General features: G+C 45.3%; 47 protein-coding genes, 1 tRNA gene and 2 pseudogenes (1 of these 50 running past the window's edge). 26 read left to right on the top strand and 24 right to left on the bottom strand.

Going from position 1 to position 57,671, the window contains the following annotated elements:
• From A3GA_RS0106645 to A3GA_RS0106630, 4 genes are all read left to right on the top strand, one after another.
• Positions 1-2,013, top strand: partial view of a [protein-PII] uridylyltransferase gene (locus A3GA_RS0106645; RefSeq protein ID WP_018026613.1) — the 3' portion only. Its footprint begins 609 nt before the window's first position; the window shows 2,013 of its 2,622 coding nt (coding positions 610-2,622); its start codon lies off the left edge, out of view; its stop codon occupies positions 2,011-2,013.
• Positions 2,013-2,705, top strand: a complete 693-nt coding sequence (locus A3GA_RS0106640) for a MarC family protein (RefSeq protein WP_018026612.1) — start codon at positions 2,013-2,015, stop codon at positions 2,703-2,705. The genes A3GA_RS0106645 and A3GA_RS0106640 overlap by 1 nt, the downstream gene beginning before the upstream one ends.
• A 3-nt stretch (positions 2,706-2,708) precedes the next feature.
• The gene (locus tag A3GA_RS0106635) at positions 2,709-3,188 is read left to right on the top strand and encodes a disulfide bond formation protein B (protein ID WP_018026611.1); all 480 of its coding nucleotides are present in this window, start codon (positions 2,709-2,711) and stop codon (positions 3,186-3,188) included.
• 419 nt (positions 3,189-3,607) lie between these two features.
• Positions 3,608-5,956, top strand: coding sequence for a nitric-oxide reductase large subunit (locus A3GA_RS0106630; RefSeq protein ID WP_051052501.1), 2,349 nt, complete (start codon positions 3,608-3,610; stop codon positions 5,954-5,956).
• A 334-nt stretch (positions 5,957-6,290) separates the two neighbouring features.
• Here A3GA_RS0106630 and purF read toward each other — a convergent pair whose 3' ends face one another.
• From purF to aceE, 7 genes are all read right to left on the bottom strand, one after another.
• The gene (gene purF, locus A3GA_RS0106625; protein WP_018026609.1) at positions 6,291-7,718 is read right to left on the bottom strand and encodes an amidophosphoribosyltransferase; all 1,428 of its coding nucleotides are present in this window, start codon (positions 7,716-7,718) and stop codon (positions 6,291-6,293) included.
• Positions 7,719-7,763: 45 nt separating this feature from the next.
• Positions 7,764-8,252 (bottom strand): CvpA family protein, encoded by a 489-nt coding sequence (locus tag A3GA_RS0106620; RefSeq protein ID WP_018026608.1) that lies wholly within the window; start codon positions 8,250-8,252, stop codon positions 7,764-7,766.
• Positions 8,253-8,275: 23 nt separating this feature from the next.
• Positions 8,276-9,271, bottom strand: coding sequence for an SPOR domain-containing protein (locus A3GA_RS0106615; protein ID WP_018026607.1), 996 nt, complete (start codon positions 9,269-9,271; stop codon positions 8,276-8,278).
• A gap of 18 nt (positions 9,272-9,289) precedes the next feature.
• Positions 9,290-10,588, bottom strand: a complete 1,299-nt coding sequence (gene folC / locus A3GA_RS0106610; RefSeq protein WP_018026606.1) for a bifunctional tetrahydrofolate synthase/dihydrofolate synthase — start codon at positions 10,586-10,588, stop codon at positions 9,290-9,292.
• A gap of 90 nt (positions 10,589-10,678) precedes the next feature.
• Entirely contained in the window at positions 10,679-12,439 is a 1,761-nt protein-coding gene (lpdA, locus tag A3GA_RS0106605; protein ID WP_018026605.1) for a dihydrolipoyl dehydrogenase, read from the bottom strand.
• Positions 12,440-12,453: 14 nt separating this feature from the next.
• The gene (gene aceF, locus A3GA_RS0106600; protein ID WP_018026604.1) at positions 12,454-14,166 is read right to left on the bottom strand and encodes a dihydrolipoyllysine-residue acetyltransferase; all 1,713 of its coding nucleotides are present in this window, start codon (positions 14,164-14,166) and stop codon (positions 12,454-12,456) included.
• Positions 14,167-14,181: 15 nt separating this feature from the next.
• Positions 14,182-16,878, bottom strand: coding sequence for a pyruvate dehydrogenase (acetyl-transferring), homodimeric type (gene aceE, locus A3GA_RS0106595; RefSeq protein WP_018026603.1), 2,697 nt, complete (start codon positions 16,876-16,878; stop codon positions 14,182-14,184).
• A 409-nt stretch (positions 16,879-17,287) separates the two neighbouring features.
• Between aceE and A3GA_RS0106590 the strand changes: the two genes are divergently transcribed.
• The 13 genes from A3GA_RS0106590 (at position 17,288) to A3GA_RS0106530 (ending at position 32,655) form a co-directional block, all read left to right on the top strand.
• Complete coding sequence (locus A3GA_RS0106590) at positions 17,288-19,042, top strand: PAS domain-containing sensor histidine kinase (RefSeq protein ID WP_026156852.1); 1,755 nt, start codon at positions 17,288-17,290, stop codon at positions 19,040-19,042.
• Complete coding sequence (locus A3GA_RS0106585; RefSeq protein ID WP_172471596.1) at positions 19,042-19,653, top strand: response regulator transcription factor; 612 nt, start codon at positions 19,042-19,044, stop codon at positions 19,651-19,653. Before A3GA_RS0106590 ends, A3GA_RS0106585 begins: the two co-directional genes overlap by 1 nt.
• 25 nt (positions 19,654-19,678) lie before the next feature.
• Entirely contained in the window at positions 19,679-20,545 is an 867-nt protein-coding gene (gene folD / locus A3GA_RS0106580; protein WP_018026600.1) for a bifunctional methylenetetrahydrofolate dehydrogenase/methenyltetrahydrofolate cyclohydrolase FolD, read from the top strand.
• 2 nt (positions 20,546-20,547) lie between these two features.
• The gene (locus A3GA_RS0106575) at positions 20,548-22,599 is read left to right on the top strand and encodes a M3 family metallopeptidase (protein ID WP_018026599.1); all 2,052 of its coding nucleotides are present in this window, start codon (positions 20,548-20,550) and stop codon (positions 22,597-22,599) included.
• An 18-nt stretch (positions 22,600-22,617) separates the two neighbouring features.
• The gene (locus tag A3GA_RS0106570) at positions 22,618-23,229 is read left to right on the top strand and encodes an SCO family protein (RefSeq protein WP_018026598.1); all 612 of its coding nucleotides are present in this window, start codon (positions 22,618-22,620) and stop codon (positions 23,227-23,229) included.
• Positions 23,230-23,314: 85 nt separating this feature from the next.
• Entirely contained in the window at positions 23,315-24,157 is an 843-nt protein-coding gene (locus A3GA_RS0106565) for a glutathione S-transferase family protein (protein ID WP_018026597.1), read from the top strand.
• Between the two features lie 290 nt (positions 24,158-24,447).
• A complete protein-coding gene (locus A3GA_RS0106560; RefSeq protein ID WP_018026596.1) occupies positions 24,448-25,434 on the top strand; it encodes an isoaspartyl peptidase/L-asparaginase family protein in 987 nt (328 codons plus the stop codon).
• Positions 25,424-27,331 carry a dipeptide ABC transporter ATP-binding protein gene (locus A3GA_RS0106555; protein WP_018026595.1) on the top strand — a complete coding sequence of 636 codons (1,908 nt, stop codon included), beginning with the start codon at positions 25,424-25,426 and terminating at the stop codon, positions 27,329-27,331. Before A3GA_RS0106560 ends, A3GA_RS0106555 begins: the two co-directional genes overlap by 11 nt.
• A gap of 23 nt (positions 27,332-27,354) precedes the next feature.
• The gene (gene gsiB / locus A3GA_RS0106550; RefSeq protein WP_018026594.1) at positions 27,355-28,899 is read left to right on the top strand and encodes a glutathione ABC transporter substrate-binding protein GsiB; all 1,545 of its coding nucleotides are present in this window, start codon (positions 27,355-27,357) and stop codon (positions 28,897-28,899) included.
• A 53-nt stretch (positions 28,900-28,952) separates the two neighbouring features.
• Positions 28,953-29,873: a glutathione ABC transporter permease GsiC gene (gene gsiC, locus A3GA_RS0106545; protein ID WP_018026593.1), complete on the top strand. Its 921-nt coding sequence runs from the start codon at positions 28,953-28,955 to the stop codon at positions 29,871-29,873.
• 10 nt (positions 29,874-29,883) lie between these two features.
• Positions 29,884-30,771: a glutathione ABC transporter permease GsiD gene (gsiD, locus tag A3GA_RS0106540; RefSeq protein ID WP_018026592.1), complete on the top strand. Its 888-nt coding sequence runs from the start codon at positions 29,884-29,886 to the stop codon at positions 30,769-30,771.
• Positions 30,771-31,832, top strand: a complete 1,062-nt coding sequence (locus tag A3GA_RS0106535) for a DmpA family aminopeptidase (protein WP_018026591.1) — start codon at positions 30,771-30,773, stop codon at positions 31,830-31,832. Before gsiD ends, A3GA_RS0106535 begins: the two co-directional genes overlap by 1 nt.
• 4 nt (positions 31,833-31,836) lie before the next feature.
• Positions 31,837-32,655, top strand: coding sequence for a M55 family metallopeptidase (locus A3GA_RS0106530; protein WP_018026590.1), 819 nt, complete (start codon positions 31,837-31,839; stop codon positions 32,653-32,655).
• 341 nt (positions 32,656-32,996) lie between these two features.
• Here A3GA_RS0106530 and A3GA_RS0106525 read toward each other — a convergent pair whose 3' ends face one another.
• From A3GA_RS0106525 to livH, 4 genes are read right to left on the bottom strand one after another with little or no spacing between them, the layout of a single operon-like run.
• Positions 32,997-33,698: an ABC transporter ATP-binding protein gene (locus A3GA_RS0106525; protein ID WP_026156850.1), complete on the bottom strand. Its 702-nt coding sequence runs from the start codon at positions 33,696-33,698 to the stop codon at positions 32,997-32,999.
• Positions 33,699-33,706: 8 nt separating this feature from the next.
• Positions 33,707-34,468, bottom strand: a complete 762-nt coding sequence (livG, locus tag A3GA_RS0106520) for a high-affinity branched-chain amino acid ABC transporter ATP-binding protein LivG (RefSeq protein ID WP_018026588.1) — start codon at positions 34,466-34,468, stop codon at positions 33,707-33,709.
• Entirely contained in the window at positions 34,468-35,697 is a 1,230-nt protein-coding gene (locus A3GA_RS0106515; protein WP_018026587.1) for a high-affinity branched-chain amino acid ABC transporter permease LivM, read from the bottom strand. Before A3GA_RS0106515 ends, livG begins: the two co-directional genes overlap by 1 nt.
• A complete protein-coding gene (gene livH, locus A3GA_RS0106510) occupies positions 35,697-36,620 on the bottom strand; it encodes a high-affinity branched-chain amino acid ABC transporter permease LivH (protein ID WP_018026586.1) in 924 nt (307 codons plus the stop codon). The genes A3GA_RS0106515 and livH overlap by 1 nt, the downstream gene beginning before the upstream one ends.
• A gap of 247 nt (positions 36,621-36,867) precedes the next feature.
• Between livH and A3GA_RS0106505 the strand changes: the two genes are divergently transcribed.
• On the top strand, positions 36,868-37,470 hold the full coding sequence (locus A3GA_RS0106505; protein ID WP_018026585.1) for a hypothetical protein: 603 nt from the start codon (positions 36,868-36,870) through the stop codon (positions 37,468-37,470).
• A gap of 79 nt (positions 37,471-37,549) precedes the next feature.
• Here the strand turns inward: A3GA_RS0106505 and A3GA_RS0106500 are convergent, their stop codons facing one another.
• The 10 genes from A3GA_RS0106500 to A3GA_RS0106450 form a co-directional block, all read right to left on the bottom strand.
• A complete protein-coding gene (locus tag A3GA_RS0106500; RefSeq protein ID WP_018026584.1) occupies positions 37,550-38,152 on the bottom strand; it encodes a queuosine precursor transporter in 603 nt (200 codons plus the stop codon).
• Between the two features lie 28 nt (positions 38,153-38,180).
• Positions 38,181-39,020 (bottom strand): pyrroline-5-carboxylate reductase, encoded by an 840-nt coding sequence (gene proC, locus A3GA_RS0106495; protein WP_018026583.1) that lies wholly within the window; start codon positions 39,018-39,020, stop codon positions 38,181-38,183.
• A 57-nt stretch (positions 39,021-39,077) separates the two neighbouring features.
• Positions 39,078-40,151 (bottom strand): selenide, water dikinase SelD, encoded by a 1,074-nt coding sequence (selD, locus tag A3GA_RS0106490; RefSeq protein WP_026156849.1) that lies wholly within the window; start codon positions 40,149-40,151, stop codon positions 39,078-39,080.
• A 24-nt stretch (positions 40,152-40,175) separates the two neighbouring features.
• Positions 40,176-40,271: transfer RNA gene (locus A3GA_RS0106485), tRNA-Sec, on the bottom strand.
• Positions 40,272-40,289: 18 nt separating this feature from the next.
• Positions 40,290-42,227, bottom strand: coding sequence for a selenocysteine-specific translation elongation factor (gene selB / locus A3GA_RS0106480; RefSeq protein WP_018026582.1), 1,938 nt, complete (start codon positions 42,225-42,227; stop codon positions 40,290-40,292).
• Between the two features lie 3 nt (positions 42,228-42,230).
• Positions 42,231-43,661: an L-seryl-tRNA(Sec) selenium transferase gene (gene selA, locus A3GA_RS0106475; RefSeq protein ID WP_018026581.1), complete on the bottom strand. Its 1,431-nt coding sequence runs from the start codon at positions 43,659-43,661 to the stop codon at positions 42,231-42,233.
• Positions 43,662-43,677: 16 nt separating this feature from the next.
• Entirely contained in the window at positions 43,678-44,622 is a 945-nt protein-coding gene (gene fdhE, locus A3GA_RS0106470; protein WP_018026580.1) for a formate dehydrogenase accessory protein FdhE, read from the bottom strand.
• Between the two features lie 86 nt (positions 44,623-44,708).
• Positions 44,709-47,780 carry a formate dehydrogenase-N subunit alpha gene (fdnG, locus tag A3GA_RS0106465; RefSeq protein ID WP_147278380.1) on the bottom strand — a complete coding sequence of 1,024 codons (3,072 nt, stop codon included), beginning with the start codon at positions 47,778-47,780 and terminating at the stop codon, positions 44,709-44,711.
• A 188-nt stretch (positions 47,781-47,968) separates the two neighbouring features.
• Positions 47,969-48,682, bottom strand: a complete 714-nt coding sequence (locus A3GA_RS0106455; protein WP_018026577.1) for an ABC transporter permease — start codon at positions 48,680-48,682, stop codon at positions 47,969-47,971.
• Positions 48,675-49,382: an ABC transporter permease gene (locus A3GA_RS0106450; protein ID WP_018026576.1), complete on the bottom strand. Its 708-nt coding sequence runs from the start codon at positions 49,380-49,382 to the stop codon at positions 48,675-48,677. Before A3GA_RS0106450 ends, A3GA_RS0106455 begins: the two co-directional genes overlap by 8 nt.
• 209 nt (positions 49,383-49,591) lie before the next feature.
• On the opposite strand from A3GA_RS0106450, the gene A3GA_RS0106445 reads away from it, so the two are divergent.
• The 3 genes from A3GA_RS0106445 to A3GA_RS0106435 all read left to right on the top strand — a co-directional run bounded on the left by A3GA_RS0106445 (position 49,592) and on the right by A3GA_RS0106435 (position 53,035).
• Entirely contained in the window at positions 49,592-50,377 is a 786-nt protein-coding gene (locus tag A3GA_RS0106445; RefSeq protein ID WP_018026575.1) for a transporter substrate-binding domain-containing protein, read from the top strand.
• A gap of 127 nt (positions 50,378-50,504) precedes the next feature.
• The gene (locus A3GA_RS0106440) at positions 50,505-51,743 is read left to right on the top strand and encodes an MFS transporter (protein ID WP_026156847.1); all 1,239 of its coding nucleotides are present in this window, start codon (positions 50,505-50,507) and stop codon (positions 51,741-51,743) included.
• 53 nt (positions 51,744-51,796) lie between these two features.
• On the top strand, positions 51,797-53,035 hold the full coding sequence (locus A3GA_RS0106435) for an MFS transporter (protein ID WP_018026573.1): 1,239 nt from the start codon (positions 51,797-51,799) through the stop codon (positions 53,033-53,035).
• Between the two features lie 79 nt (positions 53,036-53,114).
• On the opposite strand, the gene A3GA_RS0106430 is transcribed toward A3GA_RS0106435, so the two are convergent.
• Positions 53,115-53,471, bottom strand: a complete 357-nt coding sequence (locus A3GA_RS0106430) for a DUF6693 family protein (RefSeq protein WP_018026572.1) — start codon at positions 53,469-53,471, stop codon at positions 53,115-53,117.
• A 119-nt stretch (positions 53,472-53,590) separates the two neighbouring features.
• Here A3GA_RS0106430 and A3GA_RS0106425 point away from each other — a divergent pair, with 119 nt between their 5' ends.
• Both A3GA_RS0106425 and dcm read left to right on the top strand, forming a co-directional pair.
• Positions 53,591-54,331 carry a PmeII family type II restriction endonuclease gene (locus A3GA_RS0106425; RefSeq protein ID WP_018026571.1) on the top strand — a complete coding sequence of 247 codons (741 nt, stop codon included), beginning with the start codon at positions 53,591-53,593 and terminating at the stop codon, positions 54,329-54,331.
• A gap of 13 nt (positions 54,332-54,344) precedes the next feature.
• Positions 54,345-55,691 (top strand): DNA (cytosine-5-)-methyltransferase, encoded by a 1,347-nt coding sequence (gene dcm / locus A3GA_RS0106420; RefSeq protein ID WP_208854084.1) that lies wholly within the window; start codon positions 54,345-54,347, stop codon positions 55,689-55,691.
• A gap of 124 nt (positions 55,692-55,815) precedes the next feature.
• On the opposite strand, the gene A3GA_RS11440 is transcribed toward dcm, so the two are convergent.
• Together A3GA_RS11440 and A3GA_RS11995 are read right to left on the bottom strand one after the other, a co-directional pair.
• A complete protein-coding gene (locus A3GA_RS11440) occupies positions 55,816-56,196 on the bottom strand; it encodes a Fic/DOC family protein (protein WP_244264050.1) in 381 nt (126 codons plus the stop codon).
• Positions 56,197-56,206: 10 nt separating this feature from the next.
• Positions 56,207-56,371, bottom strand: a pseudogene (locus A3GA_RS11995) (integrase core domain-containing protein); the annotation flags it as partial.
• Positions 56,372-56,426: 55 nt separating this feature from the next.
• Between A3GA_RS11995 and A3GA_RS11435 the strand changes: the two are divergent.
• The 3 genes and pseudogenes from A3GA_RS11435 to A3GA_RS0106400 all read left to right on the top strand — a co-directional run.
• Positions 56,427-56,735: pseudogene (locus A3GA_RS11435) on the top strand (transposase); the annotation flags it as partial.
• Positions 56,736-56,800: 65 nt separating this feature from the next.
• Positions 56,801-57,079 carry a transposase gene (locus A3GA_RS0106405; RefSeq protein WP_018026568.1) on the top strand — a complete coding sequence of 93 codons (279 nt, stop codon included), beginning with the start codon at positions 56,801-56,803 and terminating at the stop codon, positions 57,077-57,079.
• Between the two features lie 11 nt (positions 57,080-57,090).
• Positions 57,091-57,671 (top strand): IS3 family transposase (locus tag A3GA_RS0106400; RefSeq protein WP_338045951.1); only part of this gene is annotated, 581 nt, incomplete at its 3' end.

Raw genomic sequence — 57,671 nt, 5'->3', positions numbered from 1 at the left:
CATTGGATTGCCCGTGCGGCTGGCATCAAGCCTTCGTGGCACCGCCTCGTCAGCGCGGGTTTGATGAGGGATAATGAAGCCTTGCAAATGAAAGCTGCGGAAAGCAATTATCAGCGCTTAAGAATTGAATTGCATCTACTTAATCGTAAAAATGACGACCGTTTGCTGTTCGATGTGCAAATTGCATTAGCGCGCGAGTTTGCCATTCAACCCGAAGCGAGTAAGCGTGCCAGTGAAGTACTGATGCAAAGATATTATCAAGATGCACGTACGGTCTATGTGATCACCGGCTTTATGATGCAGATTTTTGAAAGTTATTTTTTTGAAAATCGGGTTGAAACAGAGCAACTACTCGAGGGCGATTTTAAAATCATCGATGAGGAGCTAGATGTGATTCGGGAGGATGCTTTTTTACGTAAACCCCCGCTCCTCTTAAAAACCTTTTTAGTATTTCAACAGCACCCGCAAATCCAAACCATCTCCGTCAGAACCCAGCGTTTAATTTGGGACGCCGTCGATCGTATTGATGAGCAGTTTAGAAATAATCCGGTGAATCATTGGTTATTTTTGCAAATCTTAAAGCAACCAAAACGCATCGTGCAAAGCTTTCGCATGATGAATTATCTGAATGTCTTACCCGCTTATATTCCTGCTTTTGAAAAGGTGGTGGGTCAGATGCAACATGATTTATATCATGTCTATACCGTAGATCAACATTCACTGATGGTGATTCGTAATATTCGCCGCTTTACGATGCCGGAGTTTAGCGATGAAAATCCGCTAGCGCATCAATTGATGGAAAACTTTGAGGATCGCTGGCTGCTGTATATTGCTGCCTTATTCCATGATATTGCTAAGGGACGCGGCGGCGATCATTCAGAATTAGGGGCCAAGGAAGTTACCGCTTTTGCCAAGTTACACAATCTTGAGCAGGAAGAAATTGAGTTGCTCCAGTTTCTAGTTGCCGAGCATCTTCTGATGTCGAATGTGGCCCAAAAACGAGATTTATCTGATGAAAAAGTGATTCGTACGTTTGCTGCCCGTGTTGGTACACAAAGCCGGCTGGCTGCTCTTTATTTATTGACGGTGGCCGATATTCGTGGCACCAGCCCCAAGGTCTGGAATAGCTGGAAAGCGAAGTTGATTGAAAACCTCTATTACCTCTGCGCCAGTGCCCTGGGTGATAATAATTTTAATCGCAACAAATTTCTTGAACAGCGTAAAAAGGCAGCAGATGCCTTAATTAGAGCCGCTGGTATGAACGAAGATGAGCGCGAGCAATTTTGGTCCAAAATGGATAATGCCTACTTTCTTCGACATGAACCAGAGGATATTGCCTGGCATACCCTGCACCTGTATCAGCACACAAATACCGAGCATGCGATTGTTAGAGCGAGACCCACGGAGCGAGCGGACTCCATGCAAATACTGGTCTTTATTAAGGACCAGGATGCACTCTTTGAGCGCATTGCCTCCTACTTTCATGAGCAACAAATTAATATTTACGAAGCGCAGATTCATACTAGCATCAATGGCTATGCGCTGGACAGCTTCCTGGTTGAAAGCTCGCGCTTTGCGGGCGATGCTACTGGCTTTGCCAAAATCATTGAAGCTGAACTCGCTAAAAAACTGGATTTAGCACAACCCTTGGCAGAACCGGCGATTGATAATGAGCGCTTACCTACCACCTCGGCTGGGCAACGCCGCTCACGCAGCTTTCCGGTACGGCCTAGGGTGCAGCTTGATCGCGAAGAAAATGGACGCTACTGGCGCTTACAGCTAAATACCACCGATACCCCAGGCATTCTCTACAGCTTAGCCCATATTTTTAGTCAGTTTAAGATTAATTTACGCATGGCGCGCCTGCTCACCTTAGGCGAACGCGTAGAAGATATATTTATTATTCAGGGCGCTGCGTTGGAGAATTTGCAATCACAATTAGACTTTGAACGTGCTATTATGGAGACCTTAAATGAGCTCCTCCCATCCACCACACATCACACCGCAAATTAATGCTTTATTTTACTATTACCATTGGTAGTTTTTTACTGGTACTCGGTACCTTATTGCCGATCTTGAACCCGCTCTATGTGACACCAGTGTTTTGGACCATGACAGCGGGTGCAACCAAGGAATTGCGCCGCCTTATCGCTCGCAAGGTCGGTATTTACAGCTTTGTCATTTTATTAGTTTCTGCTCTCTTCGGTAATGTCTTTTTAAAAATGTTTGGCATCACTATCCCCATCGTGCAACTTGCTGGGGGCTTGATTGTGGTGCATGCGGGCTGGAAGTTACTCAATGCGGAGGACCCCGATAGCGGTCACCATGAAAAACTAGCCGATGATTTTACTATTGACAAGGTAAAGATGAAAGCGAGTACCTTTTACCCGCTCACCTTTCCCCTAACCGCAGGTCCCGGTTCCATTGCCGCAGCCATCACCGTAGGTGCCTCACTCAAGGGTAGTAGCGGCAGCACGGAGCAGGTGTTTGCGGTCTTTGGCATCATCTTGGGGTGCTTTACCATCGGCTTTTTACTGTATATGGCTAATCGCTTTGCGGTGCGCATTATGACTAAAATGGGTCAAACTGGCATGGCTGTGGTGATGCGTTTGGTCGCCTTTTTATTAATTTGTATTGGGATTCAGATTATGTGGAATGGACTATTCCAATTAATTGTCAGTATTCCCTTTGTGAGTAGAGCGTGATCTATGCCACTATCGCAACCTCGTTTACTTAATCTTATCGCCGTTGTTTGCATTGCCGCCGTGGTTTTTGCTGTCTTTAGCCAGCACGTACTAGGAATGCTACCTTGTGCTTGGTGTGTATTGCAACGCTTGATGTTTATTCTGATTGCCTTGATTTGTTTATTAGCAAATTTATCCAATTCACTGAGCTATCAAAAAATCATCAGCGCAATCGCGGCTGTTTTTTCTATTAGCGGTATGTGGGCAGCTTGGCATCAAGCCACTGTTGCCAGCCAAAGCTTTTCATGCGATATGAGCTTTGCTGATGTCTTCATCTCACGTTACACAGGCTTAGATAGTGCTATACCCTGGTTATTTGGTATTTATGCTACTTGCATGGACGCCGCCGTCACCCTCTTTGGGGTGGAGTATGCGCTTTGGGCTTTAATACTATTTGCGCTATTAACTATTGTTTTGATTTTTAGTTTGTTTAGAAAGGCTTAATTAGCTAATCAATAGCCAATGTTTTAGTACTACGCCTCGAACTCGTCTCTGCATTCATTAGGCTAAGAAGCTAAGTTAGGCCTTGCCATCTGCTATTTCTAAGGCGTAGCTAGGCTCTTAGCTTAGTCAGCAGTAAGGTCATAACCATACTCCTTCAATTCAACACATTAGCACCATCCCCGCTTCCTTCGCTACTTAAACTTCAAATGCCAAACATGCATTTACCTCATGCTCAAAAGACATTCTAAGTGATGAATTTAATCAATCTACGTCATTGCCATAGCCAAAAGAAGTAAAAGTTTGTATACTTTACCTTAAAGATGTATATTAAATACATCTTAGTTGTAAGTAAAAAAGCAAATACTGATTTACTTATTTTTTTAGTCCCGAGTTTACTCGGAATTTCCAAGGAGCGCCCTATGGGACAGTATAAAAAACTCTGGTGGACTCTGATAGCAACCCTCATGGTAACTTTATCTATTCTGGGTTACTACGGTGTCGAAATCTATCGCAATGTGCCACCCATGCCGGCACAGTTTAAGGTAGAAACTAGCGATCAAGTCCTCATGAGTAAAGAGGATATTTTGCGAGGTCAATCCGCATGGCAAAGTACCGGCGGCATGCAGATCGGTTCAATTTGGGGTCATGGCGCCTACCAGGCACCTGACTGGACTGCTGACTGGCTCCATCGTGAGTTATTAGCTTGGTTAGAACTAGCTGCTCAAGACGAGTATGGTCAGAGTTATGATCAGTTGGAACCTACCCAACAAGCTATTCTACAGACTCATTTAAAAGCCGAGTATCGTACAAATACATACGATGAAGCCACTGATTCTGTGACACTTTCTGAACGTCGTGTCCAAGCGATTCAAAATATAGCTGGTTACTATCAAGACCTCTATGGTGATGAGCCGAGCTTGCGATCATCTCGCGAGAGCTTTGCCATGAAGGAAAACACTTTGCCGGATCCTGAGCGCCGTGAAAGACTAACTGATTTCTTTTTCTGGACAGCATGGGCTGCAGCCACAGATCGTCCTGGTCATGACGTCACCTACACCAACAACTGGCCACCTGAACCACTCATTGACAACGTCCCTTCTGCTGAGAACATCGTCTGGTCGATTATTTCAATTATTTTTCTAGTCGCTGGTATCGGCTTTTTAGTCTGGGGCTGGGCTTTCTTGCGCAATGAAGAAGAAGACGATACGGTACCGCCTAAACGCGATCCGATTACTGCTATGGCACTGACTGACTCACAAAAAGCGCTATGGAAGTATGCTTTATTGACAGTCGTTTTATTTATCTTCCAGATATTTTTAGGTGGCGCCCTAGCGCACTATACAGTAGAGGGTCAACACTTCTACGGCATTGAACTATCTAAGTGGTTCCCGTATTCATTACTTAGAACCTGGCACCTACAAAGTGCTGTATTATGGATTGCCAGTGGCTTTCTGACAGCTGGCCTCTTTTTAACACCCATTATTAATGGTGCTAAAGATCCTAAGTATCAGCGCTTGGGTGTTAATATCCTATTCGCAGCCCTACTCATTGTAACGGTTGGTTCATTTATAGGTAACTACATCGCTATTGCCGGTCATATGCCTGAACACCTAAACTTTATGTGGGGACACCAGGGTTATGAATACCTAGATTTAGGTCGTGTATGGCAGTTCTTACTATTTGTCGGCATTGCCTTCTGGTTAGTTCTAATGATGCGTGGACTGATCAATGGCTTAAGACAGAAAGGTGACAAGCATTTACTAGCAATCTTTACTGCCTCTGTTGTTGCGATTGGTTTATTCTATGGCACTGGTTTATTCTATGGTGAACATACACCACTTCCGATCATGGAATACTGGCGTTGGTGGGTTGTACACTTATGGGTAGAAGGTTTCTTTGAAGTATTTGCTACCGCATCCTTAGCACTTGTCTTTGTATCACTCGGTTTAGTATCTAAACGCTTGGCCACTGTTGCCACACTTATTGCGGCCACACTATTCCTAGTAGGTGGTGTTCCTGGTACCTTCCACCACTTGTACTTTGCGGGCACTACAACCCCAGTCATGGCCGTTGGCGCAGCGTTTAGTGCATTAGAAGTGGTACCTTTGATCCTTTTGGGCTATGAAGCCTGGGAAAACTGGCGTCTTAAGGATAAGTCACCTTGGATGGAAAGACTACGTTGGCCGCTCATGTGTTTCGTGGCAGTTGCTTTCTGGAACATGCTTGGCGCAGGTGTTTTCGGCTTCCTCATTAACCCACCCATTTCTTTGTTCTACTTACAAGGCCTTAACACTACGCCGGTTCACGCACATGCGGCACTTTTTGGTGTCTATGGCTTCCTATCGCTCGGTTTTGTCTTGATGGTGCTACGTTATATACGTCCGAATATGGTATTTAGCGACAAACTGATGAGAATCGGCTTCTGGGGTTTAAACATTGGTTTAGTACTCATGATCGCCATCAGCTTGTTACCAATTGGTTTATACCAATTCTACGCAAGCGTGACTAAAGGGATGTGGTATGCACGTAGTGAAGGATTCTTACAACAAGATTTCTTAGAAACACTACGCTGGTTACGTACCATTGGTGATGTAGTCTTTATCGTAGGCGGTCTAGCTATTTTATTACAAGTAGTGAAAGGACTACTAGGCAAATCGGATTCTACAAGGCCAGAGCAAGTAGATGATGAAGCATTTAGCTGCTGCGGTGGTTGTGGTGGTCAAGCTCACGACACAGCAGTCCGCACTACCAAGGTGGAAACGCTGTAAGCCTAGTCCATAAACACTGAGCTGATATAATCAAAAAGCTAGAATCTAAAAAGCCGCTATTCACTGAATTTCAGGAGCAGCGGCTTTTATTTGCTCCCTTACTAAGTAAGACAAACGAGTTATTCGATACTTTAAGCAGCTTAAAGCCTCGGGATACGCATAGCTTATAGCTATGTTAGGCTGTGCCTGATTGTGCCACACTTATCATTCGGATATCTATGCCCTTAAGGCTAGCGATTCATTATTAAGCGCTGTCGGGTTCACCCGTCTCGACACACATTCACTAAAATGGCGCTTGCTAAAAACTATCGCAGCGCCATTTCCTATAAACCTACTAACCAGCTAAAACCACATCACCGGTGACATAATCGCCATCAAAGCACGACGCATCAAAGCGCTCAATCTTAGGGTTTAATTCGGATATCGCTAACTTTAGATCGTCCAAGTCTTGAAAGACCAACGCATCCGCACCAATTTCTTGCGCAATCTGCTCAGTCGATTTACCATAGGCAATCAAATCGCTCTGATCTGGCATATCAATGCCATAGAAGTTAGGATAACGAACTGCCGGCGCAGCGGACGCAAAAAACACCTTATTGGCACCTGCATGACGCGCCATGCTCACAATCTCACGACTAGTGGTACCACGTACAATTGAGTCATCCACCAACAGCACATTTTTACCCTTAAACTCAATGCTCATCGGATTTAGCTTCTGGCGGACCGACTTCTTACGCACTGTCTGACCCGGCATAATAAAGGTGCGACCAACATAACGATTCTTGATAAAGCCCTCACGATAGGACAAATCGAGCGTCGAGGCCAATTCCATACCAGCTGGTCTGGAGGAATCCGGAATCGGCATCACCACATCGACTTCCGATAAACGTAGCTCACGTGCCACTTTTTGGGCCAACAACTCACCCATGCGTAAACGACAGTTATAGACATTAACCCCATCAATGGTAGAGTCGGGACGCGCAAAATAAACGTACTCAAAAATACAAGGACTTAATTGCGCATTATCAGCACATAAACGCGAATGCAGTTTACCCTCGGTATCAATAAAAATAGCCTCACCGGGCGCTACATCACGCACGAACTCAAAGCCTATCCCCTCCACTGCGACCGACTCAGAGGCTAGGATCCACTCAACTCCCTGCGGCGTTTCCTGTGTGCCTAAACTAAGCGGACGAATACCATTTGGATCTCTAAAAGCTAATAGACCGTAACCAGCAATCTGCGCAATTGCGGCATAGGCGCCTTTGACACGACGATGCACCGCCGTTACTGCATCAAAAATCTCAGACACCTGTAAACTGCTGCTTTTACTTGCCTCATATAATTCATGGGCAAAAACATTGAGTAATACCTCGCTATTGGAACTGGTATTGATATGGCGACGATCGTGCTTAAACAAGGATTCACGTAGCTCGTCCGAATTAGTTAAGTTACCATTGTGCGTAAAACAAATACCATAAGGTGCATTTACATAAAATGGCTGCGCTTCCTCGGTATCGCTTGGGGCGCCGCTAATTGGATAGCGCACCTGCCCGATACCGCTATTACCCGGTAAAGAACGCATATTACGCGTGCGGAATACATCACGTACTAAACCTTGTGCTTTGAAAATATGAAATTGATTATTTTGGTAGGTTGCAATACCGGCGGCATCTTGACCGCGATGCTGCAATAACAACAAACCATCATAAAGTAATTGATTGACTGGGGAACAACCGTGAATGCCAATAATGCCACACATGAAAATACGCCTAAAAAAACACTAAGAACAATATTTTAAACCCTTTTAATAGGGTAAATAAACCGCAATCCCCTCCGGCACCCAAGTTTTTATCATTCGAATCGCATCGACCGACATCCGTGCAAAACTTGACTCAACCCACCATGGTTCTTGTGGTAAAGCACTCCAACCTGCGATTAAAACGAGAATTAAAACAATAATCACACCGCGGAAGATACCGAATAAAAAACCCAAACCGCGATCAGCCGAACCTAGGCCAGTCGCATCCAATAAGGCACCGAGTGTTTTGTTGAGTAGACCTAACAATAATAAACTGGCAATAAAGACCAGAAAATAGGCTAAGCCCACGGTTAAAATTGCCTGATCGATATAGCGAGCGAGGGTAGGAATTAAGTGAGGGCCCCACCAGATGGCTGCCAAAAAGCTTAAGACATAAGCCAGAAGAGAAAAAATTTCCTTGAGGAAGCCTCGCATCAAGCCGAGTAGACCTGATGCGAGGATCACCGCTAAAACAACATAATCAAAAGTTGCCATGATTCAACGAAGGAGGAGCAGATTTAGCGACCCGTGACGTAGCTATCACTGAAGTTAAGCGCACGCAAACGGGTTTGCGCTGCCTGTGCAGCCTCGCGGGTTGAAAAAGGACCGACCCGCAAACGATACACTTGCTTACCGTTAACGGTGGCACTTTGTACATAAGCATTAGATACGCCCGATCCTCTTAAACGATCACGCTGCACTCGGGCATCATTTGCCGAGCTATAAGAAGCCACTTGCAAACTAAACTCGCCTCCGGTGCTAGCTGCAGGTGCCGAGCTACTGGCAGCTGGGGTTCTACCCTCAAGGATGGCTAAAGCCTTGCTACCATCATCGGTGCGCTTTTTATCATCAATTTGATTCTTGGATTTTTGCTGTTGTTTGGCTTGCTCTTGTTGCTTTGCTTGGGCTTGCTGCTTTTGCTGCTTTTGCTGCTCAGCACGTGCCTGTTGCGCCCGTTCACGTTCGGCTGCCGCCTGCTCGGCGCGCTCACGCTCAGCTGCCTCTTGCGCCGCACTCTGAGTGGCTGTGGCTTCGGCAACGGAGACCGTAGATGAATCGGTACTTGCAGAACCTGTCTCGCTCTGAGTATTTGCAGCAGCAACCGCGACAGGCGTTTCTTGCTCTTCACCTTCTATGCCAGTAGCACTAGACTCAGTGCCCTGCTCCGCAACCTCAGAACTTTGGGTGGCTAAGTGAGGGTCACTTGGTGTTTGTACCCCAGGTGAGCTCTCAACCACTAAACCACTACCTTGACCAATGGCTGAGCCCGGTTGGATTAAGGGGCTAGTGCTTTGACTGCTACTACCACTATCATCCGTATTTAAAACAAGCGGTAAAATAATAATCGCCGCTAACACCAGAATCACCGAACCAATTAAACGATTGCGAGATTTAATACGCTGCTCTCTAAGTTCACGATCGTTTTGATAGCGTTGCTGCTGTCGGGAACTGCTACGTCTTTGTTCATACTGAACCTCCTGACGCTGGTTTTTACCTGAACCGAAAAATGCCATACTAGTTATAACCTCAGATTAATTCGATGATGGCAGATGCGCAAGCACATCTGCGACCGTTAAAAATGAACCAAAAACCACAATCCGGTCTTCGGGGGTGCTACGAGCCTTGGCCGCTTCATAGGCCTGATGTGGACTATCAAAGACCCTAACCTCCGGTAAGCCGTCTTTGTCTTTACTGATTAAACTGTTTATTTTATCAGCTAATGCCTGTCCTGAGACACCACGGGTGCCGGATAAACTTGCACAATACCAATAATCCACCGTTTTTTCCAAGCATTTAATGACTTGGCTGACGTCCTTATCGTCCAGCATACCGAATACCGCCGTGGTATAGGGGAAATAGGACATGGCATGGAGATTATGCTGTAGCACGGCAGCCGCATGTGGATTATGCGCCACATCCAGTACCGTGGTTGGTTGACCTGGCAGGATTTGAAAACGGCCTGCTAATTCAACCCTTAATAAACCCTCACGAATCGACTGATTCGGCACTGGTGCAGACATTTTTAACGCTTCAACGGCTGTCAAGGCAGCGGCTGCGTTAATTAATTGATTGGCTCCTCTTAAGGCAGGATATGCTAAAGCGTGGCGACGTTGATTCTTACCAATATAGGTCCACTGGATCTGATCGCCAGTATAATTAAAATCACGTCCAAATAACTGTAAGTCCGCGCCGATTTCCTGCGCATAATCAATTAAGCTTTGTGGCGGCTCTGGATCGGCACAGATGGCGACTTTGCCCTGGCGATAAATATGTGCTTTTTCCCAGGCGATTTGATCTCGTGTATCACCCAAGTAATTAATATGATCAATCGCAATCGACGTGATAATCGAGCAATCGGCATCAATGATGTTAACCGCATCCAACCGGCCGCCTAAGCCCACCTCAAAAATCGATACCTGTATATCGTTTGCTTTAAAAAGCAGTATCGCCGCTAAGGTCGTGTATTCGAAATAACTGAGACTGATATCACCACGCGCTTCTTCAATGATGGCGAGTTGCTCCACAATTTGCTGATCGCTAGCTTCTAAGCCATTGAGACGAATGCGCTCATTAAAGCGGATGAGATGGGGTGAGGTGTATAAGCCCACTCGATAGCCAGCAGCCAAATAAATCGACTCTAACATAGCACAGGTGGAACCCTTACCATTGGTGCCGCCGACCACTATTTTAATACTATCTAACTCGATGGGTAGGCGTGCTGCCACTTGCTTAATTCGATCTAGACCTAAATCAATTTCCTGACGGTGTAAATGCTCTAAATAACTTAGCCATGTACTAAGACTGCTGTGGGAGGTGGGGATGATGCTCATTAACTACGGATATTTAAGAAAATAAAAAAAGCGTAAGAGGCATTTAATGTTTAATTAAAGCTCCTTACGCTTAGCCTAAACAGCTCTATTTTAACGCTTTACTGGCGGTAAGTCAGTACAAACGCCATGTGCCGCTTCTGCTGCCATACCAACAGACTCACCAAGGGTTGGATGCGGATGAATGGTGGCAGCAATATCATCGATATCGGCCCCCATTTCAATGGCTAAACACACCTCGGAAATTAAATCACCGGCATGATCACCCACAATCGCCCCACCCAGGATGCGCTTAGTTTCGGCATCAAATAACAACTTGGTAAAACCATCTTCGGTGCCATTCGCAATAGCGCGACCAGAAGCAGCCCATGGGAATAAGCCTTTTTCAACCTTAACCCCTTGTGCTTTTGCTTGCTCCTCGGTTAAACCAGCCCAAGCAATTTCGGGATGGGTATAGGCAACAGAAGGAATCACCCGCACATCAAACACGGTTTTCTTACCGGCAATGACCTCGGCCGCCACATGCGCCTCATGCACTGCCTTGTGCGCCAACATCGGTTGCCCCACAATATCACCAATCGCAAAAATATGCGGTATATTGGTGCGCATTTGTGCATCTACCGCAATAAAGCCGCGCTCATCCACCGCAACACCAGCTTTATCGGCGTCTATTTTAGCGCCATTAGGGCGACGACCCACTGCCTGCAACACTAAGTCATAGCGCTGCGGCTCTGTTGGCGCCTTATCCCCTTCAAAGCTCACATAAATACCGTCTTCCTTGGCTTCGGCACTCACAGTTTTGGTGTTAAGCATTAAATTATCGAAGCGATGCTGATTACGCTTTTGCCAAACGCGGCTTAAATCCTTATCCGCACCAGCAAATAAACCATCCATCATTTCAACCACATCAATACGTGCACCAAGCGCTGAATACACGGTGGCCATTTCCAAACCAATAATACCGCCACCAATGACTAGCATTTTTTTAGGTTGTTGACGTAATTGCAGAGCACCGGTCGAGTCGACGATACGCTCATCCTCAGGAAGGAATGGCAATTTAACCGATTCACTACCAGCCGCAATAATCGCATGATGGAAAGCCACCTCTTGTGAGGAGCCATCTTCCTTTTGTACCACAAAGTGATGATCATCCTTAAAGCTAGCATGACCAACGATCACCTCTACTTTGCGCGCCTTAGCCATAAACGCAAGACCACCCGTGAGCTTATTAATCACTTGATCTTTAGCTTCGCGCAACTTATCCAGATCCACTTCCGGTTCAGCAAAATGGATACCCGCCGCAGATAAACCCTTAGCCGCCTCAAGTACGGAGACATTATGTAACAAAGCCTTAGATGGAATACAACCCACATTTAAGCAGACGCCGCCCAGGGTTGAATAGCGCTCAATTAATGCCACCTTGAGACCCAAGTCAGCCGCTCTAAAGGCTGCCGAGTAACCACCAGGACCTGCGCCAAGTACCACCACATCATAAGCGCCCTCACCTGCTTTGGCGCTGACTGCCGCCGCACTAGCAGCTTTGGCCGGAGCCGCAGCGGCGCTCGCTTGAGTGGTAGTCGTTGATTTGGAGCTACTATCGGCAGTCTCCGCTGCCGCTGTACTTTCCAACGTCAATAAGACGCTACCTTGGGACACCTTATCGCCAACCTTAACCGCTAAATCAACGATTTTACCCGCATGCGATGAGGGGATTTCCATTGAGGCCTTATCTGACTCAACCGTAATTAAGCTTTGCTCAACTTGAATTTCCTCACCGACCTCGACTAAAACCTCAATCACATCGACATTATCGAAATCACCGATATCGGGAACAACAACTTCAATTTTACTCATTGTTTTTTACTCCCTTAAAGTGAAACGCGACGGAAATCAGACATCAGCTTAGCCAAATGCGCATTGAAACGAGCTGCTGCTGCCCCGTCAATCACACGGTGATCATAGGATAAGGAGAGAGGCAACATCAGACGAGGTATAAACTCCTTACCGTTCCAAACTGGTTCGATAGCAGAACGAGATACGCCTAAAATCGCCACCTCAGGGGCATTAATAATCGGCGTAAAATCAGTACCACCAATACCACCTAAAGAAGAAATGGTAAAGCAACCGCCCTGCATTTGACTTGGTGAGAGCTTACCCTCACGAGCAGACTTCGCTAACTCATTCATCTCTATCGCAATCTCAACGATCGACTTCTGATCCGCATCCCGCAGTACAGGCACGACTAAGCCATTTGGCGTATCAGCAGCAAAACCAATATGGTAATACTTCTTAAGCACCAAGTTATCACCATCTAATGAGGCGTTAAACTCTGGGAATTTCTTCAAGGTGGCGACCACGGCCTTGATTAAGAAGGCCAGCATGGTGAAACGCACCCCTTCACGCTCATGCTCTTTGTTCATTAATTTACGGAATTCCTCTAGCTCGGTAATATCCGCTTTGTCATTGTTAGTCACATGAGGGATCATGACCCAGTTACGGTGAAGATTAGCACCTGAAATCTTCTTAATCCGTGACAATGGCTGTGTTTCAACCTCACCAAATTTAGCAAAGTCAATCTTCGGCCAATCAAGCACTTGTAGACCACCACCAGCAACCGCTTTAGTTTCAGTGGTTGCACTTGGCTGGCTAAAGCCAACGGATAAGGCGTTTTTAACGAATTGACGGACGTCATCCAACACAATTCGGCCACGCGAACCTGTACCGTTCACAGCGGTTAAGTCAACACCCAACTCACGGGCAAACTTTCTGACCGATGGTGAGGCATGCGGTAAATTACGGAATTCCTGAGCTGATAAGGCATAGGAAGCCGTAGGCGATTCCCTATCATCACCTAACTCAGCACGCTGAATTGGATAAGCGTGTGTTGCCTCGGTTGGCGCTTTGACTGCTGTAGGTTCGGCTGCTGCTGGCGTAGGGGCAACGGTCGACGCTACTGGTGCTGCAGCCTCGGAGCCACCCGCTGCTGCCAACTCAAGAATCAAGCTACCCTTGGCAACCTTATCGCCTACCTTAACCCGTAGTGCCACAACTCGACCGGCATGGCTGCTTGGGATCTCCATCGAAGCCTTATCAGATTCAACCGTAATCAGGCTTTGCTCCTCTTGAACGGTATCACCCTCATTGACTAAGACTTCAATCACATCGACTTCATCAAAATCACCAATATCAGGTACGACGACCTGCACCACCCCACCACTCGCATCAGCTGGCGCGGCAGACGCTGAAGCCGCTGCTACAGACGCTGAAGTGTCGGCTGCCGTCTCAGTACTCGCTTTATTCTCAGCTGTGGCGCTTGGCTCAGATGCAGATGCTGCCCCGGCATCTGGCTCAAGCTCAAGTAATACCGTACCTTCGCTCACCTTATCGCCGACCTTAACTTTAAGCGATTTAACAATACCCGCAGCAGACGAAGGAATTTCCATGGATGCTTTATCGGATTCAACCGTAATCAGACTTTGATCCTCCTCAATACGGTCACCCTCGGCCACTAGCACCTCGATCACATCCACTTCATCGAAATCGCCGATGTCAGGAACTTTAACTTCAATTAAGTTACTCATCTTGATGTTTCTCCATTAAGCGTGATGTGGGTTAGGTTTATTCGCATCGATGCCATATATATCAATGGCCTCAACCACTTTATCCATTGGAATCTTACCCTCATCCGCTAAGCTTCTGAGTGCCGCTAAGGTAATAAAATAGCGATCCACTTCAAAGTGTTTACGCAGCTGATGACGGAAATCAGAGCGACCAAAACCGTCCGTACCCAAGACACGGTAGCTACGCCCTTGAGGGATAAATTCGCGGATCTGATCGGCCACCGCCTTCATATAGTCGGTGCTTGCAATAATGGGGCCTTCAGACTCACTTAATAATTGCGTCACATAAGGCACTTTTTGTGTTGCGGTTGGATTTAATAAGTTTTGACGATTAACATCTAAACCCTCGCGACGTAACTCGGTAAAGCTAGTCACACTCCACACATCAGCGGCAACCCCCCAATCCTCTTCGAGTAGCTTTTGCGCTGCAATGCTTTCACGCAAAATCGTACCAGAACCGAGTAAGTTAACCTTGTGCTCACCGCCTTTGCCCTCGCTAAAGCGATACATACCCTTGAGGATGCCCTCTTCATCACCCGCTTTAAGACCAGGCATAGCATAGTTTTCATTCATCAAGGTGATGTAGTAGAAGACATTTTCCTGATCCTGAACCATACGTTTTAGACCATGCTGCATAATTACAGCCACCTCATGACCAAAGGCGGGATCGTAGGATACACAATTCGGAATGGTAGAAGATAGCAATAAGCTATGACCGTCTTCGTGCTGCAAGCCCTCGCCGTTAAGCGTGGTTCGACCTGCGGTACCACCCAATAAGAAGCCGCGCGCTTGAATATCACCGGCCGCCCACAATAAATCGCCCACACGTTGGAAGCCGAACATTGAGTAATACACAAAGAACGGAATCATAATGCGATTACTGGTAGAGTAAGACGTGGCTGCTGCAATCCACGAACACGTCGCACCCGCTTCGGTAATACCCTCTTGTAAAAGCTGACCGGATTCTGATTCACGATAGTACATCACTTGATCTTTATCGACCGGCGTATACTTCTGACCCTCTGGGGCATAAATACCGATTTGACGGAATAAACCCTCCATCCCAAAGGTACGACCCTCATCCGATAAAATCGGCACCACCCGATGACCTAATTGCTTATCCCGTAGCAATTGGTTTAAGAAACGCACAAAGGCTTGTGTCGTAGACATCTCACGCCCTTCTGGCGTGGGCTCAGTCACCGATTTAAAGTACTCTAGGCCCGGTACCGTTAAGCGCTCATCAGCATCACGACGACGGCGCGGATAAAAACCGCCTAACTGCTCACGTCGCTCACGCAAGTAACGCATTTCGGCAGAGTCTTCAGATGGACGGAAGTATGGAATTTCGCTAATCTTGTCATCTGGAATAGGAATATTTAAGCGATCACGTAAATCACGTAACGCCTCTTCCTCTAGTTTCTTTTGCTGATGCGAAGGGTTCTTACCCTGAACTGTTTCACCCAAGGCATAGCCTTTAATCGTTTTGGCAAGAATCACTGTGGGCTGACCCTCAGTTTTCATCGCCGCATCAAAGGCAGCATATACCTTGTTAGGATCGTGACCGCCGCGATTTAAACGCCAAATCTGCTCATCACTCATGCGGCTAACCATCTCTAAAAGACGTGGATCCTTGCCGAAGAAATGCTTGCGCACATAAGCACCGTCATTGGCCTTATAGGCTTGGTATTCACCATCAATGGTCTCTTCCATCACCTTGCGTAAAATGCCATCCTTATCGCGCGCCAATAATGGATCCCAATAGCTACCCCAAATCAGCTTAATCACATTCCAACCAGAACCACGGAATTCACCCTCAAGCTCTTGGATGATTTTGCCGTTACCACGTACTGGACCATCTAGACGCTGCAGGTTGCAGTTAATCACAAAGATCAAATTATCCAGTTTTTCACGCGCAGCCAGACCAATCGCGCCTAAAGACTCTGGCTCATCCATCTCACCATCACCGCAGAATACCCAAACCTTACGCTTAGAGGTATCGGCAATGCCACGTGCATGTAAATACTTTAAGAAACGCGCCTGATAAATCGCCATCATCGGGCCTAAGCCCATGGATACCGTCGGAAACTGCCAGAAATCAGGCATTAGGTGCGGGTGAGGATAAGAAGATAGACCCTTACCATCAACCTCCTGACGGAAGTTATCCAACTGCTCCTCACTAATACGGCCCTCTAAATAAGCACGACCGTAAATACCCGGTGAAGAATGACCTTGGAAATACACCAAGTCGCCGCCATGGTCCTCAGACTCAGCATGCCAGAAATGGTTTTGACCACTTTCGATCATGGTCGCTAAAGAAGCGTATGAAGCCATATGGCCACCTAAACCACCGCCACCCTCAGTTTCATGAAGATTAGCTTTTACCACCATTGCCACAGAGTTCCAACGAATATAGGCACGAATGCGTGCTTCCAATTCTAAGTTACCCGGATTAGGTGGCTCCTGCCCAGGAGGAATGGTATTTAAATAGGCTGTATAAGGAGAATAAGGGATATTTGAACCCGAACGGCGTGCTAAATCCGTTAGCTTCTCGATTAAAAAGTGCGCTCTCTCTGTACCCTCACGGTCTAATACCGCCTCCAACGATTCCAACCATTCCTGGGTTTCGACCTCATCAATATCTGGAATACTGGTTGCCGAATAATCTTTATCCATTCGAGACTCCTCTAATAGTGGTTGAATTAAGTCATCGCTAATTCATAAAATGACTTTAATAATTTATAGGATATACAACTTTAATTAAAAATGCGATCGGTTAAATACCTAAGACAGCACTGTCCTAATGATTAACCTCAAACAAATTTAAACTCGTACAGGCTAATTCTAGAAAAAACCGATATTTTGTCAAGGATTTTTCATATTGTAATATTATATTTTGCATAGTGAAATATTCAAATTCAGACTTCACGTAACGGCACACTCAGCTAGCTCAATAAAGTATTTTTTTAAGCTGCCTACTTTACTAAGTTCGTCTTACTAAACTTGTTAAAATAAAACGCTTATATACAATTTCGGCATCACAATCCTTTTACACGGTTTAGTGAGTAGTTTTTAGTAGATTGATATGGCGTCAAACTCCCATCTTTCGCTTATTTTGCCCCAAACGCTTAAAAACGAAAATAAGCGTAGAATGCATTGGATCATTCCGGTCTTTGTATTAGTGCTCTATGTCTTAGTGATTTTTGCCTTTATGGCAATTCAAAAGATTCAACATCAGCACGCCATTCTCTATTCAAACACGGAGGAGGTCAGGCACCAGTTATTGATTTTTCTGGTGGTGGCCATGTCATTTACCATCGTCATCAGTTTACTAACCCTGTGGCATTACACCCGTATCCGCTCTGAGGCTGAGGAGCAGCTCTTTTTAGAAACCACCTTTAGACGTGCCATGGAAAACTCCATGTCCACCGGGATGCGCGTTTTAGATTTGCAGGGTCGTGTGGTGTATGTGAATCCCGCTTTTTGCCGTATGGTTGGATGGAATGAATCTGAATTACTAGGCACGCTTTTCCCCTATCCCTATTGGGTGGAGGATAAGTTCGAACAACATGAGAAATACCTAGATATCGTCTTAAGTGGCAAGACCCCAAGCTCGGGCATGGAGATGGAGGCAAAGCGCCGGGACGGCTCTATTTTTACGGCCCGTCTGTATGTGTCCCCGCTGATGGACCCAAATGGTGAACAAATCGGTTGGATGACCTCAATGACCGATATTACGGAGCCTAAGCGTATTCGTGAGGCTTTAACAGCAGCGCACGAACGCTTTATGACAGTATTGGAAAGTCTGGATGATACGATTTCGGTAGTCGCCGATACGCCCAATGGCACCGAACTACTCTTTGCCAATCGTACCTATCGTCGACTTTGGGGTTCAGAAGCACATGGCCATACCTTACTTTATAATGCCGCCACCGCACATCATGAAAATGATCCCTTGGCAAATAACGAGCTCTACATCGCACAGATCGGTGCCTGGTTTGAAGTGCAACATCGCACCTTAAACTGGACTGATGGGCGTAAGGTACGTTTACAAGTAGCACGTGATATTTCTCAGCGCCGTGAGTATGAGCAAAAACTCAGTGCGCAGCAGGAAAAGGTGCAGTTAAGCGGCCGTTTAAGCACACTGGGCGAAATGGCAAGTTCTTTGGCCCATGAGCTGAATCAGCCACTCACTGCCATTGTCAATTACAACTCAGCCATTGCCGCCTTAATTAAAAGTGAGCATCTGGATCAAGAGCGCTTATTACAGGTGCTGGATAAATCCGTTTCTCAAGCCGAACGGGCCGGACGAATTATCGGTCGTATCCGTGATTTTGTGCGCCGTAATGAGCCCGAACGTCAAGCCGTTAAAATTGATACCATAGTTGAAAACACAATGGATTTAGCTTTTTTTGAAAGTCGCAAATATAGTAAGCAAATTGAGGTGAATCTGCCCGAGGACCTGCCTGAGGTCTATGCCGATCCAATATTAATTGAGCAGGTACTCCTAAATCTGGTTAAAAATGGCATCGAAGCGATGAGTCAAAGTGAGCACGAGACACTGTATGTGAATATATCCCAAGTGGGCTTAGAAATTCAGGTGCAAGTCATTGATAGTGGCCATGGCCTCAAGGATCCTGAACGCTTATTTGAACCCTTTTACAGTACCAAAAAAGAGGGGCTAGGTATTGGCTTAAATATCTGTCGCTCAATTATAGAATCACACCGCGGTAGATTATGGGCTGAAAATAATCCTAGTGGCGGTACAATATTTACATTCAGAATTCCCTGTTATAGAAAAGCTGATAACTCAATTTCACAAAATGGAGCAATAAATTAATTATGATAGACCATAGTAATAGTGTAATTTTTATTGTTGATGATGATGATGCCGTTAGAGATTCACTGCGTCTACTACTAGAAACTCAAAACTACCGAGTACAGACATTTGCCAGTGGTGAGGAGTTTTTAGAGCATTACAATCCTAATCTTGTCAGTGTCTTAATCACTGATGTACGGATGCCGGGTATGTCTGGCTTACAACTACAAGAGCAGTTATTAGAGCGTAAAGCCACCCTACCCATTATTTTCATCACCGGTCATGGCGATGTGAATATGGCGGTTTCAACCATGAAAAAAGGCGCAGTAGACTTTATTGAAAAGCCTTTTAATCTTGAAGATATCAAACCCGTCATTGCGCGTTTCCTCGATCAGGCTTATGAACAAATGCAGGAAGCGATTTCTCAACAAGCGGTAGACAGTTTATTAGCCCGCCTTACCTCACGTGAAGAGCAAGTACTTGAGCGTATTGTGGCTGGTCGTCTGAATAAGCAAATTGCCGATGACCTCAGTATCAGTATCAAAACGGTAGAAGCACATCGTGCCAATATCATGGAAAAGCTCGAGGTCAGCACCGTTGCAGACCTCATGAAAATCGTTTTAAAGAAGTAATTATCTAAAGGATCCAAGTTTTTGTATGAACGCTAGTATCATTGACGGCAAAGCTTTATCAGAAAAAATCAAACAGGGTTTAGCGCCCACCATTGAAGCAATTAAGGCAAAAGGCATCACGCCCTCGCTAACCGTGGTCTTAGTGGGTGAGGATCCTGCCTCCCAAGTGTATGTGCGTAATAAGCACAATACCTTTATCAAAATGGGCTTGGATTCCGAGGTTGTGAGCTTGCCTAGCGATATTTCTCAAGCAGAGTTATTGGCTAAAATTCATCAATTAAATGAGGATCCTAAGGTGAATGGCATCTTGGTGCAGTTACCCTTACCGGATCATTTAGATAGCCAGTTAATTATTCAACATATCAAAGCCGAAAAGGATGTGGACGGCTTTCACCGCTTAAATGCGGGCGCCCTAATGACCGGTGAACCGCAACTCATTCCTTGCACCCCCTATGGCATCATGAAAATGCTAGAGGATCAGGACGTCACCTTGCGCGGTGCCGAAGCAGTGATTGTTGGTGCCAGTAATATTGTTGGCAAACCCATTGCCCTACTCTTACAAAAAGCCGGTGCGACCGTCACCATTTGTAACTCCAAAACCAAGGATTTGGCCGCTCACACAAAGCGCGCCGATGTGCTTGTGGTCGCCACTGGTCGACCCATGATGATTAGCGGCGACATGATTAAACCCGGTGCCGTGGTCATCGATGTGGGTATTAATCGCCTGGATAATGGCAAGCTAGTGGGTGACGTTAATTTTGATGAGGCATCCAAAGTGGCGGCAGCCATCACCCCAGTACCGGGTGGCGTGGGTCCCATGACCATCACCATGCTATTAGTTAATACCATTCAAGCGACGATGCAACAACATGGTCTAGAGGAGCTGTCTTAAGTATGACGGAGCAACTTAGTAACAACCCATTATTAACGCCGCTTGAACAATTAATGCCGTATGAGGCGATTGAGCCCGAGCATATTGTACCGGCCATTGAGTTTTTACTCAAAGAAGCAAAAGCGCTGATTGAGCAATTAATCACCGTAGCGGAACCCAACTGGGACAACTTTATCGAACCTATGGAATATGGTACGGCTCGCTTATGGCGTGCTTGGAATGTGGTCAATCACTTAAATAATGTACACAACACCGATGCCGTTCGTAGCGCCTACAATACCCTATTACCGCAAGTGTCTGAGTTTTCGACCTGGATTGGTCTGAATAAGGCGCTATTTGAACAGTATCAAATGCTCCACCAAAGTGAGGCTTTCCAAGCGCTTAGCAAAACTCGTCAACGCATTATCACCGAAGCGCTCAAGGACTTTGAACTCAATGGCGTAAGCTTAGAAGGTGAAGCCAAAACTCGCTATGCGGAGATGAGTGAGCAACTCGCCATGACCAGTCAGCAATTTGCCCTAAACGCTTTGGATGCAACCGACAAATGGAGCTACCACACCGAAGATGCTGAAGAAGTAGCTGGCATCCCAGAGCAAGTATTAGCAGCGGCCAATGACTTGGCCGGTGGCAAAGGTTGGACCTTTACTTTAAAAATGCCCTCCTATCTCCCTGTGATGCAGTATGCTAGCAATCAAGCGCTACGCCAACGCATGTATCAAGGCTATGCCACCATTGCTTCAGAGCAAGGTGATAAGCAGTTTGATAACTCTGACAATATTGAAACATTACTAAAACTACGGCTTGAGCTTGCTAAATTACTTGGCTTTAAGGATTTTGCCACCATGCAATTAGAAAAACGCATGGCCGACAGCCCGCAGCAAGTGATCGATTTTATTCGTGACTTAGCCGCCAAAGCTAAGCCATTTGCCGAAATAGATATGGCCGAACTGAGCGCCTTTGCCCGTCAAGAGCTGGGTATGGCAGCGTTGGAGCCATGGGATTTAGCCTATGTCTCCGAGCGATTACGCGAAAAGAAATTCGCTTATTCGGATGAAGAAGTTAAACAATACCTACCTGAAGACCAGGTATTAAATGGTTTATTTACGATTATTGAGCATCTCTTTAAGGTCAAATTCGAAGCCACGGAGGCCCAAACGTGGCATCAAGACGCCAAGGTCTTTGCCCTCAAAGAGGCAGATCAGTTAATCGGTTATTTATATACTGACTTACACGCCCGTAACGCCAAACAAAGTGGTGCTTGGGTAGCTAATGAGCGCACTCGCCAACGCCATCAGGGTGAGTTAATCACGCCGGTGGTCTATTTAACATGTAACTTTACCCCACCCCAAGGCGCTAAAGCTGGTCTACTGCGTTTAGATGATGTGGTGACGCTATTCCACGAAATGGGTCATGCACTGCATGCACTCCTTTCCAAGGTGGATGAGCCCTCTGCCTCACCCTTTGCTAGTGTGGAATGGGATGCGATCGAGTTGCCCTCACAGTTTATGGAAAACTTCTGCTATGAGTGGCCGGTGATGCAAAAGCTAAGCCGTCACCAAGAAAGTGGTGAGCCCTTGCCACGCCAGTTATTTGACAAAATTATCGCCGCCAAAAACTTCCAAACCGGTATGCAAACCGTACGGCAGTTGGAGTTTGCCTTATTTGATATGCTGCTACACCAGCAATTGGAGCAACAAACCATCGCCGATGTGCTGACGCTGCTAGATGAGGTTCGACAGGAGGTTGCGGTCTTGATGCCACCTAGCTGGCACCGTTTCCCGCATAATTTCTCCCATATTTTTGCGGGTGGTTATGCGGCTGGCTACTATAGCTATAAGTGGGCTGAAGTGCTCTCAGCAGATGCCTATAGCTATTTTGAAGAGCATGCCACAGAGGAATTTGGCACGCTTAACCCGCAAGCTGGTGAACACTTTAAAAATGAAATTCTCGCCGTTGGCGGCTCCTTGCCTGCAACTGAGTTTTTTGAAAAGTTCCGTGGACGCCCAGCGGATCCTGCTGCCTTATTACGACACCACGGTATGGTGGATGAATAAAGCTAATAAGAGATTAAGATGATAAAGCGTTTAAAAAAATCCTCGCTTGCCTTTGCCCTCTCCCTAGCGTGCCTGGGGATGGCAACGCCTATTGACTCGGCCTTGGCTGAAACTCAATTTTACTCAACCCGCTCACATCTGCCCGATTTAAAATTTGAGCTGCAGCACACCGATGAGCAGCGCTTAAGCGAGCAACAGTTTAAACAAAAAGTAGTCTTAGTTTACTTCGGCTATACCTATTGCCCCGATGTGTGTCCCACCACCATGGCGGAGCTGGCACTGATGAAAAGCATGCTCAGCGAACAACAACAAGCGCAGGTGCAAGTGATTTTTATCAGTGTCGATCCGCATCGTGATACCCCTGCCCGCTTAGAAAAATATCTAGAGGCTTTCGGTCTAGGTGCTATTGGTCTAAGCGGAACAGAAAAAGAAATTGCCGCCATTGCTAAACGTTATCGAGTGGCTTACCAAATTGAAAAGCCAAAAAATCCGAACAATCCGGAGCTCTATGATGTGATGCATGCGGAGGGGATTTATGTTTTTGATACCAATGGCAAAGCTGCTTTCCTCGCCTCCAATAGTCATGATATTGAGGGCTTACATCAGCGCGTCGTCGCCTTACTTAAGTGATAAGCTGCTGGAGGCGCACGGATATCGTTCACTTTAATTGACGCAACAAATTGCTTAACCTTATTTACCATTTCCCAAGGAGATAATGACCGTGATCACTATTTTTCACCTTCCCTCGACAGACTCCTTTCGTAGTATCTGGTTAGCTTGTGAGCTTGGTCTCACCTTTCAACTTAATCATCGTCAAGAGGCCGACGAGGCTTCTGATAGCGAAACCCACCCCTTAAGCAAGGCCCCTATTCTCTTAGACGGGAATATTAGCATTGCGACGCATGGTGCTGCCCGCGAGTACTTGCTCAGTAGCTATGACCGTTGCGGTATGCGTCCGCCAATGGCTCACCCCGACTATATTCAGTATTTACAATGGGTGCACTATCTAGAAGCTACACTTTTGCCGCTAGTTGAACAACAGAGCATCATTCATAAATTAGGCCAATCTAGGGTACCGTTTTTTGCTCGCTCAATTATGAAAAAAACGGTCTTAAACTACCTGAATACGCACATTATGCCGGAACTGCAGCGTCAACTAAATTACATCGATCAGTCGCTAGCAGCTAGTGGTTGGACCTGTGGTAGTCGCTTCTGTGCGGCAGATATTGATTTAGCCTATATCTTATTAGGTTTAGAGGCTGAGGCTAAGCTGTTGCCTGAGCATAAAAATATTGAAATGTTCTTAAGCGCGGTTAAAGAGCGCGCTACCTATCAACTGGCCAAAGAAAAATCCACAACCACGAACACTGCTTTGGGCTTTGAACAGAGCGCTCAAACCACTGCGGTGGCACAGGCTGAAGAGGTGGAACTAGTGGATGAGGAGCGAGCGGATGCTGTGGATACGAGCACTGCTGAAGCAGCGCCACATGAAGCAGAAAGCGACGGCATCACCACCAGTCATGATATGACCGAGCAGCCTACGCCTAAGCGTGACTAAGCGATATAGTAAGAAGCCCACCATCAGGTGGGCTTTTTGCTTCACTCTTCTTCGAACCGAGAACAAAAATACTAGCGATTACCCTAGTAACAAACCCTTTAGTCATAATAGTAAGATTAAGCAATGAATTCGTTAATGATCCTTTATAGTTTGATAGCTTTCTAACGTTGCTACAGTCATAGCGAGTCATGATGATTTTATTTCAAATTAACCTCGTCGCTACCTGCCACCAAGACCAGATGCGAACGATGGAAAAAAACGTTTAGCCTTTAATTATTAAAATATTTTTTATGAGTCAATCAATTAAGTCTAAAACACCGATTTTAGTCATACATGGCGGTGCGGGCGCCATCTCAAAAAGAAGTATAGATTCCACATCTCGTACCCAGTACGAAGATGCTCTTAAAAATATTTTGCAGCATGCTTCTAAAGAACTTTTTCAAGGAGGAAGCGCAATTGATGCAGTTTCAAACGCAGTTAAACTGCTCGAAGATAACCCATTATTTAATGCTGGGCACGGGGCGGTTTTTACAAGATTGAAGACTCACGAACTAGACGCAGCTATTATGGATGGTAGTACACGAGCTGCTGGCTCAGTTGCCATGGTTTCACACTTAAAGAACCCAATTATGGCTGCACGTCTTGTCATGGAACGAAGCGAACACGTCATGTTAGTTGGTAAAGGTGCAGAAGATTTTGCAATTCAACATGGCGCTGAGCACGTTAGTATGGATTACTTTTCAACTGAATTTCGGCTTAAACAATTAGAAGAAATTCAGCGAAATGGACACACCTCAACAAGGACAGCACTCGATCATGACATATCAACTACCCTTAACGATGCTCCTTTAGACGAGGATAAAAAAATGGGCACAGTAGGTGCGGTAGCCATCGATTTACATGGTAATTTAGCGGCTGCCACATCAACTGGTGGCTTAACAAACAAACTGGTTGGTAGGGTTGGTGACTCACCTATCATTGGCGCTGGTTGCTATGCTGATGATTTATGTGCCATATCCTGTACAGGAACAGGTGAAGCATTCATTCGGCTCGTTGTAGGACATAGTATTGCGGCACAAATGCGCTATGGAAACAGAACGCTAAAAGAAGCGAGTGATGACGTTATCTACGAACAACTTCCTAAAATTCAAGGTGAAGGCGGCCTCATTGCAATCGATAACAAAGGTAATGTAGTCTTACCATTCAATACTGAGGGTATGTACAGAGGAGTGATTTATTCTAATCAAGATTTATGGGTGGCTATTCATGACGAATAATTTACCCCTTAAATCTGAACATAATGTGCATCCAATTACACCTGAATATTTGAATAACACACGAAATATCCTAGAAGTTCATAATCTAAGTGTCGAATTTAAAAACGATCAAGGTACTATTCAAGCTGTTAAAGATATAAGTTTTCACGTAAAACTAGGAGAAACATTAGCAATTGTTGGTGAGTCGGGTTCAGGGAAGTCCGTAACATCATTAGCAATTATGCGTTTAGTTAATTATGGCGGTGGTCGTATCACACAGGGTCAGATCTTGTTTAATGACGACAACAGTAAAATTGATTTAACAAAAGCCACACAAGCTCAAATGCAACAAATCCGTGGCGCTGATATTGCTATGATTTTCCAAGAGCCCATGACTTCTCTTAATCCAATTTTTACTGTTGGAGAGCAAATCGCTGAGTCAATTCGATTACATCAGGGTCTAGGACATCAAGAATCAATGACTAAAGCATTAGAAATGCTTGAACAGGTCCGTATTGCAGATGCTAAAAATATCATTAGACGCTATCCACATCAACTATCAGGTGGCATGAGACAACGTGTCATGATAGCTATGGCACTAGCATGCAAGCCCAAACTATTGATTGCTGATGAGCCAACAACCGCTTTAGATGTAACTATACAAGCACAAATTATTCAACTAATCCATCAGTTACAGAAAGAAATGGGCATGGCGGTTATCTTTATCACTCATGACATGGGTGTAGTTGCAGAGGTTGCTGACCGTGTATTGGTAATGCTTCGAGGAGAACAAGTTGAGAGCAATAACTCTCACGAAATTTTTCATAACCCACAACATCCGTACACTAAAGCTCTCTTGAATGCTGTGCCTCGCTTAGGTTCAATGACTGGTACGTCACTACCAGCGTTGTTCCCAAACTTGGATAATCCCTTTACTTGTGAACAAGAAGTGAAAGATGGACTGCCGAAATTGCGCAAACCCGACTATAGTTCTCCAATACTAGAAGTCAAGGACTTTTGCACACGATTTGATATCCGTACAGGACTATTCAACCGTGTCACTCACCGAGTTCACGCTGTTGAGCATATTAACTTTGATTTGTATCCAGGTGAGACCTTGGCCCTTGTGGGAGAGTCAGGCTGTGGTAAATCCACGACAGGTCGTTCAATATTACGACTAGTTGAATCACAAGCGGGAGAGATTAAGTTTAATGGTCATTCAATCCAACACCTAAAAGCTGCTGAACTGCAAATGCTAAGACGTAATATTCAATTTATTTTTCAGGATCCTTATGCATCACTAGACCCGCGAATCACCATCGGCTATTCCATCATTGAACCAATTTTGATACATAAATTGATGACTCGTGTTGAGGCAGAAAAACGAATGTATGAACTACTTGTAAAGGTTGGTCTGCCAACCAGTGCAGCTCAACGCTACCCACATGAATTTTCCGGAGGTCAAAGACAAAGGATTTGTATTGCTAGAGCCCTAGCTATGAACCCTAAAGTAGTGATCGCAGATGAATCAGTATCAGCTTTAGATGTTTCTATTCAAGCACAAATAGTCAATTTACTCATTAAGTTACAACAAGAGCTAGGTATTGCATTTATTTTTATTTCCCATGACATGGCTGTTGTTGAGCGTATTAGCCACCGTGTAGCTGTTATGTACTTGGGACAAATTGTGGAGATTGGTAGCCGACAGGATATATTTGAAAACCCACAACATCCGTATACAAAACGATTGCTTAATGCAGTACCTATTGCAGACCCTAGTCGCCGTCATCTGGAGCGTGAGCTACTGACAGGAGAAATACCAAGCCCCATTCGTAAAATTGGTGATGAACCAATAATTCATCCACTCACTCATTTAGGTGGTCAACATTACGTAGCTCAAACATATTATGAGCATTAACTTGTATTTAGGAGAATAAATACATGAAAACTTTTACCTTAAAACACGCTGCTCTTTCCACTTTATTTGCATTAAGCTCCTTTACCAGCAACGCTTGGGCAACTAAAGATGTTACCATCGCAGTTGAAATCACACTTGATTCTCTAGACCCATATAACACCAATTCAACCTTAGCACAAGCTGTTGGTAAGGGGTACTATGAGGGCCTATTGGCTTTTGATAAAGATTTAAATATCAAACCCCTTTTAGCTGAACGTATTGAAGCAAATGACAACGGCACTGTTTATCATATCCAGTTAAGAAAAGGTGTTAAATTCCATGATGGCACTGACTTTACGGCTACCGCTGTAAAAGCCAACTTTGAGAGAGTACTTGATAAATCTAACGCATTAGCTCGTTACAATCAATTCAGTCGCATCAAAGAAATCGAAGTGGTAAATGATCATGAAGTCAAAATCACCTTAACTGAACCATTCTCCGCCTTCATGAATGCATTAGCTCATCCTTCTGCGATGATGATCTCGCCTACGGCCCTAGAAAAATGGGGTAAAGACATCACTTTTCATCCGACTGGCACTGGACCATTTAAGTTTGTAGAATGGAAACCTGCCGAATCAGTCAAGATGGAGAAATTTGATGGTTATTGGCAAGAAGGATATCCAAAAGTCGACAGTTTAACTTTTCGCACTGTAAGTGATAACAATACACGTGCTGCTGTGCTTCACACTGGCGAAGTAGACGCTGCCTACCCCTTACCTTACGAGCAAGTAAGTCGTCTAGAAAAGAACAAAAAACTACAACTCATTTCTGCGCCGTCCATTATTGCGCGATATATCTCCATGAATGTTCTTCAGAAACCTTTTGATGATGTACGTGTTCGTCAAGCTGTTAACTATGCAATTAATAAAGAGGCGCTCGCCAAGGTTGCCTATGCAGGTCACGCCTTCCCTTCACAAGGTGTGATTCCTCAGGGAGTTGCTTACGCTCACCAAATGGACCCGTGGCCTTATGATCCAGAAAAAGCGAAGGAGCTTCTGAAGGAAGCTGGCTATGCTGATGGTTTTAATACAACACTCTGGGCAGGCTCCAATGATGGTACCACAGCTAAAGCATCGCAGTTTTTACAACAACAGCTCGCTCAAGTCGGCATTAAGGCTTCTGTTGAATTGCTTGAATCAGGCCAAAGAGTTGAAAGAGTAGCTCAGGCCAAAGACCCAGAGACTGCACCAGTACGAATGTATTTTGCCGGCTGGTCAGCATCAACAGGTGAGGCAGACTGGGCATTACGCCCTCTGTTAGCAACAAACGGTTGGCCACCAGTCTTTAACAATACAGCCTACTACTCGAACGAGATGGTCGACAAAAACATCGCAGATGCTTTAAGCACGACTGATGAAGCTGAAAAAACTCGGCTTTATAAAGAAGCACAAGAACAAATCTGGAATGATGCACCTTGGGCTTTTTTAGTAACTGGTAAATTACTCTACGCTCACTCTACTAAAATTTCTGGGTTTAATGTTATGCCCGATGGATCATTTGAGTATAGAGATTTAGATAAAGCCGAATAAAGCGAAATCATTTCTTGTCGCTAGGCTTAGGCCTAGCGCTTTTTTAAAAATCTATGCTTAGTTATTTTTTTAAACGCCTATTGGGAATAATCCCTACACTTCTAATCGTAGCAGTTGTAGTATTCCTTTTTGTCCATGCCCTGCCTGGTGATCCTGCACGTCTAGCTGCAGGCCCTGAGGCAGACGAACAGACCGTAGAACTTCTAAGACAACAACTTGGCTTAGATCAACCCTTATATAACCAATTTATACAATACATTAGTAATTTACTAAATGGTGATTTGGGTTACTCCTTACGCACGAAACGCCCAGTTGTAACTGAAATTCTTGATCGCTTAGGCCCTACAATCTTGCTGACCATTACAAGTATGGTTTGGTCTGTTATTTTTGGTTTAGTAATCGGTATAGTTTCGGCTGTTTGGCGCAATAGACTACCTGATAGAATTGGAATGACTATTGCCGTATCAGGAATTTCCTTCCCAGCCTTTGCGCTAGGAATGGTTTTAATGCAGATTTTCTCAGTAGAATTGGGTCTTCTTCCTGCTATAGGTGCAGGCACTTGGAAACATTATATATTACCGTCAATTACGTTAGGCGCTGGTGCAGCAGCTGTAATGGCAAGATTTACACGTGCTGCATTCGTTGAGGTAATGAAAGAAGATTATGTTCGTACAGCTCGAGCAAAAGGTTTGAGCGAGCGAGTTGTCATTACCAAACATATTTTCAAGAACGCTCTCATTCCCGTTGTCACCATGATGGGTCTACAGTTTGGATTTCTTTTAGGTGGCTCAATCGTAGTTGAAACTGTTTTTGCTTGGCCTGGAGTTGGCATGCTCTTAGTTGACGCAGTTAATATGCGTGATTACCCCGTAATTCAAGGACTAATCTTACTTTTCTCTCTGGAATTTATATTGATTAACCTAATAGTCGATATTTTATATGGTGTAATTAACCCCACCATTAGGTATCGTTAGAGGCCAGTCTATGAATAATATCAATAATACGATTGATGTTCCTAACGCTAACCGCGTACGTACACCCTTAAGTGAATTTTGGCGCAAGTTTAGAAAACAGAAACTGGGAATGGCCGCAGGTATATTCATTCTTATCCTTGTAATTGTGGCTTTTCTTGCACCCTGGATCGTCCCTTTTGACCCTGAGACATTTTTTGACTATGAAGCACTAAATGAACCACCATCATGGTCTCACTGGTTTGGGGTGGATTCTCTAGGTCGAGATATCTTTAGTAGGGTTATCATGGGCGCACGAATTTCCCTAGCAGCCGGTTTCATCTCTGTAGCCCTAGGAGCCCTAGTAGGTACTACACTAGGATTAATCGCTGGTTATTACGAGGGTTGGTCTGAACGAATTATCATGCGCTTATCAGATGTTTTACTCGCCTTCCCTGGAATTTTACTTGCTATCGGAGTCGTTGCTATTTTAGGCTCAAGCATGGTTAACGTTATTATTGCTGTCGCTGTATTTAGTGTTCCTGCTTTCGCTCGGCTTGTGCGTGGTAGCACTTTAAGTCTTAAACAGATGACCTATATTGAAGCTATGCGTAGTGTTGGAGCTCCTGACTCAACCATTCTATTTAAGCATATTCTTCCTGGGACCATTTCGCCTATTGTGGTTTACGGCACCATGCGTATTGGCACCTCTATTATTACTGCTGCCAGTTTATCCTTTTTAGGAATGGGTGCTCAGCCCCCAACCCCTGAGTGGGGCGCCATGTTAAATGATGCTCGAGCAGATATGTTAATAGCTCCACATGTCGCACTCTTCCCTGCGCTTGCTATTTTTTTTACAGTCTTAGCATTTAACTTATTAGGTGATGGTCTACGAGATGCTCTGGACCCGAAATTAGATTAATGGATAACTATAAACTACATGTTGGACGACTTAAACCTGGACCATTAAATTCAATTACTGATGTCGCAGGGATACAAGTAGGACACTGCACATTAAGTAAAGGTTCAATACAAACTGGAGTAACTGTGGTTCTTCCACCGAGTCCTAACCTATTTCAATTCAAAATTCCTGCTGCTGTCTCAGTAATCAATGGCTTTGGCAAGAGTGTTGGACTTATACAGATTGAGGAGCTAGGTCAATTAGAAACGCCCATCGCTTTGACCAACACCTTTTCTGTAAGTGATGTGGCCAAGGCACAAATACGCCAAACATTAGTTCACAATCCAGAATGTGGGCGCTCTTTATCAACTGTCAACCCCTTAGTTCTTGAATGTAACGATGGATATCTAAATGACTTGCATGCGTTTGCTATCAATGAAACGCACTACATAGCAGCTATTAAGGATGCACAAGTTGTGTTCGAACAAGGTGCTGTTGGGGCGGGCCGTGGCATGACAAGCTTTGGGGTTAAAGGTGGCATAGGCTCAGCTTCTAGAATAATTGCAATAGACAATACAAAATACACGGTAGGCGCGTTAGTACTAGCTAATTTTGGTCGCAGTTCACAACTACTATTCCGTGGCAACTGGATTGGTAAAGAGCTTGAAAAAGCAATTGAACGCAATAAAACTACGCATGAGTTAGATCAAAATGAAAAAGGCTCAATTATTATCATAATAGCAACTGATGCTCCTCTTGAATCCCGTCAACTCAAAAGATTGTCGAAGCGTAGTTCTGCAGGTTTAGCCCGTACGGGTTCAGTTTACGGTCATGGAAGTGGAGATATTGCCATAGCATTTAGTACAGCTTACACACAAACGATAGATGCTCAAAACCAACAATCAGTACCAAGTTTTTTACATGAAACGGTATTAGATCCTTTATTTGAAGCAGTAGTTGAATCGGTGGAGCACGCTATATTAAATGCTTTATGGCATGCTACAACTGTGACGGGCAGAGATGGTCACGAGCGCATTGCATTACGTGACGTTGACCTAAATTGGGAGTCCATTTTAAGGTGATGATATGAAAATTTTAATTTCAGTCGATATTGAAGGTGTTGCAGGTGTTACGCATCCTCAACAAGTGCGTCCTGGCAACGCCGAGTATGAGCAGGCTAGACGCTGGATGACTGAAGAAACGAACGCAGCCATTCGAGGCGCTTTTGCTGGTGGTGCTTCGCAGGTCATCGTCAACGATTCACATGCTGATTTTAGAAATCTTATTTTAAGTGAACTGGATGAAAGAGCAAGCATCATTACTGGTAAGCCACGCTATCTTGGAATGATGTCGGGCGTGGAACAACAGACTAACGCTATATTCATGATAGGGTATCATGCTAAATCGCATCGTGCCGGTGTATTGGCACATACAATAAACAGCTTTGCCTTTAAAGAAGTTAGAGTTAATGGTAAAGCTTACGGTGAGGCAGGCCTGTATGGTGCACTAGCGGGTGAATTTAATTGCCCAATCGCTTTAATATCAGGTGATGACCAATTTATCACGGAAACAAGTGAGCTCTTCCCAGGTGTTGTTACAGCACAGACTAAAATAGCTCATGGTTTCACGTCGTGCACATCGTTAACACCAAAAGCGTCTGCGCAGCTTATTGAAAACCAAGCAACTGTAGCAGCTTCCACAGCAACAGATTTAAAACCTTTTAAAATCAATGCACCACTACAAATTGAGGTTGATACCCAAACCCCTGCTCTAGCAGATCTATTTGGTCAACTCCCTTTAACGGATCGCCTTACTGCTTATACGCTTAAGTTTAATGCTGGCAGCATGTACGAAGCAATTCGAATTTTAAATTGCTTTTCAGCGATGAGCACCATGCTCAGATAATAAAACGATCTCTACCTTCCGCTGAATTTAAAGTAGTTTACAATTGAAACCTAAGGAAAGACCCATAACAAATGAGCAGATGCTTCAAGCAACCAGGGTAAAAAACCATCATTTGAGATCATCAAAATGGATAGAATACTGAACTTAACTAATTCACTAGAACTTGCAAAATGAGGTGTTTGGCAACGTAGGTGTACCTAATAAAGAGAAAGTCAATACAGTGAACCTAACCGTATTGATGTTCAATTTAAACACAAATGAATTGTAAGGAACCCCTCCCTTACAATTCTGTGTGACGGATGAGGCATAAGCCTCACCCTATTTACCCGCAAGCGACTCCATCAATGACCTAAATAGGCCTTACCCACTTGATCATTAAGCAAGAGATTAGCACCCGTATCGTGCAACACAATACGTCCCGTCTCCAACACATAACCACGATCGGCAATTTGTAATGCCTTATTAGCATTTTGCTCGACTAGGAACACCGTGATACCATCATCACGGATGGTTTTGATAATCTCAAAAATCTGCTCAATAATTAATGGCGCTAAGCCCAGGGTAGGCTCATCTAACAGCAGCATTCTGGGTTTACTCATCAAGGCACGGCCAATAGCTAGCATCTGCTGCTCACCGCCCGACATCAAGCCAGAGCGCTGTGTGGCACGCTCACGCAAGCGAGGGAAAAGCTCAAATACATGCTCTAGCCCAGCCTCAATCTCCTCACGGTTTAAAAAGAAACCACCCATCTGGAGGTTTTCGAGTACATTCAGGTCCGGAAAAACGCGCCGTCCCTCCGGTGAAATCGCTAACCCCTTACGCATAATGGCATGCGTCGGTAGCTCTGAAATATCCTCACCCATAAAATGGATGCTACCGGTGCGAACGCGTGGATTACCGCAAATGGTTGAGAGCGTGGTGGTCTTACCGGCACCATTACTACCGATTAAGGTAACAATCTCGCCCTCATCTATGTGTAAGCTAACATCGTGCAGGGCCTGAATTGCACCGTAGCCCGAATTAATACTATCCAGTTTTAACATTGCCATGATTACTCTCCGAGATAAGCCTTAATCACTTCAGGATCATTACGTACCTGCTCTGGGGTACCGGTAATTAAAGGCTTACCATACTCCATTGCTAAAATACGATCGGAAATATTCATAATCAAGCCCATATCATGCTCAATTAATAGCACCGATAAATCATAATCATGACGTAACTGATTGATTAGACTAGCTAACTCAATCTTTTCCTGTGGGTTTAAACCGGCTGCCGGCTCATCTAACAATAAGAGCTTAGGCTCGGTAATCATACAACGCGCAATTTCTAAACGACGTTGATGACCATAAGCTAAATTACCCGCTTCGCGATTAGCGAATTCCTTGATACCCATAAACTCCAACCAAAAAACCGCCCTTTCTAAAGCTTGCTTTTCAGCGCGTCGATGACTGGGTAAATTCAATAAGCCGCGCAGAAAACCGGCGCCTTTATTGTGTTGCGCTACCAACAGATTTTCCAAGACCGTGAGATTTTTAAATAAACGCACGTTTTGAAAGGTTCTCACGAGGCCCTGTCTAGCCACCATATGACTAGTCCAGCCGGTGATATCCTTTGAGTTTAACGTGATGTTACCGCTAGTTGGCTTATAAAAACCGCTGACGCAATTAAATACCGTGGTTTTACCTGCACCATTTGGGCCAATAATAGCAAAGATCTCATTCTTCCTTACCTCAAAAGAAACATGATCAACTGCCAATAAACCACCAAAACGCATGCAGATATCACGAGCTTCTAAAACAATATCACTCATTACTTAATCTCCACATGGGCACGTTGTGCAGGTAATAAACCCTGAGGTCGCCAGACCATCATCAATACCATCACTAAACCGAAAATCAACATCCGATATTCAGCAAATTGACGTGCAATCTCAGGCAAGGCGGTTAATAAGATCGCCGCAAGAATCACGCCCACTTGTGAGCCCATACCACCCAGCACCACCACTGCAAGGATTAAGGCCGACTCAATAAAGGTAAAGGACTCGGGGTTAACTAAGCCTTGTCGCGCTGCAAAAAACGCACCACCGAAACCGGCAAACATCGCACCTAAGGTAAAGGCGGATAATTTGATCGTGGTCGGATTCAGACCCAAGGAACGACAAGCAATCTCATCCTCACGTAAGGCCTCCCAAGCACGACCAATGGGCATACGAATCAAGCGATTAGAAACTAATAAGGTAATCACCGCCAAAGCCAAAGCTAATAGATAGAGATAAATCACCACATGATTCGCATCATAGGCCCATCCCATCATCTGATGGAAAGTCTCCTCACCCGCCGGCGCACGACGCGTCATGGCATGACCTAACAAAGTTGGCTTAGGGATATTGGCAATACCATCCGGACCACCCGTCCATTGGCTGAGGTTAATTAATAAAAGACGAATAATCTCACCAAAACCTAAGGTCACAATAGCTAAATAGTCGCCCCTTAATCTCAGTACTGGGAAACCGAGTAGATAACCGAACAAGGCAGCCATGCCACCGGCAACGGGTAAAGCGGACCAGAAGCCCCAACCAGCCCAATGGAATAATAAGGCGTAGGTATAGGCACCAACCGCATAAAAACCCACAAAGCCCAGATCGAGTAAACCCGCAAAACCCACGACAATATTTAAACCCAATCCTAACATCACATAAATGAGGACAAGCGTCGCAATATCGACATTAGAACGGGAACTAAAAAAGGGCCAAATTGCAGCAGCGGTAACCACTAATAAAATCAGTAAATTAATCGTCCGCGGCTTTAATACAGGTATCGCCCAACCACTGCCGCGCTTATTCTTGGCAAAGCTTTTAAATAAATAAGGACGGAAGAGTTGCACCACAAAGACCGCAGCAATACCCATCAACACAAATTCCCAATTAGGAACAATGTGCGTCTTTGCGCCTTGACGTACGAGCTGTAAACCGAAAATAGGAATGGTTAAAATGGCGGTTAATACAGCAGAAAAAATTGCAGTTTTAAGATTTTCAGCCATTAGACTTTCTCCACTTCAGGTTTACCTAAGAGTCCAGTCGGACGAAAAAGTAGAATCAATACTAATAAGCTAAATGCCACAATGTCTTTGTATTCAGAAGACCAGTAAGCCGCCGCTAAGGTTTCTACCACACCGAGTAATAGCCCGCCTAGAATCGCCCCAGGAATACTACCGATACCGCCCAATACCGCCGCAGTAAAGGCCTTAATACCGGCAATAAAACCAATAAATGGATTTAATTTACCGATCGCCAGTGCAATTAATACACCGCCCACCGCGGCTAGCATCGCTCCTAACACAAAGGTAAAGGAAACCACACGGTTGGTATCAATACCTAGTAGATTAGCCATCTGCATATCTTGTGAACAGGCACGTGAAGCACGTCCCATACGAGAATTCTTAATATAGAGCGTGAGCGCAATCATTAAGACAAAGACGACCAGGATAATCAACAGGCGTGAGTAGGAGAACATGACGGGATAACCAACGCCCATATCCCAGCGAAATGCGCCGGAAATGACATTAGGTACCGCCATATCACGCGCACCCTGACCAAGGGCTACCCAGTTCTGTAAGAAAATTGACATACCAATAGCCGCGATCAGTGAAACTAAACGCGGACTATTACGCGCCGGTCTATACGCTACTCGCTCAATGGTATAACCGTAGACACCGGTCACCACGGCGGCAACTAAAATCATAAACAGAATCAATAAAGGCAAAGGCAGAAAGCCATTAACCCCTATCGCCGTCAATGTAACCAAACCAACATATGCCCCGATCATATAAACTTCACCGTGCGCGAAGTTAATCATACCAATAATGCCATAGACCATCGTATAGCCAATCGCAATTAAGGCGTAAATGGCTCCTAGTGAGAGACCATTAAACAGCTGCTGTATAAGCTGAGGCAGAAAATCCATAAGTTCGTGCCCTTATAAGTAAAACAAGAGGCAATCATAATACGTAATTAGTTAAGAAACTATTGGCAATAACACTTAATTTTTGACACAAAACTAAGGATTAATATACCTGTGATTTTTAATGAGCGTTCACGACCCAAGCGACTGAGCAATGCAAATTCATATTTTTTAAATGTGATTATGCTATAAACATACTATTTTGCCGCCATAGGGCAGCAGCGACTCTCAATTGATAAAAGGATACACTGTGCTTAGCCTACTCACTAGCGACCATCAACATAGCACCCCTCATCTTGATAAAAAAGGCTTAGCAATATTTGAAAAATATGTCGCTCAGGCGAATTGCTATGTAGAGTACGGCGCTGGCGCCAGTACTTGGCATGCACATGAATTAGGCGCCAAGCAAATTATCGCCGTTGACTCTTCGGCTGAATGGATTCACAAGGTACAAGCGCATCTCCCCGATAGCAAGCAGGTGGAGCTCATCTATTGCGATATTGGTCCGGTTGGCCAATGGGGTAAGCCAATGGATGATAGGAAAATTAAACACTACCATGAGTATATGCTGGCGCCTTGGCGCTTAGCCCAACAAAAAGGGCTGCAGGTCGATCTGATTATGATTGATGGTCGCTTCCGAGTAGCTTGTTTTTTATATAGTCTGCTCTGTGCGGAAGCTGGCACGGTGATACTATTTGATGATTACAGTCTACGCTTTCGCTACCACCTAGTTGAGGATTTTTGTCCTAAGGTTGCGAGTCATGGCCGCTTAGCTGAATTTCATGTCAGCAAGGATTATGAGCTAAGCGAACTGGTTGCCATGATAGCGAAGTATTCGATTATCATCGATTAGCCACACCGCTATCAAGGCGCCTTACTTGACTTAAGCCCTTAAAGCCACGCTGAATAGCACAGCGTCGGCAAACAACAGGCTAGTCACTGCTAACCACCATATTTTTTTTGGGTTTTGCCGTACCGAGGTTCCACATCAACGCTCTAAAGGGAGCCAGCAGCATAATCGACAAACTCACCTTGAGTAGCAAGTCACCTAGGGTAAGCGTAAACCAAGGCACGCCCGTACCCACAAAGGCAACAGCAAAAAACACAAAGGTATCGATAACCGAAGCGAGCACGCCCGCTAATAAAGGCGCCAACCACCATGCCTGTTGACGCAAGCGATGAAACACGAAAATATCAAGCACATGCGCCAGTAAAAAAGCCGTACCGGAAGCCAAGGCGATTCTCGGCGTTGACAAATAAATCGATACAATCAATGCCGCAGCAAAACCCCAGTACACAATTCGACGTGCCGCTTGCGGACCAAAGCGACGATTCATCAGATCGGTCACTAAAAAAGTCACGGGATAGGTAACAGCCCCCAAGGTTAACCAATCATTAATATGAAACTGTGGTTGCACAAAATAATTGGACGCTGCCACTAAGGCACACATAATCGCTAAAGCAATCAGGCGTTGATGCGGTCTGATTGCTTCAAATTGCATGCCACTAAAGTGCGTATCTTGTACTTGCGACATAAGGCTCAAAAAACTCCAACGATAAAAATTAAGAAGATCGATGAGGACTTAATTCCACGGCCAATTCCTTGGCGCGCTCATAGGCTGCCTGCATTGCCATGGCCACAATGGCTTTTAGATCCTCACGCTCGAATACGGACAAGGCCTGCTCCGTCGTCCCGTTTTTAGAGGTGACATTGGCTCTAAGCTGCGCAATTGGCAAGGACGACTGCGCCATCATCTGAGTCGCACCTTTAAGCGTCTGAATCGCATGTTGACGGGCTGTTGCTTGATCATAGCCAAGAGCAATAGCACCCTCAATCAGCGCTTCGGCAAATAAATACACATACGCCACCCCACTACCACTTAAGGCCGTCACCGCATCCAACATGGACTCCTCAGCAACGAAGTCTACTCGACCACATGCCTTAAACATCGCTGCAAAACGAGTACGCTCTGCGGCTGTCACGGCGACCGCACAATAGGCCGCAATCACACCCTCACCCACTAAGGAAGGTGTATTTGGCATGGTGCGAATGATTTTCAATATAGAATCGTCACGCTGTGTGAGAAAATAAGCTAAGGAGGCAGTACTTAAACCGGCTGCCACACTAATTACCAGCTTATCAGCCGAAAAAAACGGCTGATACTCCTGCAGCACCGTCTGCATCATCTGCGGCTTAAGCGCTAATAACCAAATATCGGCATCGGCAAAAGCCGCACTAGCACCAATTTGTACCTGCTGTACACCCTTGGCACGCCAGTTATTCAAGGACGCTTCCGAATTGACAGAAATCAATAGCTCATCAGCTTGACAACTACCCTGCAGCAGCATGCCATCAATAATCGCGGCAGCCATATTACCACCGCCGATAACACCAATCTTCATAGTTTATCTAATGCTATACTAGGGCAACGCCATTGAAAATAACATCGCTTATAGTTTTTAGGCTACCTTAACCTTAGGTTCAGCAATCGCTGCACCCACCTCACCAATCACACTGGCTAAGTTAAAGCCCTCCGCCTTAAGCAGCGCCAACACCTCATCCACCGCCTCCGGACTTACAGCTAATAACAAGCCGCCAGAGGTCTGCGGATCGGTTAAGAGCGCACGATCGACATCCGTCATGCCCTCAGCTAATTCGACACGCTCGCCAATCGCATGCCAGTTACGACCAGAAGCACCGGTAATATAGCCCTGCTCGGCAAGCTCACGTGCACCCTCTAAAAATGGTACTTGCGCTAGCTTAATATGCAAATCAACACCCGAAGCACGCGCAATCTCAGCCGCATGACCTAATAAAGCAAAGCCCGTCACATCCGTCATCGCATGCACCGCCGCCATAGGACCAAGCTTTGCACCTGGTGTATTCAGCTGAGTGGTGGAGGCAATCATCAATTGATAGGCAGCCTCAGGCAAGGCGTTTTTCTTAAGTGCTGCGGAAAATACACCGATCCCAAGCCCCTTGGTGAGAATCAACACATCACCCGTTTTAGCCTTTGAGTTACGCTTAATCTGCTCAGGATGCACTGTACCCATCGCCGCTAAGCCGTAAATTGGCTCAACCGAATCAATTGAGTGCCCGCCAGCTACCGGAATACCTGCTTGCTGACACACATCGGCACCACCCTGAAGAATTTTAGCAATTTGATCATGCGGTAAAACATTAATCGGCATTGCCACCAAGGCTAAGGCCATCACGGGCGTGCCACCCATGGCATAAATATCTGATAAGGCATTGGTCGCTGCAATGCGACCAAAATCATAAGGATCGTCGACAATTGGCATAAAAAAGTCTGTAGTCGCAATCAATGCCTGCTCATCGTTTAAACGAAAAACCGCTGCATCATCGGCCGTCTCATTGCCCACCAAAAGATTTGGAAAAGCTTGCCCCGTCGGCATACTCGCCATCAGATTAGACAGTACATCGGGGGCGATTTTACAACCGCAGCCACCGCCATGCGATAAAGAGGTTAAACGAGGGGATTGATTAGATTGCGTAGTATTACTTTCAGCCATGAGACTCACCATCTGAAATAAAATTGGCGGAAGGTAGCAGGAGTCGAACCTACCTGGGAATGTCTGACATCCCCAACTGGATTTGAAGCCCAGCCGCAACACCGGTTACGCATACCTTCCGACGAAGTTAACGCTCTATTATAACCAATCTAAAGAGCGGTTGCGAACTAATCTTCGTTCCTTGACCCGACGCGTTAAACCAGCCCGATCAAAATACTCTAACACCTGCACCGCGCGCTTGCGTCCCAGCCCTGATGCGTCTCTAAACTCGGCCGTGCCAATATCATCTTGAGGTTCCATGCTGAGTACAATCTGTGCCAAGCGCTGTAATGACTTACGGTGATAAAAAAGATCATGCACCACTTGGAAAATTTCACCTTGACGGCTTAAGCGACGTAATACCTGTCGTACATCACCCTCTTCTGCTCCTAATTGCTTAGCAATATCACGCACCCAAGGTGGATTAGAACCACCCGCTTCAACCATCGGTAAAATCTGCTCGGCTAACTGCGCCTCTTGCGCCGATAACACCGGGATATGATCTGGTAAATGCAATAAACTGCGAGTGCGAGCAATCCGCCCCTGCTCAAGTAGCGAGCGCACTAATAACTGCCATAAGCCATCGCTCACCTTGGGTAAGCTCATACGTCGCATACGCAACAGCTCTACCCCCACCTCGTCCGGTGCCTGCTCATGAAAAGCCGCTAAGCGCTGCACCACCTGCTCAGCTAAAGCCTGCCATTGAACCGCTAAAATCCAAATCGTCTGCGCTTGTGCACCACCCGGCACCAAGGCCAACACACCTGGTGGCTGGGTCAATTTATCCAAAGACTTAGCGGTTAAGCGTAAAAGTGTTTTTTCACTTAAACCATAGGGCGCTAATTTTAACAATACCTCGATACTGGCACCGTTTAAAAAAGCCTCCACCCCCGCTAACCACGCTAAGCGTTCGGGTGAACGACGCTTACGATCGGGTGCATTAGGATGCAGAATCCGACCGCCACCGATGGTTTGCGTCGCCTGCGGATTACGAATAATAAAGCGATCGCCGGTCATACTGCAAATCGGCTCGGTGGACACCAACTGCACCATGGCACGCTGTCCTGGCTCAACCCTATCCTGACTTAATGGCACCGCATGCACATAATAATGCTTTGCCGCAATATGCAAATGCAAGGGCGTCCACGCCTGAATTCTTTGTTCTGATGAGTGCAGCAACTGCAAGCTCACATCAATATTAAACGAGGGCGTGAAGCTACGCGCATCAGCAATCCAATCACCGCGCTCAATGGTATCCTTGGTCATACCAACGACATTGAGGGCACAACGTTGACCAGCACGCGCCGTTTGCGAAGGTTGATCCTGCGCATGGATAGAGCGAACTCGTAGCGACTGAGCTGAGGGAAAGTGCCTTAAATCAATCACCTCACCTGCGGCTTGAGCTGCTTGAACACGTAAGTCCAATTCACCCCCATGCACAGTACCCGTCACCACAGTACCCTGCCCACTTAAGGTAAAGACGCGGTCTACTGCCAAGCGAAATAGACCCTCAGCCTGTTGATTACCGCGCGCCTCAGCCTCTTTAAATAAATACTCACGTAACTCATCAATACCCAGATGGTCCTCAGCTAAGGCATCCGTTACAAAAAGCGGTGCTTTTTCCAAAAAACTACCGGCGACCAAGGCCTCTATTTCTTGCTTGACCTCATCGATACGAGCCCCATCAACCACTGCGGCTTTAGTAATCACAATGGCCCCAGTCGTGATATGAAGTAAAGAAAGAATCGCTAAATGCTCACGGGTCTGCGGCATCACCCCGTCATCGGCAGCCACCACCAATAAGGCAAAATCAATACCAGTGGCGCCAGCAACCATGGTACGAATTAAACGCTCATGCCCCGGCACATCAATAAAGCCAAGCACATCGCCATTAGCTAAGGGGGTATAGGCATAACCTAATTGAATCGAAATCCCGCGTCTTTTTTCTTCCTTTAAACGATCAGTTTCAACCCCCGTTAAAGCCCGGATTAAGGTCGTTTTACCATGGTCAATATGACCTGCTGTACCAATAATCATGAATTAAACTCTCGTCAAATCCTGTTGCAGTTGCGCCAAAAACTCCGCTTCTTGATGCCTTTCCAAACAACGCATATCTAATAATAATGTATCGTCAGCAATCCGCCCGATCACCGGTTTAGAGAGGCGACGTAAGCGCTTTTCTAAAGCCAGTAAATGACGACCAGGACGCCCCTCGCCCACATAACGCATGGCTAAACCATAACTAGGTAGTAACTCGACTGGCATGGCGCCACTGCCGATTTGGCTCATCATGGCCTCTACCGTCACCCTAAACTCAGGACCCACCCATTGTTGAAGCGTCTGTTGCAGGTTTGCCGCACTTTGCTTGATCGCATCTGGGCTGCGAGTAAATAAACGCAGCGTAGTTAAACGCTCTGCCAATAACTCCGGACTGCGGTATAGTTGCAACACTGGCTCCAGTGCCGCCAGCGTGATTTTGCCAACGCGTAGTGCACGTTTGAGTGGATTTTTTTTGATTTTTGCAATTAAATCGGCACGGCCTACAATCAAACCAGCTTGCGGACCACCGAGTAGCTTATCACCACTGAAGGTCACAATATCAGCGCCGGCCTCAATGGTTTGCCGCACGGTGACCTCCGCTGGCAAACCCCATTGCCTGAGATCGACTAGGGTACCACTGCCTAAGTCAACGGTGCACGCTAAGCCATGCTGCTTCGCAATGGCTGCCACCTCAGCCACCGACACCTCTTTGGTAAAGCCATTAATTTCATAATTACTGCAATGCACCTTCATCAACATGGCGGTGTTATCAGCGATGGCTTGCTCATAATCATGTGCATGCGTGCGATTGGTAGTACCTACTTCCACCAAGTTGACATAGGCACGCTTCATAATATCCGGAATTCGGAAGGCCCCACCAATCTCAACCAGTTCACCGCGTGACACCACCACCTCACGCTCAGCAGCGAGGGAATTTAACATAAGCAATACGGCGGCAGCGTTATTATTAACCACTGTCGCGGCTTCGGCACCGGTTAATTCACAGAGCAGCTCCTCAATAAGGTCATCCCGATCGCCACGCCCACCCGAGGCTAAATCGTACTCTAAATTCATCGGCTCACGCATGGCCTCAACCACGGCCTCAATCGCTACCTCGGGCAATAAGGCACGACCCAAATTGGTATGCAGTACCACCCCAGTGAGATTAAACACTGGTCGCAGCTGGGATTGCGTCTTTTTTTGTAAAGCACGCGCTGTCAGCTGCGCAAAATCACGACTCAAGTGAGGTGATCTTAAGTCAATCACTAAGGCTTTGTTTTGCTGAATGTTCTGACGCAAATCCTCTAATACCAACCGCGCTTGCTGACTCACCAATTGATGACCATACGCCGCCAGCAAAGGCTTAAAAACCTCACTACTTAACAACTTATCAAGCGCTGGTAAATCTCTAAATGAAACTCTCTGCGTCATACAACACCCTCAATAACTACTCTTCTTCGCCTACTTCAGCCGCTTGCCATAAAAATGGATTACCGCTGCTGCGCTCCAAACCCTCATCGGCCATCAAGATATCTAATTGCAATGTGGCCAAATCATCAGCAATTGGATCCACATTCAGATCCTTTTCCTGATAGAAAATCTTCCGATAGCTATGGCAACTCGGACAGGCCTCTGCCTTAATGGCTTCCGACTGCCCCTCCAAATGATAATAACTAATATCCTTAGTGCTTAAGCAGGTAGAGCACACCACACGTACCATATGCCAAAGGGTAGAACATAGGGAACAACTTAAATAGCGAATGCCTTGATTAGCACCGATTTGCACCACGCTACTAACAGGCAAAGAACCACAGCATGGGCAGACGCCGGATTCCTTTTGTACCACCGGTAAATTGTCCTCGCCCAAATCAATTGCTAACTGTGTCCAATAGACCTGCAAAGCCGCCATGATCACCGGTGCCATGGCCGGATCTGCATCCTCATCCGCTAACACGCGATCGGCAATGGCCTCGAGGGCCGCTGGCTCATCATCAATTTGCTTTAACATCGCTTGTGCGACCGTCACCGCCACCTCCGGAACGGAATCGGCCTGAACCAAATACTGCAGAATATCAGCCAGTATCTTTAACCACACGGGATCACGCTCAATCGTGGCTGGTTGTAACGCTGGCATACCGTACTTTTGCGAGGATTCGATCCTTTCCTCACTCACCTCCGGCAAGGCATAACGCGTCACCACCTCGGCTTGAGCCTCTGTTATCACAGCAATTAATAATAAATAATCACGTAGTGGATTATCCTCAGCGAGCTGCCTTAAACGCGCAGCACGTGAGCTAAAAACAGACTTCGCTTCAGGCAAAATAATGCGCGGAAAAGCAAAGGAACTATCATCTAAAATTTCATCTTTAGAACGAATTTTTTGCAATGTCATACTCCAATAAAAAACTGCCCTACAGATGGTTAATTGTAGAGCAGTTTTAAGGGACTACCTACCTAGTCCGTTAAGAAAAATATAGATTAAATCTTCTCAACATTGACCAGGAAGGACTTGAACTCAGGCGTCTGAGTGTTACCGTCACCGACCGCTGGCGTTAGACTATTGGCTATGAAGCCTTTTTTAGCCACACCTACAAAGCCCCAGTGTAACGGGATACCAACCTGATGTAACTCCTTACCGTCGACCGTGAGCGTTTTAATACGCTTAGTCACCACAGCAACTGCTTTGATGTAGTCACGTTTAGAAGAAACCTTAACACGATCACCGGCCTTAATGCCAAGTTTATTAGCTAGGCCCTCGCCAATTTCAACGAATTGCTCTGGTTGTGCAATAGCGTTGAGCTTGACGTTTTTAGTCCAATAATGGAAGTGCTCGGTTAAACGATAGGTGGTACCTACGTACGGGAACTCGTCGACCTTACCCATATCTTCCAGGTCACGCTTAAACACACGGGCACCCGGGTTATTAAGCGCACGAGGCTCATTCGGGTTCAGCGGGTTAACGGCCAGTGGCGTCTCGAACGGTTCATAATGCTCAGGGAACGGACCTTCGGCCATACCCTTACGTGCAAAGAAACGACCTGTACCCTCAGGGTTCATAATAAATGGACCCATACCGTTAGCCGGTGCTTCATCCGCCTTATAGTCAGGTACGTCAGCGCCTACCCAGGCTCTACCGTTCCAGTAAACAAGCGCACGGTCACTATCCCATGGACGGCCATTAGGGTCAGCCGAGGCACGGTTGTATAAAATACGACGGTTCGCAGGCCATGCCCAAGCCCAGTTAAGGGTTTGACCAATACCTGTTGGGTCGCTATTGTCGCGACGTGCCATCATATTACCCTGCTCGGTAAAGGAACCAGAGTAAATCCAACAACCACAAGCGGTTGAACCGTCATCACGTAACTCGGCAAAGCCAGCAAGCTGCTCCCCGGCCTTACGCGTCACAATGCTCGGATCGCTCGGGCTCGTTAAGTTAAGCAGTGCCTTACCACTCATCTCCTTAGCTAACTCCTCAGCTGAAGGATCTAAACGTGTGCTGTACGGCCAATCCAAGTTAAGGATTGGATCAGGGAAAGCGCCGCCCTCTTCGAGGTAAAGCTCACGAATGCGATTATAGAGCAAGGCCATAATCTCAATATCACTCTTGGCTTCACCCGGTGGGTTAGCACCCTTCCAGTGCCATTGTAAGACACGTCCGGAGTTTACTAGCGCACCCGATTCCTCAGCAAAGCAACTGGTCGGTAAGCGAATCACTTCGGTTTGGATAGATGCCGTATCGACATCATTTTCCTCGCCTGCATTACGCCAGAACTCAGAGGTATCTGTACGTAAAGGATCCATCACCACCATAAACTTCAACTTAGCAAAGGCCTCAGATTGCTTTTTCTTGTGAGGTGCCGCCGCTAATGGGTTAAAGCCCTGACAGATATAACCGTTAAACTTGCCCTGCGTCATCATCTCATAAGCACGTAACATATCATACGGCTTATCGAGTTTAGGGAACCAGTCATAACAGTAATCATTGGCTGCTGTTGCCGCCTTACCGAACCAGGCCTTACTTAAACTAACCCAGAACTTTTTGTAATTACCCCAGTAGCTTAACTGATTCTCACGCATCGGCTTATGCGCACGCGCTTTAATGTAATCATCAAAGCGCTGCTCACCGTCCTTGGCCAGGGTAAGGTAACCAGGTAATAGATCAGTCATCAGACCTAAATCGGTTAAGCCCTGAATATTGGAGTGACCACGTAAGGCATTAACACCACCACCCGGCATCCCGATATTACCCAAGAGTAACTGCATCATCGCTGCGGTTCGAATAATTTGCGAACCGATGGAGTGCTGCGTCCAGCCTAGGGCATAAAGAATGGTTAAGGTACGATTTGGTACATGCGTAGAAGAGATAATCTCGACAATCTCTAAGAACTTATCCTTAGGCGTACCGCAGACACGCTCAACCATCTCAGGGGTATAACGCTCATAGTGCTTTCTCATCAGCTGATAAACACAGCGTGGATGGGTCAAGCTCGGGTCAGTTTTAACATAACCCGTTTCTTCGTCAATCTCGTATTCCCACGTGTTACGGTCATAGGTACGAGTCTCCTCGTTATAACCGGAGTAAATACCCTCATTAAAATCAAAATCCTCACGCACCACAAAACTAAAGTCAGTGTAGTGACGTACGTATTCATGTTGGATCTTGTTATTATCCAATAAATACTTGATGACTGCGCCCAAGAACACAATATCCGTACCCGTACGGATTGGCGCATAGATATCGGCTACCGATGCTGTACGATTAAAGCGCGGGTCCACACAGATAAGCGTCGCCTTATTGCGTGTTTTTGCCTCGATCGCCCATCTAAAGCCCACGGGGTGTGCTTCAGCGGCGTTACCGCCCATCACTAATACAACATTGGCATTTTTAATATCGACCCAGTGGTTCGTCATCGCACCACGGCCAAACGTCGGAGCAAGACCTGCTACCGTCGGACCATGTCAAACACGAGCCTGGTTATCGAATGCTAACATCCCCAGCGGACGAATAACTTTGTGAGTTAAATAACCCACCTCGTTAGGCGATGCAGAGGCAGCTAACATACCTGTTGTTAACCAACGATTAACCGTTTCGCCCTTTTCATTTTTCTCGATAAAGTTTGCGTCACGGTCGTCTTTCATCAGACGAGCAACCTTGTCAATGGCCTCTTCCCACGACATACGAACCCACTCATCTGAACCCGGAGCACGATACTCGGGGTACTTTAAGCGATTCGGGCTGTGAATAAAGTCAATCAGACCGGCACCCTTAGGACAGAGGGCACCACGGTTAACCGGGTTATCCGGGTCACCTTCAATGTGTACGATCGTGTCAATAGCGTTTTTAGCACCATCACCAATACCGTACATTAATAATCCACAGGCCACTGAACAGTAAGGACAGGTATTACGCGTTTCTGTCATACGCGCTAATTTGTACTGTCTAACTTCTGCCATAGCGGGCGTTGGCGCCGCACCAAGTAGTGTCAGACTGGACCCTGCCGCTGCTGTACCGGTAGCCTTGAAGAATTGTCGTCTAGTAATCTTTACCATAACGAACCTCCAGACAATTAACGTATAGCAACGTCCGTATCAAGAAATGATACCTCAGTTAAAAAACTCCGCAGCGCAATAGCTACACTGCTCCACCATGCTAGTGTAACGCTTTTTTGAGGGCTTGAGTAGTCGCCCACACACTTTAGATAGTAAATTATTTATGTTCTAAAGAAATTGATAGCATCTTAATTACTACCGTGACGATATTTAAGGTGCAGCAAATGCTTTTTCTCAACTTGTCTAAATCCGACCACCAATAGCGTATTTAAAATCAAATATAAAACCGCAGCGGCAGAATAAGCGATAAAGGGCTCATAATAGGTGCTATTAAAATAGCTGGCGGCACCAGCAATCTCCACTATGGTCACGGTGGAAGCCAAGGCCGTCGCATGCATACTCATAATCACTTCATTACTATAGGCAGGCAAAGCACGTCTTAAGGCCGATGGGATAATAATTCGGTGCATGGCTTGAAAGCTACTCATGCCATAGGCCATGGCTGCTTCAACCTCACCACGATCGGTGTTTTTAATCGCACCGGCAAAAATCACCGTGGAGTAGGCTGCGGTATTGAGCGTTAAAGCACTTAAAACCCAGATATAACCGGATTTTAAAAACTCCCAACCCGGCTGCTGCATTAACTCACGCACCGGTTCCAAACTAGGAATACCGTAATAAAAAATATACAGTTGCACTAATAATGGCGTACCAGTAAAAAAATACACAAAGCCATTGGTTAAACGACCCAGCAGAGTGCGATTTTTTAATGATATAACTGATAAGGGCAAGGCGATAAAAAAGCCTATCGACACCGACACCAAGGTCAACATAATCGTCACTGGCACGGCATCTAAACAGGTACGCAGAGCTAATAGAAAAAGCGCTAATGTATCACTCATCAGAACCCCCTACTAAGACACCACGTTGATAGCGCTTTTCTAAAAACACAAAGACTTTTAATGAAACATAGGTAATCAATAAATACAGTAGAGCGGACACAATATTAAAAGCAAAGGAGGATTGCGTAGCACTCCCAGCCTGCTGAGCCACTCGCGTCATATCGTCTAAACCGATGATCGACACCAAGGCGGTGGATTTGGTCAATACCAACCAGTTATTACGTACGCCCGGTAAGGCATAACGCATCATCAGCGGAAAAGTCACACTATACAGCACTTGAAAAGGCGTCAGACCATAGGCATAACCGGCTTCAATCTGCCCACCTGGCACCGCTAAAATAGCGGCTCTAAAGGTCTCTGTGAAATAGGCCCCAAAAATAAAGCTCAAGGTAAAGACACCCGCAGCAAAAGGACTAATCTCAACATCAGACCAACCCAAGGCGGAGGTAATGGCATTAAGACCTAATTGCGCACTGTAATAAACCATCAACATCCAAATCAAATCGGGTACTGCACGCACGATGGTTGAGTAGGCACCGGCGATAGACGCCAACACCACACTACCCGACAGTCGCATCAAGGCGCCAATCAAGCCAATCATAATGGCACAAAGCACAGAGAGCACACCAATCTCAACCGTGAGCAAGGCGCCATGGAGTATTCTTGGCATATATTGCCAAATCACTTCAAAATCAAACATAGGTCCTCTTAAATGAATGAGGTGATTTTACCGAAAATACGCAACAAATCGTAAGAAAACTCAACTTGAAGAAATAACTCCTGATTCAGCCATGCCTCGCACTGAATAATTTGCTAATATCTTATGCTTATCCCTTATAGTAGCCGTCAGTAAAAGAGGCTATCATTTTAAAATCACTTTTAAAATCGTTTATACAAAAGGACTTGATGATGACAATCACAAAAAAGCTATTTGGCGCTACGTTGCTTAGCTTTGCGCTTGCTAGTAGTCTCGCTCAGGCGCAGGAGCGTACGATTCGCTTTGGTAGCGATGCGACCTACCCTCCCTTTGAATCGACCACGCCGAGCGGTGAGATTGTGGGCTTTGATATTGACCTCGCTAAGGCGATGTGTGAGCGTTTAAAGGCGACATGTACTTTCCAAAATCAAGGATGGGACGGTATCATCCCTGCCCTTCGCGCTAAGAAATTTGACGTGATTGCCTCTTCCATGAGTGTGACGCCCGAACGTGAGCGTGCCGTGGCCTTTACCCAAAAAGTCTGGTCAATTCCTAACCCATTATTTGGTAAAAAAGGTCTTAAGGCTGAGCCGACCAAAGAAGGTACTAAGGGACTCACTATCGGCGTGCAGCAAGGCGTGATTCAAGACGTTTATGCGACAAAATACTTCACTGAAGCAAATATCCGTCGTTATAAAACCTTTGAGGATGCGGCCAATGACTTAGTAACAGGTCGTTTAGATGCGGTCTTTGCCGATAGCGGCGTGGCTGATCAGTTTTTAGAGGGCCCACGTGGTCAGGACTACGAAGTGCTAGGCGATCCTATCCCTACTTCTGCGGATGAGGCCATCTTTGGTAAGGGTACGGCCTTTGCTGTGCGCAAAGAGGACAAAGAGCTACTAGCCGACCTCAACCGCGCCTTTGACGAGATTCGCGCCGATGGCACCTACGATAAAATCGCTAAGGAATACTTCGATTACGATGTGTATGATGAGTAATTAATAAACGAATGTTTTAAAACGGCACTTTGTAAGTGCCGTTTTTTGATGGCTAGAATGACCATCATCGATTAAGATCAAGTAACTAAGCTCAAAATCAAAAATAGCCTCTTCATCAGGTCATCACTTGAAGTCGACTACTATTTACGCCACGCCCGGTTTCCTGCCTTTTCTAGCAGCTAGACTATGCGCTGTATTTGCCATGCAGATACAGGCCATTGTTGTAGCTTGGCAGGTATACGACATCACTCGCGATCCCTTATCCTTAGCTTATGTCGGTTTAGTACAATTTATCCCCATGCTACTTTTACTACCCTATGCAGGGGATGTGATTGATCGTTTTAGCCGTAAAGCCATTCTTGCAATCAGTTGGTTTGTTGCGGCGCTTTGCAGTGGCATATTGGTCTGGATGTCATTGAGCAACAGTACAAATGTGATGGGTTTTTATGTGGCATTGCTGCTTTTCGGTGCCAGCCGTGCCTTTATGATGCCTGCTCTACAAAGCATCTTGCCACAAATTATTCCTCGTGAGCATTTGGCTCAAGCCATTGCAACCAATAGCATGACGGTAAAAATAGCTACCATCAGTGGGCCTATTATTGGTGGGGTACTTTATGCCTATGCCGGCGGTGTGTTGACTTATCTGGTCTGCTGTATCGCTTATCTTTTTGGCATTTTATTACTTAAATTCGTACCTATTCTATATTGCGATCAGCATAAAACGCCGACAAAAAATGACAATAAGGTGTGGCAACGATTTTCTGAAGGTATCCGCTTTATCCGGAAGCAACCGATTATTTTAGGTAGTATGAGTCTTGACCTATTCGCCGTGCTTTTAGGAGGAGTTATTGCACTCCTGCCCATTTATGCACAAGATATCTTGCATACGGATTCAGCCGGGCTCGGACTGCTAAGAAGTGCGATGGCAATTGGTCAAATCGCTACCGGTATTTATCTAAGTCGCTATCCGTTTGAACGCCATGTGGGTAAAGCCATGCTGATAGCCGTAGCGATTTTTGGTTGTGCTAACTTAGTCTTTTCACTATCAAGTATCTTCTGGTTATCATTTGCCGCCCTGATGGTGGCCGGTGCGGCAGATATGGTGAGCGTGTATGTGCGTTTGGCGCTGATGCAATATGCCACGCCAGACTATATACGTGGACGCGTTAATGCCGTTAATTCGCTCTTTTCAAACTCAGCGACGGAGCTCGGCAGCTTCCGTGCAGGTACCAGTGCTGCACTCATAGGCACTGTGCCGACGGCGGTATTGGGTAGTCTTTGCACCTTAGTTGTCGTCGCACTCATTACTAAGTGCATTAAAACGCTTAGACAAGTTGATCGCTTTGATGAGGTTACACCTAGCTAGCACATGTACTTTCGGCGTATTAAAAAATTAAAAAAAACATTATTGGTATTAAATTGAAACCTTCTAATATTTTCGCGACACTTGGTTTTTTACCCTTTCTGATTGCACGTATGTGTGCCGTCTTTGCCATGCAAATTCAGGCTATCGTGGTTGGCTGGCAAATCTACGAAATCACCCGCGACCCTATGTCATTAGCCTATGTCGGCTTGGCTCAATTTATCCCGATGTTGGTGTTTTTGCCTTATGCCGGTGACCTCATTGACCGATTTAATCGTAAAACAGTTCTCTCTATTAGCTTAGCTGTTTTAGCAGTCTGTAGTGCTTTATTGGTCTGGCTCTCTTATAGTGACAACGATAAGGTCTATGCTTTCTACATTGTTTTATTACTCTTCGGCGTGGGACGTGCCTTTAACGGACCGGCACTACAAAGCTTATTACCGCAAATTGTGCCGCGTGAGCGACTCGCTCAAGCACTGGCTACCAATAGCATGTTAATGAAAGTAGCCACCATCATCGGCCCCGTTTTCGGCGGTTTACTCTATGCTTATATCGGTGGTTTGAGCTATGCCGTTTGTTGCCTATTTTTTGTCATCGCTATCTTTTTATTAAGCTTTGTGCCGATCCTATTCAGTGAGCAACATAGCGCCCCCGCAAATAACTCCACCACGGTACTTCAACGCTTCTCAGAAGGTCTACGATTTATCTGGAAGCATCCGATTATCTTAGGCACGATCACCTTAGATTTATTCGCTGTATTACTTGGCGGCGTCGTCGCTCTCTTACCCATTTACGCGCTGGAAGTTTTACATGTTGACTCCACCGGTTTGGGGCTATTACGTAGCGCCATGGCCATTGGTGAAATCGGTACCGGGCTTTACCTGAGCCGTCGACCATTTAATCGCCATGTCGGTAAAGTCATGTTTACGGCCGTTGCCGTCTTTGGTATTGCCAACCTGGTCTTTGCCTTCTCAACCATCTTCTGGCTGTCTTTTGCTGCACTGGTGGTTGCCGGTGCCGGCGATATGATCAGCGTGTATATACGCTCGGCACTCGTACAATTCTCTACTCCTGATTACTTACGTGGTAGAGTCAACGCAGTCAATATGCTGTTTATCAGCTCATCTAATGAATTGGGCACCTTCAGAGCAGGCACCAGCGCCGCTTTAATCGGTGCCGTGCCTGCTGCCGTCTTTGGCGGTCTCTGCACCTTAGGGGTGGTTGCTGCCATGGCCTGGCGCTTTAAGCCACTGAGAACGGTGGATAAGTTTGAAGAGGCGGAGCATATTAGGTGATGGATTGGGGGGTGGGTTTACCTTATAAACTCTTTGATGAGTAATACAGCTGCTTTATCATTTACATCAATCTTAAAATCTACGCTACTACTGCCCCTATCGGTACCATACGAGTTTTTGAATAACAATGGGCATGGATTTTATACAAGAATACGAAATACAAAATTCCAAAGGTGATAAAAGATAAAATGGCCCAGAGAATGATATAGCCAATCATGCTCACTAAATCAATTTCACACAATAAACGCCCAACCTTTTGACCAGCCATATTATAAACGCTTGTCTGGTTAATGATAAATCGCTGCATATAATACGGGAAAACAAAAAGCGCCAAACCAAAAGTAACGATCGTCAATAAAATCCAAATCACCGCATGCCCAATGATACTAAGTGTACTTAGCTCACACTTGAGTTGGTAACCGCCAAAACCATTCATCTCTAACCCCTTGTTAGCAACAAAAATTGTATTGTATTTGAATACTTGGTTAAAAAAACCTAAAAAAACAAAATAATGTTATAAATCATTTAAATCTTTAATAATTATGGAGTTTTCCTATGCCAGTTTTAAATAAAATCACAGAGGCACAAAAGAATCAAATGCTTAAAATGGCTCAAACTTGGTTTGTAGATACCATTGCAAAAAAGCATCTCCAAAATGCAAAAAAATTAGTCAACCCTGCAGAATTTAACATCAATCCCTTTCTAACCTCCTACCTTGCAAGGTTTTTGACTGGAAACAATGACCCCGAAAGCATTGCCAGAGTGCTTGTTTACCCACGCACTTTAGGTACTTCTATTAGCACTTCTTTTGGTCAAAATATGCAAAGTTTTATTAGCTCTATGCGTGACATTCTTGCTGAGGGCAGTATTGTCAGCGGCATGGACATTGAGTTTATCGACCAATTAGATGGCCACAGAAAATTCTGCCAATTAAAGGCTGGTCCACAAACGATCAATAATGATGATGTAGAAACAATTGATCGCGCCTTTACTAGAGTTAAAAACCTTTCACGTACCAATAACCTGCGCATACCAAATGATGACTTAGTGATTGGTATCTTATATGGAACGCCAGAGAAGTTAAGTGCTAACTATAGAAGACTCCGCGATGTACACCACTACAATATTTATATTGGTCAAGAGTTTTGGCATCGATTAACAGGTGAAAAAGACTTTTACGACCAATTGATTGAAGCGATAGATGAAGCATCTAAAGAAATTAACGCGAAATCAGAATTAGAGTATATTGTTAAAATACTTGCTGAAACTGAGGAAATAAAAAGTATTAGTAAATAACCATGAATAACGTTTGACTGCCATACAAAATAAGATTAAAGTAACCATAACCAAGGTTTATATATTATTTTTTATGAAAAGTCCCACCCATTTTTCCATTGCACAAGTCGCTGATATTTTAGGTGTTTCCAAAGAAACACTTCGTCGTTGGGATAAAAACGGTACGCTCGTACCTATACGTGATTCTGATAATAACTATCGGGTGTACCATCGCTCGCAGTTAGAAGTTTTTGAGCAAGCACAGCTTTTATTCAATAGCTCTTGGTCTGAAGAAATTAAAACTAAAGCCTTAAAACCTTATAAATTATTAGAATTATTTGCTGGCGCTGGTGGCCTTGCAATTGGTTTAGAAATGGCAGGCTTTGAATCAATTTTGCTAAATGAAATAGACAAAGATGCCTGTAAAACACTTCGTCAAAATCGTCCCGAGTGGAATGTTGTTGAAGGTGATATTTCCAAGATAGACTTCACCCCCTATTACAATCAAATTGATATTTTGTCTGGTGGATTCCCATGCCAAGCATTTTCTTATGCCGGTAAAAAACTAGGGTTTGAAGATACACGAGGCACATTATTTTTTGAATTTGCACGTGCTGTCAAAGAAACCAACCCAAAAGTATTTCTTGCTGAAAATGTTCGTGGTCTGCTTAATCACGATGGTGGAAAAACCTTAGAAACCATCTCTCATATTATTGATGAATTAGGCTATTACCTTGTGCCACCTCGCGTTTTAAAAGCCATGTTTTACAAGGTGCCACAAAAAAGAGAACGCCTCTTTCTGATTGCCATTCGCAAAGACTTAGCTGACAAAGTAGAATTTAAATGGCCTTCTCCTTATCACCGTATTTTGACGGTACGTGATGCCTTAAAAGCAGGTGAATTATATCCAACTGATGTCGCTGAATCAGCAGGTCAACAATACCCAAAAAGAAAAGCAGAAATTCTAGCGCAAGTACCTCAAGGAGGTTACTGGAAAGACCTACCTGATGAGCTTCAACGAGAGTATATGCAAAAAAGCTATTTCCTAGGGGGCGGTAAGACTGGTATGGCACGCCGACTATCTTGGGATGAACCTAGCTTAACGCTCACCTGCGCTCCTGCCCAAAAACAAACTGAGCGTTGTCATCCAGAAGAAACTCGACCTTTAACGATCCGTGAATACGCACGAATTCAAACATTTCCTGATGATTGGGCTTTTGAAGGTTCTCTAAGTTCACAATATAAGCAAATTGGTAATGCTGTACCTGTCAATCTAGCCCATTGTGTTGGTAGATCCTTAGTACGGCTTTTAAATGATATAGAAATGATTGATAGTAAAAGTGGAAAAACGGTTTATGCTGAGGAAATGGTTATCAGTTAAAATCATTAACTATCATTTTCTTTTTGATAGCCCTCGTAGTAGTAAGATTGCTTGATTCCTTTGAAAATGACATCACGATTTTCAACATCATCAGTTAAGTTTTTATGAAGAAGCACTCTTAGTTCTAAGTCATTAAGCGGGCTTCTTTCCATTGCTTGTAAATAGAGGGTTTTATCAACGAACTGCCAGTTAATAATTTTTTTGAAACTTTTTTCAAGATTAAATCTAACCAGATTCTTGTTGCTCGTCCATTACCCTCCATAAAGGGATGAGCAATATTCATTTCCACATATTTTTCAACAATCTCTTCAAATGTGCTTTCAGGCATCAATTCTATTTTTGATAATGCATCATTCAAATACAAAGCCGTAGCAAATCTAAAACTACCTTTGGAGATATTTAACGTCCTTATTTGTCCCACGAAATCATAAAGACCATCAAACAAATAGTTATGTATTTCTTGAAGCCCCTTTGTTGTGCCTACTTCAATATGGTTGGTAATCACCCCATTTTTACTAGCAGTTGGCAGTAGAATTATTTAATTTATGTTGATGTAATTTTTGCCTCGGTGTGATGCCACCTAATGCCATGTTGGGGCGTTCGTTATTGTAAGTCCAGAGCCAAGCAGTCGCTCCGTGCTGAACTTCTTCTAAACTCTCGAAGAGATTCTGGGTTAGCCATGTAATGACCCAGTAAAAACCTGCTCAGGTCTTAATTTGATATTTTGGAGAAAATTTGACCATGAGTACAGAGATGAAGTCAGAGAATCGTCGTTGGACAGCCAAGCGTAAAAATGCGTTAGTTTTAGATATTTTTAAAGGCAAAACCACCGTTTCCGAAGCCAGTCGAACCTACGATTTATCCCCTTCCGAGATTGAAGGATGGATTGAGGAGGCCACTGAGGGCATGGAGAATGCCCTACGAGCTAAACCTCACGATATTCGAGAGCAATATGAGCGTAAGGTGAAAGATCTACAAGAAGCCTATGGTGAGGCGATGTTGGAGATACGCGCCAGAAAAAAGTTGCAATCCCTGTTGGATGATCCTAGTCAGAAAAGTAGACAAACACTCCCTCTAAAGCGTATGCTTATTTCACAGGAGAAATTAACATGCCCAAACGCTTTAGTCCAGAATTTAAACAACAAGCTGTTAGCTATGCCTTAGCTAATAGCGACCAATCTATTGCCGCACTTGCCAATCATTTAGGCATTGGCGAATCTACCTTAGACCGTTGGATACGGCAGCAACAAGGCGGAACAAGTAAACGTCCTTTAAGCCCTGAGCAAGAGCGCATTCGTCAGCTTGAAAAAGAGAATCTTGAACTGAAACAGGCAAATGAAATCTTAAAAAAGGCGCACGTGTACTTTGTCAAAAATCCAAGTCGCTAAAGTACACGTTTATTCTGGAGAACTTGGAATGCTATCCTTTAGCTATCCTTTGCCGAACCTTATCGGTCAGTTGCTCAGGCTTCTATGCCTGGCGTAAGCGTTCTACACAGCCTTGTGCCTTAAAGCTGGCGTTACATCGTGAGTTTTTAAAGCACAAAGGGCGCGTAGGCGCACCAAGCTTAGTTCAGGACATGCGCGAACAAGGCTTTTATGTGTCTGAGCGTACTATCGGACGTTATCTGCAAGAGGCGAATTTACGCTGCAAAGTGGCACGTAAATTCAAGAGAACTACGGACTCTAATCACCGCCTTCCTGTGGTGGCGAACCATTTAAATCGGCAGTTTACGGTAAGTGCTCCTAATAAAGTCTGGGTTACCGATATTACTTATTTAAGAACTCAGGAAGGATGGCTCTATCTTTGTGTCATGTTAGATTTATTTAGTCGTCGTATTGTGGGTTGGACAACAGGCTCGCGAATTGATCGTCAATTAGTCAATGAGAGTTTGCGTATGGCTATGCTTCAACAAGGATGCCCACGAGACGTATTGATTCACTCCGATCAAGGGAGTCAATATTGCAGTGCTGACTTTAG

The organism is Oligella urethralis DSM 7531, from assembly GCF_000372065.1.
GTDB lineage: Bacteria > Pseudomonadota > Gammaproteobacteria > Burkholderiales > Burkholderiaceae_B > Oligella > Oligella urethralis.
Note: the sequence above shows the minus strand (reverse complement) of the source record. Positions and strands in the feature narration are given on the sequence as shown.

What these genes read in the sequence shown, in the direction of transcription:
- A3GA_RS0106570 (WP_018026598.1), top strand. Translation starts at nt 22,618, where the DNA reads ATGATAAAGCGTTTAAAAAAATCCTCGCTTGCCTTTGCCCTCTCCCTA.
- aceE (WP_018026603.1), bottom strand. Translation starts at nt 16,878, where the DNA reads ATGGATAAAGATTATTCGGCAACCAGTATTCCAGATATTGATGAGGTC.
- A3GA_RS0106630 (WP_051052501.1), top strand. Translation starts at nt 3,608, where the DNA reads ATGGGACAGTATAAAAAACTCTGGTGGACTCTGATAGCAACCCTCATG.
- A3GA_RS0106635 (WP_018026611.1), top strand. Translation starts at nt 2,709, where the DNA reads ATGCCACTATCGCAACCTCGTTTACTTAATCTTATCGCCGTTGTTTGC.
- gsiD (WP_018026592.1), top strand. Translation starts at nt 29,884, where the DNA reads ATGAATAATATCAATAATACGATTGATGTTCCTAACGCTAACCGCGTA.
- gsiC (WP_018026593.1), top strand. Translation starts at nt 28,953, where the DNA reads ATGCTTAGTTATTTTTTTAAACGCCTATTGGGAATAATCCCTACACTT.
- A3GA_RS0106530 (WP_018026590.1), top strand. Translation starts at nt 31,837, where the DNA reads ATGAAAATTTTAATTTCAGTCGATATTGAAGGTGTTGCAGGTGTTACG.
- gsiB (WP_018026594.1), top strand. Translation starts at nt 27,355, where the DNA reads ATGAAAACTTTTACCTTAAAACACGCTGCTCTTTCCACTTTATTTGCA.
- proC (WP_018026583.1), bottom strand. Translation starts at nt 39,020, where the DNA reads ATGAAGATTGGTGTTATCGGCGGTGGTAATATGGCTGCCGCGATTATT.
- A3GA_RS0106515 (WP_018026587.1), bottom strand. Translation starts at nt 35,697, where the DNA reads ATGGCTGAAAATCTTAAAACTGCAATTTTTTCTGCTGTATTAACCGCC.
- A3GA_RS0106425 (WP_018026571.1), top strand. Translation starts at nt 53,591, where the DNA reads ATGCCAGTTTTAAATAAAATCACAGAGGCACAAAAGAATCAAATGCTT.
- A3GA_RS0106615 (WP_018026607.1), bottom strand. Translation starts at nt 9,271, where the DNA reads ATGGCATTTTTCGGTTCAGGTAAAAACCAGCGTCAGGAGGTTCAGTAT.
- A3GA_RS0106405 (WP_018026568.1), top strand. Translation starts at nt 56,801, where the DNA reads ATGCCCAAACGCTTTAGTCCAGAATTTAAACAACAAGCTGTTAGCTAT.
- A3GA_RS0106620 (WP_018026608.1), bottom strand. Translation starts at nt 8,252, where the DNA reads ATGGCAACTTTTGATTATGTTGTTTTAGCGGTGATCCTCGCATCAGGT.
- A3GA_RS0106525 (WP_026156850.1), bottom strand. Translation starts at nt 33,698, where the DNA reads ATGTTAAAACTGGATAGTATTAATTCGGGCTACGGTGCAATTCAGGCC.
- livH (WP_018026586.1), bottom strand. Translation starts at nt 36,620, where the DNA reads ATGGATTTTCTGCCTCAGCTTATACAGCAGCTGTTTAATGGTCTCTCA.
- purF (WP_018026609.1), bottom strand. Translation starts at nt 7,718, where the DNA reads ATGTGTGGCATTATTGGCATTCACGGTTGTTCCCCAGTCAATCAATTA.
- A3GA_RS0106560 (WP_018026596.1), top strand. Translation starts at nt 24,448, where the DNA reads ATGAGTCAATCAATTAAGTCTAAAACACCGATTTTAGTCATACATGGC.
- selB (WP_018026582.1), bottom strand. Translation starts at nt 42,227, where the DNA reads ATGATTATTGGTACAGCAGGTCATATTGACCATGGTAAAACGACCTTA.
- selA (WP_018026581.1), bottom strand. Translation starts at nt 43,661, where the DNA reads ATGACGCAGAGAGTTTCATTTAGAGATTTACCAGCGCTTGATAAGTTG.
- A3GA_RS0106500 (WP_018026584.1), bottom strand. Translation starts at nt 38,152, where the DNA reads ATGTCGCAAGTACAAGATACGCACTTTAGTGGCATGCAATTTGAAGCA.
- A3GA_RS0106555 (WP_018026595.1), top strand. Translation starts at nt 25,424, where the DNA reads ATGACGAATAATTTACCCCTTAAATCTGAACATAATGTGCATCCAATT.
- A3GA_RS0106640 (WP_018026612.1), top strand. Translation starts at nt 2,013, where the DNA reads ATGCTTTATTTTACTATTACCATTGGTAGTTTTTTACTGGTACTCGGT.
- selD (WP_026156849.1), bottom strand. Translation starts at nt 40,151, where the DNA reads ATGGCTGAAAGTAATACTACGCAATCTAATCAATCCCCTCGTTTAACC.
- A3GA_RS0106575 (WP_018026599.1), top strand. Translation starts at nt 20,548, where the DNA reads ATGACGGAGCAACTTAGTAACAACCCATTATTAACGCCGCTTGAACAA.
- lpdA (WP_018026605.1), bottom strand. Translation starts at nt 12,439, where the DNA reads ATGAGTAAAATTGAAGTTGTTGTTCCCGATATCGGTGATTTCGATAAT.
- A3GA_RS0106450 (WP_018026576.1), bottom strand. Translation starts at nt 49,382, where the DNA reads ATGTTTGATTTTGAAGTGATTTGGCAATATATGCCAAGAATACTCCAT.
- A3GA_RS0106590 (WP_026156852.1), top strand. Translation starts at nt 17,288, where the DNA reads ATGGCGTCAAACTCCCATCTTTCGCTTATTTTGCCCCAAACGCTTAAA.
- A3GA_RS0106445 (WP_018026575.1), top strand. Translation starts at nt 49,592, where the DNA reads ATGACAATCACAAAAAAGCTATTTGGCGCTACGTTGCTTAGCTTTGCG.
- folD (WP_018026600.1), top strand. Translation starts at nt 19,679, where the DNA reads ATGAACGCTAGTATCATTGACGGCAAAGCTTTATCAGAAAAAATCAAA.
- aceF (WP_018026604.1), bottom strand. Translation starts at nt 14,166, where the DNA reads ATGAGTAACTTAATTGAAGTTAAAGTTCCTGACATCGGCGATTTCGAT.
- livG (WP_018026588.1), bottom strand. Translation starts at nt 34,468, where the DNA reads ATGAGTGATATTGTTTTAGAAGCTCGTGATATCTGCATGCGTTTTGGT.
- A3GA_RS0106565 (WP_018026597.1), top strand. Translation starts at nt 23,315, where the DNA reads ATGACCGTGATCACTATTTTTCACCTTCCCTCGACAGACTCCTTTCGT.
- A3GA_RS0106455 (WP_018026577.1), bottom strand. Translation starts at nt 48,682, where the DNA reads ATGAGTGATACATTAGCGCTTTTTCTATTAGCTCTGCGTACCTGTTTA.
- A3GA_RS0106535 (WP_018026591.1), top strand. Translation starts at nt 30,771, where the DNA reads ATGGATAACTATAAACTACATGTTGGACGACTTAAACCTGGACCATTA.
- fdhE (WP_018026580.1), bottom strand. Translation starts at nt 44,622, where the DNA reads ATGACATTGCAAAAAATTCGTTCTAAAGATGAAATTTTAGATGATAGT.
- folC (WP_018026606.1), bottom strand. Translation starts at nt 10,588, where the DNA reads ATGAGCATCATCCCCACCTCCCACAGCAGTCTTAGTACATGGCTAAGT.
- A3GA_RS0106430 (WP_018026572.1), bottom strand. Translation starts at nt 53,471, where the DNA reads ATGAATGGTTTTGGCGGTTACCAACTCAAGTGTGAGCTAAGTACACTT.